47 protein-coding genes, 2 tRNA genes and 8 pseudogenes (1 of these 57 only partly in view) are annotated in these 56,790 nt (G+C 72.7%); 33 read left to right on the forward strand and 24 right to left on the reverse strand.

Features of this window, described 5'->3' with window-relative positions:
- Positions 1-691 carry the 5' portion of a zinc-dependent metalloprotease gene (locus tag KIF24_RS04360; RefSeq protein ID WP_221082851.1) on the reverse strand. It extends 608 nt beyond the left edge of the window, so only the first 691 of its 1,299 coding nucleotides appear in the window; it begins with the start codon at positions 689-691; the stop codon falls past the left edge of the window.
- Positions 692-806: 115 nt separating this feature from the next.
- Here KIF24_RS04360 and KIF24_RS04365 point away from each other — a divergent pair, with 115 nt between their 5' ends.
- The 6 genes from KIF24_RS04365 to KIF24_RS04390 all read left to right on the forward strand — a co-directional run bounded on the left by KIF24_RS04365 (position 807) and on the right by KIF24_RS04390 (position 6,698).
- Entirely contained in the window at positions 807-1,820 is a 1,014-nt protein-coding gene (locus tag KIF24_RS04365; protein WP_221082852.1) for a YlbL family protein, read from the forward strand.
- A 112-nt stretch (positions 1,821-1,932) separates the two neighbouring features.
- Positions 1,933-4,956, forward strand: coding sequence for a UPF0182 family membrane protein (locus KIF24_RS04370; protein WP_221082853.1), 3,024 nt, complete (start codon positions 1,933-1,935; stop codon positions 4,954-4,956).
- Positions 4,957-5,094: 138 nt separating this feature from the next.
- A tRNA-Met gene (locus tag KIF24_RS04375) sits at positions 5,095-5,168 on the forward strand.
- Between the two features lie 158 nt (positions 5,169-5,326).
- Positions 5,327-5,400: transfer RNA gene (locus KIF24_RS04380), tRNA-Met, on the forward strand.
- 144 nt (positions 5,401-5,544) lie between these two features.
- Positions 5,545-5,787 (forward strand): hypothetical protein, encoded by a 243-nt coding sequence (locus KIF24_RS04385; RefSeq protein WP_221082854.1) that lies wholly within the window; start codon positions 5,545-5,547, stop codon positions 5,785-5,787.
- 77 nt (positions 5,788-5,864) lie between these two features.
- On the forward strand, positions 5,865-6,698 hold the full coding sequence (locus KIF24_RS04390; protein WP_221082855.1) for a phosphoribosylaminoimidazolesuccinocarboxamide synthase: 834 nt from the start codon (positions 5,865-5,867) through the stop codon (positions 6,696-6,698).
- A gap of 16 nt (positions 6,699-6,714) precedes the next feature.
- Here KIF24_RS04390 and KIF24_RS04395 read toward each other — a convergent pair.
- Positions 6,715-7,184 (reverse strand): annotated as a pseudogene (locus KIF24_RS04395) (ATP-binding protein).
- 117 nt (positions 7,185-7,301) lie between these two features.
- On the opposite strand from KIF24_RS04395, the gene macS reads away from it, so the two are divergent.
- Entirely contained in the window at positions 7,302-8,426 is a 1,125-nt protein-coding gene (gene macS / locus KIF24_RS04400) for a MacS family sensor histidine kinase (RefSeq protein ID WP_221082856.1), read from the forward strand.
- 14 nt (positions 8,427-8,440) lie between these two features.
- Positions 8,441-9,085 (forward strand): response regulator, encoded by a 645-nt coding sequence (locus KIF24_RS04405; RefSeq protein ID WP_221083173.1) that lies wholly within the window; start codon positions 8,441-8,443, stop codon positions 9,083-9,085.
- Positions 9,086-9,098: 13 nt separating this feature from the next.
- On the opposite strand, the gene KIF24_RS04410 is transcribed toward KIF24_RS04405, so the two are convergent.
- Both KIF24_RS04410 and KIF24_RS04415 read right to left on the reverse strand, forming a co-directional pair.
- Positions 9,099-9,671, reverse strand: a complete 573-nt coding sequence (locus KIF24_RS04410) for a DUF5709 domain-containing protein (protein ID WP_221082857.1) — start codon at positions 9,669-9,671, stop codon at positions 9,099-9,101.
- Positions 9,672-9,737: 66 nt separating this feature from the next.
- Positions 9,738-10,733, reverse strand: coding sequence for an SDR family oxidoreductase (locus KIF24_RS04415; protein ID WP_221082858.1), 996 nt, complete (start codon positions 10,731-10,733; stop codon positions 9,738-9,740).
- Between the two features lie 136 nt (positions 10,734-10,869).
- Here KIF24_RS04415 and KIF24_RS04420 point away from each other — a divergent pair, with 136 nt between their 5' ends.
- Entirely contained in the window at positions 10,870-12,072 is a 1,203-nt protein-coding gene (locus KIF24_RS04420; RefSeq protein WP_221082859.1) for a glycosyltransferase, read from the forward strand.
- On the opposite strand, the gene KIF24_RS04425 is transcribed toward KIF24_RS04420, so the two are convergent.
- The 4 genes from KIF24_RS04425 to aroA all read right to left on the reverse strand — a co-directional run bounded on the left by KIF24_RS04425 (position 12,027) and on the right by aroA (position 16,324).
- Positions 12,027-12,995, reverse strand: a complete 969-nt coding sequence (locus KIF24_RS04425) for a hypothetical protein (RefSeq protein WP_221083174.1) — start codon at positions 12,993-12,995, stop codon at positions 12,027-12,029. The two genes, KIF24_RS04420 and KIF24_RS04425, sit on opposite strands and share 46 nt — an antisense overlap.
- 59 nt (positions 12,996-13,054) lie before the next feature.
- Positions 13,055-13,858, reverse strand: coding sequence for a histidinol-phosphatase (gene hisN / locus KIF24_RS04430; protein ID WP_221082860.1), 804 nt, complete (start codon positions 13,856-13,858; stop codon positions 13,055-13,057).
- 67 nt (positions 13,859-13,925) lie between these two features.
- Positions 13,926-15,050 (reverse strand): ribosome small subunit-dependent GTPase A, encoded by a 1,125-nt coding sequence (rsgA, locus tag KIF24_RS04435; RefSeq protein WP_221082861.1) that lies wholly within the window; start codon positions 15,048-15,050, stop codon positions 13,926-13,928.
- Positions 15,020-16,324, reverse strand: coding sequence for a 3-phosphoshikimate 1-carboxyvinyltransferase (aroA, locus tag KIF24_RS04440; protein ID WP_221082862.1), 1,305 nt, complete (start codon positions 16,322-16,324; stop codon positions 15,020-15,022). Before aroA ends, rsgA begins: the two co-directional genes overlap by 31 nt.
- Positions 16,325-16,427: 103 nt before the next feature.
- Between aroA and KIF24_RS04445 the strand changes: the two genes are divergently transcribed.
- The 5 genes and pseudogenes from KIF24_RS04445 (at position 16,428) to rsrA (ending at position 19,750) form a co-directional block, all read left to right on the forward strand.
- Complete coding sequence (locus KIF24_RS04445) at positions 16,428-17,138, forward strand: SOS response-associated peptidase (RefSeq protein WP_221082863.1); 711 nt, start codon at positions 16,428-16,430, stop codon at positions 17,136-17,138.
- Between the two features lie 196 nt (positions 17,139-17,334).
- The gene (locus KIF24_RS04450; RefSeq protein ID WP_221082864.1) at positions 17,335-17,727 is read left to right on the forward strand and encodes a WhiB family transcriptional regulator; all 393 of its coding nucleotides are present in this window, start codon (positions 17,335-17,337) and stop codon (positions 17,725-17,727) included.
- A gap of 51 nt (positions 17,728-17,778) precedes the next feature.
- Positions 17,779-18,387, forward strand: a pseudogene (locus KIF24_RS04455) (alpha/beta hydrolase family protein); the annotation flags it as partial.
- A 258-nt stretch (positions 18,388-18,645) separates the two neighbouring features.
- Positions 18,646-19,461: a sigma-70 family RNA polymerase sigma factor gene (locus KIF24_RS04460; protein ID WP_221082865.1), complete on the forward strand. Its 816-nt coding sequence runs from the start codon at positions 18,646-18,648 to the stop codon at positions 19,459-19,461.
- Position 19,462: 1 nt separating this feature from the next.
- Entirely contained in the window at positions 19,463-19,750 is a 288-nt protein-coding gene (rsrA, locus tag KIF24_RS04465) for a mycothiol system anti-sigma-R factor (protein WP_221082866.1), read from the forward strand.
- Between the two features lie 131 nt (positions 19,751-19,881).
- Here rsrA and KIF24_RS33805 read toward each other — a convergent pair whose 3' ends face one another.
- Positions 19,882-20,013 carry a 50S ribosomal protein bL37 gene (locus tag KIF24_RS33805; RefSeq protein WP_269440567.1) on the reverse strand — a complete coding sequence of 44 codons (132 nt, stop codon included), beginning with the start codon at positions 20,011-20,013 and terminating at the stop codon, positions 19,882-19,884.
- 141 nt (positions 20,014-20,154) lie between these two features.
- On the opposite strand from KIF24_RS33805, the gene KIF24_RS04470 reads away from it, so the two are divergent.
- Entirely contained in the window at positions 20,155-20,370 is a 216-nt protein-coding gene (locus KIF24_RS04470) for a biotin/lipoyl-binding carrier protein (protein ID WP_221082867.1), read from the forward strand.
- Entirely contained in the window at positions 20,367-20,879 is a 513-nt protein-coding gene (locus KIF24_RS04475) for a GNAT family N-acetyltransferase (RefSeq protein ID WP_221082868.1), read from the forward strand. The genes KIF24_RS04470 and KIF24_RS04475 overlap by 4 nt, the downstream gene beginning before the upstream one ends.
- Positions 20,880-20,893: 14 nt before the next feature.
- Here KIF24_RS04475 and KIF24_RS04480 read toward each other — a convergent pair whose 3' ends face one another.
- A complete protein-coding gene (locus KIF24_RS04480; protein WP_221082869.1) occupies positions 20,894-21,472 on the reverse strand; it encodes a TetR/AcrR family transcriptional regulator in 579 nt (192 codons plus the stop codon).
- A gap of 114 nt (positions 21,473-21,586) precedes the next feature.
- Here KIF24_RS04480 and KIF24_RS04485 point away from each other — a divergent pair, with 114 nt between their 5' ends.
- Entirely contained in the window at positions 21,587-23,170 is a 1,584-nt protein-coding gene (locus KIF24_RS04485) for an MDR family MFS transporter (protein ID WP_221082870.1), read from the forward strand.
- Between the two features lie 58 nt (positions 23,171-23,228).
- On the opposite strand, the gene KIF24_RS04490 is transcribed toward KIF24_RS04485, so the two are convergent.
- Positions 23,229-24,920 carry a tetratricopeptide repeat protein gene (locus tag KIF24_RS04490; protein ID WP_221082871.1) on the reverse strand — a complete coding sequence of 564 codons (1,692 nt, stop codon included), beginning with the start codon at positions 24,918-24,920 and terminating at the stop codon, positions 23,229-23,231.
- Positions 24,921-25,114: 194 nt separating this feature from the next.
- On the opposite strand from KIF24_RS04490, the gene KIF24_RS04495 reads away from it, so the two are divergent.
- Positions 25,115-26,146, forward strand: a complete 1,032-nt coding sequence (locus KIF24_RS04495) for an SIS domain-containing protein (RefSeq protein WP_221083175.1) — start codon at positions 25,115-25,117, stop codon at positions 26,144-26,146.
- Positions 26,147-26,170: 24 nt separating this feature from the next.
- Complete coding sequence (locus KIF24_RS04500; RefSeq protein WP_221082872.1) at positions 26,171-27,757, forward strand: histidine kinase N-terminal domain-containing protein; 1,587 nt, start codon at positions 26,171-26,173, stop codon at positions 27,755-27,757.
- Positions 27,758-27,822: 65 nt separating this feature from the next.
- Here the strand turns inward: KIF24_RS04500 and KIF24_RS04505 are convergent.
- Positions 27,823-29,309, reverse strand: a pseudogene (locus tag KIF24_RS04505) (glycosyltransferase family 39 protein).
- Positions 29,310-29,706: 397 nt separating this feature from the next.
- Here KIF24_RS04505 and KIF24_RS04510 point away from each other — a divergent pair.
- From KIF24_RS04510 to KIF24_RS04525, 4 genes and pseudogenes are all read left to right on the forward strand, one after another.
- On the forward strand, positions 29,707-31,398 hold the full coding sequence (locus KIF24_RS04510; RefSeq protein WP_221082873.1) for a nitrite/sulfite reductase: 1,692 nt from the start codon (positions 29,707-29,709) through the stop codon (positions 31,396-31,398).
- 76 nt (positions 31,399-31,474) lie between these two features.
- Positions 31,475-31,633: a hypothetical protein gene (locus KIF24_RS04515; protein WP_221082874.1), complete on the forward strand. Its 159-nt coding sequence runs from the start codon at positions 31,475-31,477 to the stop codon at positions 31,631-31,633.
- Positions 31,630-32,394: a phosphoadenylyl-sulfate reductase gene (locus KIF24_RS04520; protein WP_221082875.1), complete on the forward strand. Its 765-nt coding sequence runs from the start codon at positions 31,630-31,632 to the stop codon at positions 32,392-32,394. Before KIF24_RS04515 ends, KIF24_RS04520 begins: the two co-directional genes overlap by 4 nt.
- A gap of 53 nt (positions 32,395-32,447) precedes the next feature.
- Positions 32,448-33,198 (forward strand): annotated as a pseudogene (locus KIF24_RS04525) (sirohydrochlorin chelatase).
- A gap of 79 nt (positions 33,199-33,277) precedes the next feature.
- On the opposite strand, the gene KIF24_RS04530 reads toward KIF24_RS04525, so the two are convergent.
- Both KIF24_RS04530 and KIF24_RS04535 read right to left on the reverse strand, forming a co-directional pair.
- Entirely contained in the window at positions 33,278-33,535 is a 258-nt protein-coding gene (locus KIF24_RS04530) for a WhiB family transcriptional regulator (RefSeq protein WP_007072794.1), read from the reverse strand.
- 447 nt (positions 33,536-33,982) lie between these two features.
- On the reverse strand, positions 33,983-34,927 hold the full coding sequence (locus tag KIF24_RS04535) for a diacylglycerol/lipid kinase family protein (protein ID WP_221082876.1): 945 nt from the start codon (positions 34,925-34,927) through the stop codon (positions 33,983-33,985).
- A 42-nt stretch (positions 34,928-34,969) separates the two neighbouring features.
- Here KIF24_RS04535 and KIF24_RS04540 point away from each other — a divergent pair, with 42 nt between their 5' ends.
- On the forward strand, positions 34,970-35,359 hold the full coding sequence (locus tag KIF24_RS04540) for a hypothetical protein (protein WP_221082877.1): 390 nt from the start codon (positions 34,970-34,972) through the stop codon (positions 35,357-35,359).
- A gap of 13 nt (positions 35,360-35,372) precedes the next feature.
- Here KIF24_RS04540 and KIF24_RS04545 read toward each other — a convergent pair whose 3' ends face one another.
- Both KIF24_RS04545 and sodN read right to left on the reverse strand, forming a co-directional pair.
- Complete coding sequence (locus KIF24_RS04545; RefSeq protein ID WP_221082878.1) at positions 35,373-35,780, reverse strand: ATP-binding protein; 408 nt, start codon at positions 35,778-35,780, stop codon at positions 35,373-35,375.
- A 184-nt stretch (positions 35,781-35,964) separates the two neighbouring features.
- Positions 35,965-36,369, reverse strand: a complete 405-nt coding sequence (sodN, locus tag KIF24_RS04550; RefSeq protein ID WP_221082879.1) for a superoxide dismutase, Ni — start codon at positions 36,367-36,369, stop codon at positions 35,965-35,967.
- 25 nt (positions 36,370-36,394) lie between these two features.
- On the opposite strand from sodN, the gene KIF24_RS04555 reads away from it, so the two are divergent.
- From KIF24_RS04555 to KIF24_RS04565, 3 genes are all read left to right on the forward strand, one after another.
- Positions 36,395-36,787 carry a S24/S26 family peptidase gene (locus KIF24_RS04555; RefSeq protein ID WP_221082880.1) on the forward strand — a complete coding sequence of 131 codons (393 nt, stop codon included), beginning with the start codon at positions 36,395-36,397 and terminating at the stop codon, positions 36,785-36,787.
- Positions 36,788-36,928: 141 nt separating this feature from the next.
- The gene (locus KIF24_RS04560) at positions 36,929-38,107 is read left to right on the forward strand and encodes an NAD(P)-dependent malic enzyme (RefSeq protein WP_221082881.1); all 1,179 of its coding nucleotides are present in this window, start codon (positions 36,929-36,931) and stop codon (positions 38,105-38,107) included.
- A 76-nt stretch (positions 38,108-38,183) separates the two neighbouring features.
- Positions 38,184-39,146 (forward strand): zinc-binding dehydrogenase, encoded by a 963-nt coding sequence (locus tag KIF24_RS04565; protein WP_221082882.1) that lies wholly within the window; start codon positions 38,184-38,186, stop codon positions 39,144-39,146.
- A 15-nt stretch (positions 39,147-39,161) separates the two neighbouring features.
- Here KIF24_RS04565 and KIF24_RS04570 read toward each other — a convergent pair whose 3' ends face one another.
- A complete protein-coding gene (locus tag KIF24_RS04570) occupies positions 39,162-40,154 on the reverse strand; it encodes an alpha/beta hydrolase family protein (protein WP_221082883.1) in 993 nt (330 codons plus the stop codon).
- Between the two features lie 154 nt (positions 40,155-40,308).
- On the opposite strand from KIF24_RS04570, the gene KIF24_RS04575 reads away from it, so the two are divergent.
- Entirely contained in the window at positions 40,309-40,473 is a 165-nt protein-coding gene (locus KIF24_RS04575; RefSeq protein ID WP_221082884.1) for a hypothetical protein, read from the forward strand.
- Between the two features lie 19 nt (positions 40,474-40,492).
- On the opposite strand, the gene KIF24_RS04580 is transcribed toward KIF24_RS04575, so the two are convergent.
- The 7 genes and pseudogenes from KIF24_RS04580 to KIF24_RS04610 all read right to left on the reverse strand — a co-directional run bounded on the left by KIF24_RS04580 (position 40,493) and on the right by KIF24_RS04610 (position 50,609).
- Positions 40,493-41,611, reverse strand: a complete 1,119-nt coding sequence (locus KIF24_RS04580) for an acetate/propionate family kinase (RefSeq protein WP_221082885.1) — start codon at positions 41,609-41,611, stop codon at positions 40,493-40,495.
- Positions 41,608-43,713 (reverse strand): phosphate acetyltransferase, encoded by a 2,106-nt coding sequence (gene pta / locus KIF24_RS04585; protein ID WP_221082886.1) that lies wholly within the window; start codon positions 43,711-43,713, stop codon positions 41,608-41,610. The genes KIF24_RS04580 and pta overlap by 4 nt, the downstream gene beginning before the upstream one ends.
- 30 nt (positions 43,714-43,743) lie before the next feature.
- The gene (locus KIF24_RS04590; RefSeq protein ID WP_221083176.1) at positions 43,744-43,923 is read right to left on the reverse strand and encodes a DUF6104 family protein; all 180 of its coding nucleotides are present in this window, start codon (positions 43,921-43,923) and stop codon (positions 43,744-43,746) included.
- Between the two features lie 90 nt (positions 43,924-44,013).
- Positions 44,014-47,777: pseudogene (locus KIF24_RS04595) on the reverse strand (multifunctional oxoglutarate decarboxylase/oxoglutarate dehydrogenase thiamine pyrophosphate-binding subunit/dihydrolipoyllysine-residue succinyltransferase subunit).
- A gap of 287 nt (positions 47,778-48,064) precedes the next feature.
- Entirely contained in the window at positions 48,065-48,880 is an 816-nt protein-coding gene (locus tag KIF24_RS04600; RefSeq protein WP_221082887.1) for an ABC transporter permease, read from the reverse strand.
- On the reverse strand, positions 48,877-49,812 hold the full coding sequence (locus tag KIF24_RS04605) for an ABC transporter ATP-binding protein (protein ID WP_221082888.1): 936 nt from the start codon (positions 49,810-49,812) through the stop codon (positions 48,877-48,879). Before KIF24_RS04605 ends, KIF24_RS04600 begins: the two co-directional genes overlap by 4 nt.
- A gap of 149 nt (positions 49,813-49,961) precedes the next feature.
- Complete coding sequence (locus KIF24_RS04610; RefSeq protein ID WP_221082889.1) at positions 49,962-50,609, reverse strand: hotdog family protein; 648 nt, start codon at positions 50,607-50,609, stop codon at positions 49,962-49,964.
- A gap of 166 nt (positions 50,610-50,775) precedes the next feature.
- Here KIF24_RS04610 and KIF24_RS04615 point away from each other — a divergent pair, with 166 nt between their 5' ends.
- From KIF24_RS04615 to KIF24_RS04635, 5 genes and pseudogenes are all read left to right on the forward strand, one after another.
- Positions 50,776-51,540 (forward strand): GNAT family N-acetyltransferase, encoded by a 765-nt coding sequence (locus KIF24_RS04615; RefSeq protein ID WP_221082890.1) that lies wholly within the window; start codon positions 50,776-50,778, stop codon positions 51,538-51,540.
- Positions 51,537-52,513 (forward strand): annotated as a pseudogene (locus KIF24_RS04620) (lysophospholipid acyltransferase family protein). Before KIF24_RS04615 ends, KIF24_RS04620 begins: the two are co-directional and overlap by 4 nt.
- Positions 52,514-52,593: 80 nt before the next feature.
- On the forward strand, positions 52,594-53,295 hold the full coding sequence (locus tag KIF24_RS04625; RefSeq protein ID WP_221082891.1) for a response regulator transcription factor: 702 nt from the start codon (positions 52,594-52,596) through the stop codon (positions 53,293-53,295).
- Positions 53,292-54,847: pseudogene (locus KIF24_RS04630) on the forward strand (HAMP domain-containing sensor histidine kinase). The gene KIF24_RS04625 and the pseudogene KIF24_RS04630 overlap by 4 nt, the downstream one beginning before the upstream one ends.
- 62 nt (positions 54,848-54,909) lie before the next feature.
- Positions 54,910-56,435, forward strand: a pseudogene (locus KIF24_RS04635) (trypsin-like peptidase domain-containing protein).
- The last annotated feature ends 355 nt before the right edge of the window (positions 56,436-56,790 follow it).

Genomic DNA, 56,790 nt, shown 5'->3' on the forward strand with positions numbered 1-56,790 from the left:
CGTGGCCGCGCAGCCACGGCACGTGCTCGAAGAGCCGCTGGTGTGCCGCCTCGCGCAGGGCCACGTAGAGGCGTACCTCGTCCTCGGGCAGCTCCAGGCCCTCGCCGTACGCCTTGATGTTGGCCGGGATCAGCGCGGCCGTGCCGGCCGGTCCGAGCGGCAGACCGATGTCGCCGGCGGAAAGCACCTCCGCGGCGAGCGAACCGAGTGCCTGCCCCAGTTGGCCGCCGAAGAGCGCGCCCCCCAGGGTCGCCACCATCGACTGCATCGGGCCGAGCTGGGCCCGGGCCTCCGGTGGCACCAGGTCGCCCATCGCACCGACCATCCGGCTGGCCACGGGGTCACACAGCTTGCGCCAGACGTCGAGCGTCTTGAAGATCCATTCGTTCCGGTTCCAGGCAACCGTGTTGCGGATGCCGGACGGGAGGGCGGAGGCCGGCTCCAGCCAGAGATCGGCGATGCGCAGCGCCTCCTGCACCGCGTTGCGTTCGTACGGCGAGACCGCCGGGTCGCCCGTCGCGGCGAGCTGGCTGGCCGCGACCTGCCGGGCCAGGTCCCAGTTGACCGGCCCGTTCCCCGGGGCGGAGAGCAGGTGCTGTAGCTGCGACATGAACTGCTGCATCTGCGCGGGGTCGTTGGGGTCGGGCGGCTGCCCACCCGGTAGCGCGAAACCGAACGGAATATCAGGCACGACGTCTACGGTACGCGCGCCGAGCCCCAGGCCGCCGCTGCCGCGGTTGCGCTGAGGGCGAAGTCGTTCGTCGTGCCGGCCGGGCGCCGTCACCCGGATCGGTACGCTCTGCCGCATGAGACGTCGAGGCCTGACCGTCCTGCTCGGTGCTCTGCTCACCGCGCTGCTCAGCATCGGGGTGCTCGGCGCGCCCGTGCCCTACGTGGTGCTCGGTCCCGGTCCGACCGTCGACACCCTGGGCCAGGAGGACGGCAAGGAGGTCATCCAGGTCACCGGCCGGGACACCTCCACCTCCGCCGGGCAGCTGCGGCTGACCACGGTGGGTGTGCAGCCCGGCGTCAAACTGCGTTCGGCCATCCAGGGCTGGCTCTCCGACGAGGAGGCGGTGGTGCCGCGCGAACTGGTCTACCCGCCGGGGGAGAGCCAGGAGGAGGTCGAACAGCGCAACGCCGAGGACTTCCAGGTCTCACAGACCAGCGCGGAGACCGCCGCGCTGCGGGAGTTGGGGTACGAGGTGCAGGTCGTGGTGAAGGCGGTCGCCGCCGACGGCCCGGCGGCCGCAGTGCTCCGCGCGGGCGACGTGGTGACCTCGGTGGACGGGGAGCCGGTGCCGCTCGCGTCCCGACTGACGGAGCTGATCAGGGCGAAGCCGGCGGGCACGGCGCTGCGGATCGGTTACACCCGCGACGGCGCGGCCCGCACCGGCACGATCACCAGCCGCGAACAGGACGGCCGGCCCCGGATCGGTATCGAGATCGAACAGCAGCAACCGCACCCGTTCACGCTCTCCTTCGACCTGAGGGACATCGGCGGCCCCAGCGCGGGCCTGATGTTCGCGCTGGGCGTCATCGACAAGCTGACCGCGGAGGATCTGACCGGCGGCCGGATCATCGCGGGCACCGGCACCATCGACGACGCCGGGCAGGTCGGCCCGATCGGCGGCATTCCGCAGAAGCTGGTCGGCGCGAAGCGGGCCGGCGCGACGGTCTTCCTGGTGCCGGCGGCCAACTGCGTCGAGGCGGTGGCCAACCGGCAGCCGGATCTGCCGCTGGTGCGGGTGGGCACCCTCGACGAGGCGCTCGACGCCCTGGACACGCTGCGGTCCGGGGGAGAGCCGAAGCACTGCTGACCGGCACCGCAACCGTCCGCATCGACCTTGCGCCGAGGCGTTCAGGAACACCCCGTACTCTGGGTGCCTGGTCGGAGCCGATCATATCGAGCGTGCGGAGCCAACAGTGGTCATGCGTAGCAGCAGCCCCCTGCCGAGGATGAGCCGACGCGGTCGCGTCACGATTGCTGTTCTGGTCGGAGTGTTCGTTCTGTTCACCCTGCTCGGCTGGGGAGTGCAGGCGTGGACGGACTGGCTCTGGTTCTCCGAGGTCGACTACACCGAGGTCTTCCGTGGAGTGCTGGTCACCAGGCTGTTGCTCTTCCTGGCCGCCGGGCTCGGGATGGCGGCGGTCGTCGGCGGCAACCTCTGGCTCGCGCAACGGTTGCGTCCCCGGATCCGGACGCACTCGCCGGAACAGGCCACCCTGGAGCGCTACCGGATGCTGCTCGGGCCCCGGCTCGGGCTGTGGATCACGGTGGCCGCCGCGGTCGTCGGTCTCTTCGCCGGGTTGTCGGCGCAGAGCCGCTGGAACCAGTGGCTGCTCTTCCTGCACGGTGGCGACTTCGGCGTCGACGACCCGGAGTTCGGCGTGGACGTCGGCTTCTACATCTTCCAACTGCCCTTCTGGCGGTTCCTGCTCGGGCTCGGCTTCACCGCGGTCGTGCTGGCGCTGATCGGCTCGCTGGCCGTGCACTATCTCTTCGGCGGGGTGCGCCTACAGGGCGTCGGTGACCGGATGAGCAACGCCGCCCGCGCCCACCTGAGCACCCTGGTGGCGGTCTTCGTCCTGCTCAAGGCCGTCGCGTACGTGCTGGACCGGCGGACGATGCTGCTGGAGTACAACGACGGTGTGGGCGTCTACGGCGCCGGGTACGCCGACATCAACGCGCTGCTGCCGGCCAAGGAGATCCTCGCCTACATCTCGGTGGTGGTGGCGATCGCCATCCTCGTGTTCTCCAACGCCTGGATGCGGAACCTGGTCTGGCCGGGTATCTCGCTGGCCCTGCTCGGGGTCTCCGCGGTGGCGATCGGCGGCATCTACCCCTGGGCGGTGCAGACCTTCGAGGTCAAGCCCAGCGCCCGGGACAAGGAGGCGCCGTACATCCAGCGCAGCATCGACGCCACCCGCGCGGGCTTCGGGCTGGACAGCGCCCAGTCCTCGGCGTACGCGGCCGGCAACCTCAACCCGCCGGAGAGCCTGGCCACCGACACCTCGGTGGTGCCGAACGCCCGGCTGCTCGACCCACAGCTGGTCAGCGAGACCTACACCCAGCTCCAGCAGGTCCGTGGCTTCTACGACTTCGGTCCCAAGCTCGACATCGACCGGTACACGATCGCCGGGAACACCCAGGACTACGTGGTCGGCGTCCGTGAGATCAACTACGGTGAGCTGACCGCCCAGCAGAGCAACTGGATCAACCGGCACACCGTCTACACCCACGGGTACGGGGTGGTCGCCGCCCCCGCCAACCGGGTGGTCTGCGGCGGTCAGCCCTTCTTCGTCTCCGGCTTCCTCGGCGAGCGGACGCGGGAGACGTGCTCCTCGCCCGATGACCAGATCCCGGCCAACCAGCCCCGGATCTACTACGGCGAGCGGATGCAGGACGGTGACTACGCGATCGTCGGCAGGCCCAACCCGGACGCCAACCCGGCGGAGTTCGACCGGCCGGCGGGGGACGGCGGCGAGGGCAGCGAGTCGTACTACACCTACACCGGCTCGGGTGGCGTCGAGATCGGGTCGTTCGGCCGGCGACTGCTGTACGCGATCAAGCAGCAGGAGGCGAACTTCCTGCTCTCCGAGGCGGTCAACGAGAACTCCAAGTTGCTCTACGTGCGTAACCCCCGGGACCGGGTGGAGAAGGTCGCGCCGTTCCTCACCCTGGACGGCGACCCGTACCCGGCGGTGGTGGACGGCCGGGTGCAGTGGATCGTGGACGGCTACACCACCGCCGCCACCTACCCGTACGCCGAGCGGGTCAACCTCCAGCAGGAGACCACCGACGAGCTGACCGGCCGGGGCACCATCCAGCTGGCCCGGGAGAACGTCAACTACATCCGCAACTCGGTCAAGGCGACCGTCGACGCCTACGACGGCACGGTCAACCTCTACGAGTTCGACGAGAACGACCCGGTGCTCAAGGCGTGGAACAAGGCGTTCGGCGGCGACCTGGTCAAACCACGCGCCGAGATCCCGCCGGCGCTGGCCGACCACTTCCGCTACCCGGCCGACCTGTTCAAGGTGCAGCGCAACCTGCTGACCCGGTTCCACGTCACCAACCCCGGTGACTTCTACTCCGGGCAGGACTTCTGGCAGGTGCCGAACGTGCCGGACGCGCCGGACAGCGGGCAGAAGCAGCCGCCGTACTACCTCTACACCCAGTTCCCCGGTCAGGAGGGCCCGCGCTTCCAACTCACAAGCGCGGTCACCCCGAACGGCCGGCAGAACCTCGCCGCGCTGATCTCCGGGTCGTACCAGGACGGCCGGCCGATGTTGCAGGTGCTGGAGCTGCCGGACCAGACCGCGATCTCCGGGCCGGTGCAGGTGCACCAGCGGATGACCAACACCAACGCGACCATCCGGCAGCAGCTGAACCTGCTCTCCTCCAACCAGGCCCAGGTGCAGTACGGCAACCTGCTCTCGCTGCCGTTCGGCAACGGGATGCTCTACGTCGAACCGGTCTACGTGAAGAGCAACCAGCAGGACGCGTACCCGCTGCTGCAGAAGGTGCTGATGTCGTACGGCGACGGGGGTTCCTACGTCGTACTCGCCGACAACGTGACCGACGGCATCGAGCAGCTCGTCGAGCAGGGCAGGCAGGCGGCAACCGGCAACCCGCCGCCGACCGGGGGTGAGGAGCCGCCGGAAGAGGGCGAGGAACCGACGCCGACGCCGTCGAGCCCGCCGCCGTCGGGCGGGCCGCCGCCGCCCGCCGGCGACCTGGCGGCGGCCGCCGACCGGGTGCAGGCCGCGATCACCGAGGTGCGGGCCGCCCAGGCGTCCGGCGACTTCGAGCGATACGGTCGGGCGCTGAAGGCGCTCGACGAGGCGCTGACCGCGTTCCAGCAGGCTCAGGGAGCGCCCAACACCGGTGGCGGATCGGGGGTCACCCCGACACCGGCGGACAGCGGTGCTGCTTCGCCACCGGGTGGATGAGCAGTACCTCGCCAGACGCGACAGGACAAACAGTGGGGCCCTCGGTCGGAATGAACCGGGGGCCCCACTGTGATCAGTGGAGGGCACCTGGGTCGTTTTGCGGTGGCCAGGGGTGGTGCGCTACGGTAGATCTACCGACGCGGGGTGGAGCAGCTCGGTAGCTCGCTGGGCTCATAACCCAGAGGTCGCAGGTTCAAATCCTGTCCCCGCTACGACTGGAACGAGGCCCCGGGATCCGTCCCGGGGCCTCTTTTCCGTTCCGCGCCAGGCCCGCCCGCGGGCAACGGCGTCGACCGGTGCCCCGCTCCGACGGATCGTCGGGGGTGGGCGAATGGCGGCGGCGGTGGATGGGGTAGGGTGGATCTAGCGACGCGGGGTGGAGCAGCTCGGTAGCTCGCTGGGCTCATAACCCAGAGGTCGCAGGTTCAAATCCTGTCCCCGCTACGACTGGAACGAGGCCCCGGGATCCGTCCCGGGGCCTCGTTCGCTGCCGGCTCGAACTCGCCGTCTGTCACGCGAGCGCGCCCTGGTCGCCGACACGAATACCGTTCACCGGCTGAGGTTGCGCGGCTCGGCGAGGATGGGGCCATGTCTTCCTTTGGCAAGTGGTGGGGTCGGCTTGGCACGATCCTGGGTACGGTCGTGCTGACGGTGTTCGTTCCGGTGGCCGCGTGGGCGTCGACCGGCACCGGGGAAATGGTGGTCGAGGCCGCCCGGCGGCGCGGTCGGGGCTTCGGGTTCTTCGGCTTCCTGAGCCTGCTCTGTTGCCTGGCCGTGGTGGCCGTGGTCGTGCTTCTGGTGATCCGGATGACCCGCAACCGTCGGCGTTGACCGGGTTGCCTTCCACAAGCGCCGGGGCCTGAGGTCCGGCGGCGGGGGCAGGCCCGCCGCGTGGTCTACTTGTCCGCGTGGAACTTCTGCATTCGGGCAAGGTGAGGGACGTCTACGCCGAGGGCGACGACCTGATCCTGGTCGCCTCGGATCGCGTCTCCGTCTACGACGTGGTGCTGCCCACCCCGATTCCGGACAAGGGCAAGCTGCTCACCGCGCTGTCGCTGTGGTGGTTCCAGCAGCTTTCCGACCTGCTGCCCAACCATGTCGTCTCCGCGACCGACGTGCCGCCGGAGTTCGCCGGCCGGGCGATCCGCTGCCGCCGGCTCGAGATGGTCCCGATCGAGTGCGTCGCCCGGGGCTTCCTCACCGGCGGCGGGTTGAAGGAGTACGAGAGCACGGGCGCGGTCTCCGGCGTTGAACTGCCGCGTGGCCTGGTCGAGGCGTCCATCCTGCCCGAGCCGATCTTCACCCCGTCGACCAAGGCGCCGGTCGGGGAGCATGACGAGCCGATGACCTTCGCCGGGGTCGTCGACAAGGTCGGCGTGGAGACCGCCGAGCGGCTGCGGCAGCTGACCGTCGACGTGTACTGCCGGGGCGCCGAACTCGCCGCGGACCGGGGCATCCTGGTCGCCGACACCAAGATCGAGCTTGGCTGGGCGCCGGACGGCACGCTGGTTCTCGCCGACGAGCTGCTCACGCCCGACTCGTCACGGTTCTGGCCGGCCGAGTCCTATCAGCCGGGGCGGGCGCAGTTCTCCTACGACAAGCAGTACGTGCGGGACTGGGCGGCGCAGAGCGGCTGGGACAGGCAACTCCCGGCGCCCGAGGTGCCCGCCGAGGTGGTCGACGCGACCCGGGCCCGCTATGTCGACGTCTACGAGAAGCTGACCGGTAGCCGCTGGGGCTGAGCCCTCGGCGTCGGGCTCAATCGCCCCGATGGCGGCCGACGTGCTGCTCGGCGGGGACCGCCGTGGTGGTGATGCGTACCGTGGTGCCGGCCGGGCCGGTCTCGACGTCCATCGCGTCGGTCAGCTCGCGGGCCAGCCAGAGGCCCCAGCCGCCGGCCGTCTCGGGGCCGGTCGGCTGCGGTTGGCGAGGTGCTGGGCGGTGATGCCCCGGCCGTGGTCGGAGACCTCGCAGCAGACCAGCCCGGCCTTGCGCCACAGTCGCAGCCAGCCGCGACCTCCGCCGTGCCGCACCGCGTTGGTGATCAGCTCGTTGACGGCGAGCACGAAGTCGTCCAAGCGCTCGTCCCGCAGCCCGGCGGCGTGTGCGCAGGAGGTGACCGAGTGTCGGAGCTCGGTCACCTGGGCCTGGTCGAAGGCGTCGGCGGTCAGGAGGGCGTGTTCGATGGGCACCACCGTACGCGGTGGGTGAGGTTCTGCGTTCGTCATGGCCCCGTCCCGACAGGAGGTCGCAGAGGTTTACGCGGCTTTTACCACCGTACGTCAGGGTTAGCCGAGCCGCATCGGCCGGCGGGGGCCTCGCGCCGCTGTGGCATCGTGTCGCACGTGCCCGCGCCCGGTGGTCTGGAGGTCCCGCTGTGGCGGGCCGTCGCGGTGTTCCGGGCGGCCTCCCTGGTGTACGTCTGCGTGGTGGCGATCCGCGACGCGGACCGGTACGCCCACCCCCTCGCCGCCGGCACGTTGGTGCTGGTGATGGCGGCCTGGACGGCGGTCACCGCGGTCCGCTACGCCACCCCGGCCGGGCGCGGCTGGCCGTTGCTCCTGACCGACCTGGGAGTCGTCGTGGCGATCCTGCTGGTCACCCCGTGGGTGATGGGCCGGCCGGCGCTCGCGGCTGGACTGCCCACCCTGCCGGTCGCCTGGTTGGGCGGGCCGGTGCTGGCCTGGGCCGTCTGCGGCGGCCGGCGGCGCGGGGCGGCAGCCGCGCTCGTGCTCGGCGCGACCGACCTCGCCACCCGGGGCGTGGTCACCCCGAGTGCGTTCAACGGCGCGATCCTCATGCTGCTCGCCGGCGTGGTGGTCGGGCACGTGGCCCGGCTGGCGGTGACCGCCGGGGAGCGGTTGCAACGGGCCGTCGAGTTGGAGGCCGCCACTCGGGAACGGGAGCGGCTGGCCCGCGACATCCACGACTCGGTGCTCCAAGTGCTCGCCCTGGTCCAGCGGCGCGGCGCCCACCTCGACGGTGAGGCGGCCGAGCTGGCCCGGCTCGCTGGTGAACAGGAAGTGGCACTGCGGGCGCTGATCTCCGGCAGCGGGTCGGTCGTGGCTGGTGGAACCGATGCACCGGTGGACCTGCGGGCGTCCCTCGGCCGGTACGCCGGCGCCACCGTGTCGCTGTCCGCCCCGGCCACCCCGGTGCCGCTGCCAGCGGCGGTGGCCCGCGAACTGGCGGCGGCGGTCGGGGCGGCGCTGGACAACGCGGCCAGCCACGGCGGTGGGCGAGCCTGGGTACTGGTCGAGGACGAGGGCGCGGCGGTGACCGTGTCGATCCGGGACGAGGGTCCGGGCTTCGCGCCGGGGCGGCTCGCCGAGGCCGCCGCACAGGGCCGGTTGGGCGTGGCGCAGGCGATCCGGGGCCGGCTGGCCGACCTCGGGGGAACCGCCCGGATCAGCTCCACCCCGGGCGCCGGCACCGAGGTGGAACTCACCGTGCCGAGGAGGGAACCGTGAGCGGCGTACGGGTGATGGTGGTCGACGACCACCCGATGTGGCGGGAAGCGGTGGCGCGCGACCTCACCGAAGCCGGACACCGGGTGGTGGCCAGCTGCGGGGAGGGGCGCCAGGCGATCCGGGTGGTCGACGCGGCACGTCCCGACGTGGTGGTGCTCGACCTGCAACTGCCGGACATCTCCGGGGTCGAGGTGATCCGTGGGCTGCTCGCCGCCCGGCCCGAGGTGCGGGTGCTGATGCTCTCCGCCAGCGGCGAGCAGCAGGGCGTGCTGGACGCGGTGAAGGCCGGGGCCACCGGTTACCTGCTGAAATCCGCCGCGCTGACGGAGTTCCTGGCCGCGGTACGCCGGACCGCGAAGGGGGAGCCCGTCTTCACACCCGGACTGGCCGGGCTCGTCCTCGGCGAGTACCGCCGGCTGGCCGCGGTCCGGGAGCGTGCGGTGGCCGGCTCGCCGGACGCTGCACCCCGGCTCACCGACCGGGAGACCGAGGTGCTGCGTCTGGTGGCCAAGGGTATGTCGTACAAGCAGATCGCCGAGCGGCTCGGGCTGTCGCACCGTACGGTGCAGAACCACGTGCAGAACACGCTCGGCAAGCTCCAGCTGCACAACCGGGTCGAACTCACCCGGTACGCGATAGAACGCGGCCTGGACGGGTGACCTCGCCGGTCACTCAGACCGAGTGCGGTGGCCGGGTCTCGTGCACGGCCAACTCCTCGGCACTGGCCCCGCCGCCGGCCGCACCCGCGTCGTACGCGATCGAGTCGGTCTCCTGATCGGTGTGCGTCCCCTCGTCCGGCTCGACCAGCCGGCCCACCGTGGTGTCCGCACCGCTGCCCAGCCGACCGTGGTCGTAGATCGAGACCGGGGAGTTCGGGTCGGAGGTGGGGCCGGGGTCGATCACATCGGCGTCGAGCTGCGCCTGCGCCGCCTGTTCCCGGCTGTCCGCCTCGGCCGCGATGTCCGGATCCACCGGACCGGCCAGCGGATCGTTGACCGGCAGTTCGAACTGTTCCCGATCCAGCTTGTAGTCCAGTGACTCGCCGTCGAGCTGCTCCTCTGCGGTCGTGCCGAACTCGTCGACGGCCACCGGCGTCCGGTCGCCGGGCAGCTGGGCCGGCGCCGGACCGTCCGCCTCCCGTCCGGTCAGCACGTCGTCCCCGGCCGTCGAGTCGTCGTCGGCGGTGTCGGGCAGCCCGTCGGCCTCGGGATCGGACACGGGGGTCGGGTACTCGTCGTCGCGCATGACTGACCACTACCCGCTGCCCTCCCGCCGTAACCGGTACCGGCTGCCCGATCGGGCAGCCGGTGCTCAGCGGGTGGATCGGGTGCGGCGGGTCATCGCGGCGACGGCGCCCACCGCCGTGCCGGCGGCGAGGCCGAAGGCGGCGCCGACCCGGACCAGTTGGCGGCGCCGGCCGTGCCAGCCGCCCGCCGGCTGCCCCTCGGCGCCTGGCTGGAAGACGTTTCCGGAGCGGTCCCACCCGATCGACGGCCCGAACTGGGTGCGCCGGGTGTACCAAGCGAGGAGCCGCTCGGCGAGCGCCGGGGCGAGCCGCCACTGCAGGCCGATCAGGCGGGCGGCGCCGCCGGCGTACGCCTCGCGTCGGGGCCGGCGCAGCAGCCGGATGACCGTCTCCGCGACCACCTCCGGAGGGTAGAGCGGTGGGGGCGGCATCAGTTGCCGGCCGCTGTGATTGGCGGCGTGCCGGAAGAACGGCGTGTCGATGGTGGCCGGAAGCACGGTGCAGACCGAGATGGCCTCCCGGCCGGTGACGCGCAGCTCCTGGCGGACCGTGTCGGCCAGCCCTCGGATCCCGTGTTTGGCCGCGTTGTACGCGGACTGGTACGGCATCGCCACCTCGGCCAGCACCGAGGCGTTGTTGACCACCACGCCGCCACCGGCCGCGCTGAGATGGGGCAGCGCGGCCCGGATCCCGTGCGCGACGCCGAGCAGGTTCACCTCCACCACCCGGCGGAACTCGGCCACCGGGACCTCCTCGAACAGCCCGACCGAGCCGACCGCCGCATTGTTGACCCAGGCGTCGATCCGGCCGAACTCCGTCGCGGCGTAGGCCGCCAGCCGTTGCACCGCCACCGGGTCGGTGACGTCGGTGGGCACGACCAGGGTGCGACCGCCCAGCTCACGGCAGCGCCGCGCCACCTCGCGCAGCGCCGGTTCGGTGCGGGCGGCCAGCACCAGGCCGCTGCCGTGGCGGGCCAGGGCGTGCGCGGTCGCCGCGCCGATGCCGCTGGAGGCGCCGGTGATCACCACCGTGGCGTCGGGCAGGCTTCGGGCGAGGGGCATTCCTCATCGGTACCCCGCCGTGTCCGGATCATGCCGCCGGGCGCGCCCCCCGATCTGCGAGGTTTCGGCTCGTCGGACCCCGGTTAATGGGACGCTCTGACAAGAGACCACCGCCCCATCCGCATGGAGGTGACCCATGCGCGTCGGCCTCGTCTGTGCCCACGCCGCTGCGCCGCCGTCCGGCGACGGCGACGTCGTCGGCACCTACCAGCACATCGCACGGGTTGCGGCCGAACTGGCCGGACGAGGTCATGACATCCGGGTCTACACCCGCCGGGACGCCCCGGAGGCGGCCGAGATCGCCACTGTGGACAACTACGGTGTGCACCGGGCGCCGGTGGGACCGGTAGCGCCGATACCCACCGCCGAACTGGTGCCGTACGTGGCCGAGTTCGGTCAGTGGCTGGCCGACCAGTGGTCCGGCGGCTGGACACCCGAGGTGGTGCACGGCCACTACTGGATCGGCGGGCTGGCTGCCGCGCACGCCGTCCGGGAGACCGACATCCCCGTCGTGCAGACGTTCCACTCCATCGGTATGGAGCAACTGCGCCACCTCGGCCCGCAGTACGACGGCCCCGGCACCCGCATCCCGCTGGAGCGGGCGCTGACCCGGGTGGTCGACATCGCGGTCGCCCAGTGCAACGACGAGGTCGACGAGCTGACCCGGATGGGCCTGCAACGCGCGTCGGTCGCGATGGTGCCGACCGGCGTCGACACGGAGCGGTTCCATCCCGACGGTGAGGCCGCCCCGCGCGACCAACGACCCCGGATCCTGTCGGTGGGCGCTCTCTCCAGCGGTCACGGCCAGGACGACCTGATCCGCGCCATGCGGCTGGTCGGAGACGCGGAACTGGTGATCGTCGGCGGGCCGCCGGCGGACCGGCTGGCCCACCACGCCGAGGCGCGGCGGCTGCGCGAGCTGGCCGAACGCATCGGGGTCGGCGAGCAGGTGCACCTGGTGGGCGCGGTGCCGCACGAGCAGCTGGCCACCTGGTACCGCTCGGCCGACGTGGTGGCCTGCACCCCGCACTACTCGTCGGCCGGCCGGGTCTCGCTGGAGGCGATGGCCTGCGGCGTTCCGGTGGTCGGCTACGCCATGGGCGGCATCGCCGACGCCGTCGTCGACGAGGTCACCGGCAAGCTGGTGCCACCGGGCGACGTGCGCACGCTCGGGATGACGCTGCGTCGGCTGCTCACCGACAACGCGGGCCGGTTCGCGTACGGGCACGCGGCGGTGGACCGGGTCCGGTGCAGTTACACCTGGGAACGGACGGCGAGTGCGCTGGAGCGGCTCTACGAGCGGGTGGTCGGTCGGCGCAAGCCGGTCGAGGCGGCCTGAGCCCCAGCGCCCACACCGCCGCCGACCGCGCGGACGACCGCCCGGGCCGGCCGGCCGGGCGGAGGCCCGATCGGTGACGCGCCGACGCCGACCACCGCCCGGGTCGTCTCCCGTGCCAGGGCGTGATGGTGCTGTGGTGCGGCGTACCGGGTGAGCCCGATGACGGCGGCGAGGGTGACCAGGAAGCCGACGCCGGCGAGCCACTCCCGGCCCGGCCAGATCTTGTCGTTGAGCAGTAGCAGACCGACGATCGCGGCGGGCACCGCACCGGCCGCGTCCATGGCGGCCACCGCCGCCGTGGTGGAACCGCGCTGCATCGCCAGCCCGAGCAGCAGCTGGCCGACCAGGGAATGGCCGACGAGCAGGTAGAGCAGCGGATCGGTGAGGAAGGTGTCCCAGCTCGGCGCGGAGGCCAGCGGCCGGGCGGCCACCGCCGCCGCGGAGAAGGCCAGCCCGGCCAGCGAGCCGAGTGCCACCGAGCCGGGCGCACCATGCAGCCGGACCGCGAAGAAGCCCAGCACCGCGATGACCGCCAGGGTCGCCAGCAGGGCGAGCGTGCCAGCGGTGCCCAGTCCCTTGGACGGCGCAGGTCGGGCGGCCAGCACCAGTGCGGTGATCCCGGCGAAGAGGAGCACCAGCAGGGCGACCTCGGCCATCGGCAGCCGCCACTTCAGCACGATCACACCGAGGATGGCGGTCACCCCGAGCCCGGCCGCCACGCTCGCCTGCACCAGGAACAGCGGCAGATCCCGCCGGGCCAGGAAGGCGAACACGAACCCGCCCACCTGGCAGGCCAGCCCGACCAGGTAGGTGCGGTGCCCGGCCAGGCGCAGCAGCAGCCCGGGATCGAAGGTGTGGTGCACGCTGGTGCGGGCGGCGGCGACCGACTGCAACAGGTTGGCGACGCCGTACGCGACGACCATCGTCGCCAGGAAACACCAGCCCGAGGTAGCCACCTGGCGAGGATAGAGGTAACCGGGCGTCAGCGCGCGGCCGGCTGACCGAGCCGATCGAGGATGTCGGGGTGCAGTGGGCCGTTGGTGGCCACGGCGCTGTTCTCGCTGCTAGCGAGGGCCGGACCGCCCGCCAGGTCGGTGAACGCGCCCCCGGCCTCGGTGACTATGGGTATCAGTGCGGCCACGTCCCAGCACGACAACTCGGGCTCGATCATGACGTCCAGTGCGCCCTCGGCCAGCAGCATGTAACCGTAGAAGTCACCGTAGGCCCGGCTGCGCCAGGTGTCCCGCATCAGCTGGAGCACCGGCTCCAGCCGACCGGCCTCCTCCCAGCCGCCCAGCGAGGAGTAGCACAGGCTGGCATCGGCGAGCTTCGTCACCCCGGAAACCCGGATGGCGGTGCACCGGGACGCATCCGGGCCCGCGTACGCCCCGGTGCCGTGCGCCGCCCACCAGCGGCGGCCCAGCGCCGGCGCGGACACCAACCCGGCGACCGGCCGGCCGCCCTCCAACAGTGCGATCAGGGTGGCCCAGACCGGCACTCCGCGGACGAAGTTCTTGGTGCCGTCGATCGGATCCACCACCCACTGTCTCGTCCCGGCGGCGGGGGTCGAGCCGTACTCCTCGCCGAGCAGCCCGTCTCCGGGCCGGTGCTCGGCGAGCAGCGCGCGGATCTCGCGTTCCACGGCGGTGTCCGCGTCGGAGACCGGGGTCAGGTCGGGCTTCGACTCGACCCGCAGGTCGAGCGCCCGGAACCGGGTCGTCGAGATGGCGTCGGCGGCGTCGGCGAGCCGGTGGGCGAGGGCGAGGTCGTCGGCGTACCCGGTCATGTCGGACACGGTAGCGACGCGACCGCCGGGCCGGCGCCGGGGGCCGGGCGCGGCTCCGGCCGGCGGTTCACTCCGGGCGCCCGCGCGGCTCGGCCTCGCCACGGAGATCGGGCTCCCCGGCCCGCGAGGCCAGCAGCCGGCGGTACGAGGCCAGCCGGCGGGGATCCGCCCGACCCCGCTCGACCCAGGCGTCCAGCGCGCAGTCGGCCTCGTCGGGGGTGTGCGGGCAGTTCGCCGCGCAGTCGACGGTGGCCTCGACCAGGTCCGGGAAGCCGTGCAGCAGGCTCTCGGCCGACACGTGGGCCAACCCGAAGCTGCGTACGCCGGGGGTGTCGACGATCCAGCCCGGGTCGTCGGTCACGCGGGGCAGCGCGGGCAGCCGCAGCGCCACGGCGCTGGACGAGGTGTGCCGGCCCCGGCCGATCGCGCTGACCGTGCCGACCGCCCGATCGGCCTCCGGGACCAGGCGGTTGACCAGCGTCGACTTGCCGACCCCGGAGTGCCCGACGAGCACCGAGACCCGCCCGGCGAGCAGGCTGCGCAGGGCGTCCAGTGGCGAGTCCGGCCGGATGAGGACGTACGGCAGTTCCAGCTCGGTGTAGTAGCCGACAACCGCCTCCGGGCCGGCCAGGTCGGCCTTGGTCAGGCAGAGCAGCGGCTCGATGCCCGCGTCGTACGCGGCCACCAGGCAGCGGTCGATGAACCCGGTGCGCGGCGGCGGGTCGGCCAGCGCGCTGACGATCACGAGCTGGTCGGCGTTGGCGACCACCACCCGTTCCAGTCGCCCCTCGGCGGTGCTGGCGTCGTCCTCGGCGGTGCGCCGCAGCACGGACCGCCGCGGCTCGATGCGGACGATGCGGGCCAGTGCCCCGGACGTGCCGGAGGTGTCGCCGACCAGGCCGACCCGGTCGCCGACCACCACGGACTTGCGCCCCAGCTCCCGAGCCCGCATCGCGGTGACGGTCCGGTCCTCGGGCGCGGCGCCGGCCAGGACGCAGGTGTACCGTCCCCGGTCCACCGCGATGACGAGGCCGCCCTCCGCGTCGGCGTGCTGTGGCCGGGTTCGGGTACGCGGACGCGAGGGTTTGCCGGGCCGGACCCGGACGTCGTCCTCGTCGTACTCCCGCCGCCTGGTCGCCAGGGCCGCCCCGTTTCCGTCGCTCAGCTCTTGCCGGTCACCACTGCCGACCATAGTGCCGGGAACTCGGGCATGGTCTTCGAGGTGCACGCCACGTCGTCCAGCTCGACGCCGGGCACGGCCAGACCGGCCACCGCCGCCGCGTGCGCCATCCGGTGGTCGTGGTATGTGCGGAACACCCCGCCACGCAGCGGCCGGGGCCGGATCTCCAGGCCGTCGGCCGACTCGGTGACGTCCCCGCCGAGCGCGGTGAACTCCCGGGCCAGCGCGGCGAGCCGGTCGGTCTCGTGACCACGGATGTGGCCGACGCCGGTGAACACCGAGGGAGAGTCGGCGAGCATCGCCAACGCGGTGAGCGCCGGGGTCAGTTCGCTCACGTCCGACAGGTCGGCGCGCAGGCCCCGCACCGTCCCGCTGCCGCGCACGGTGAGCCCCTCGGTGGTGAGGGTTACCTCCGCGCCCATCTGCTGCAACAGCGAGCGGAGCCGCTCCACCGGCTGGGAGCTGCCTCGCGGCGGCCAGCCGTGCAGGGTCACCTCGCCACCGGTGACCAGGGCGGCGGCGAAGAACGGGACGGCGCCGGACAGATCCGGCTCGATCTCCCAGCCGCGCCCCGTCAGCGGGCCCGGCTCGACCGCCCAGACGTCCGGGGTGCTGTCGTCGACCGCGGCACCGGCCGCCCGCAGCATCTGGACGGTCATCCGCAGGTGCGGCGCGGAGGGCACGGGCGGACCGACGTGCCGGACCACCAGCCCACGGTCGAATCGCGGCGCGGCGAGCAACAGCCCGGAGACCAGCTGACTGGAGGCGGAGGCGTCGATGACCACCTCACCGCCGGTGACCCGACCCGTGCCCAGGACCACCAGCGGCAGGCTGCCGGGCCCGGTGTTGTCGATGCGTACGCCGAGCGAGCGCAGTGCCCCGATCAGCGGCCCGAGCGGGCGTGTGCGAGCGTGCGGATCACCGTCGAGGGTGACCTGGCCCTCGGCCAGCCCCGCCACCGGGGGCACGAAGCGCATGATGGTGCCGGCGAGCCCGACATCGACCTGCGCCGGGCCGACCAGCCGGTGCGGCCGGACCAGCCAGCGCTCGTCGTCGGCGATCGACACGTGCGCGCCCATCGCCCGCAGTGCCGCGGCCATCAGCTCGGTGTCCCGGGCGCGCAGCGGCCTGGCCAGTGTCGAAGGGCCGGTCGCGAGCGCGCTCAGCACCAGGGCACGGTTGGTGATCGACTTGGAGCCGGGCAGGCGCAGCGACGCCGACACCGGATCATTGGCCGTCGGGGCGGTCCACGGCTTCAGCGGCCGGTTCGCGGTCAGGTTCCCCACGGCTACATTCTGCCGTGTCGCGGCCGGTCGTGGTCGCGGCCGTGGCCGCCGCTCCCGGTGGACGGGACAGCCGGGCGGCCGGCGGCGCGCTAGCGTGTCCGGCATGTGCGGGAGGTACGCCACGACCCGGAGCGCCGGTGACCTGAGCGTCCTGTTCGAGTCTGCGGACGAGACCGCTGGCGCGCTGGTCGCCGACCACAACGTTGCCCCGACCGACCCGGTGCCGCTGGTCCGGGTCAGCCCCGCGGGTCATCGCGCGCTCTCGCTCGGCCGCTGGGGACTGGTGCCACCGTGGTCCCGGTCGCCGGCCGGGGCGGCCCGCATGATCAACGCTCGCGTCGAGACGGTCGCGACCAGCCGGGCGTACGCCCCGGCCTTCGCCCGGCGCCGTTGCCTGGTCCCGGCCGACGGCTGGTACGAGTGGGTCCGTCGGCCCGGCGAGGCGAAGCAGCCGTACTACCTCACCCCGTTGGACGGCTCGGTGCTCGCCTTCGCCGGCATCTGGTCGGTCTGGGACGGCCCCGGTGGTGCGCTGCTGACCTGCAGTGTGCTGACCACCACCGCGCTCGGTGAACTGGCCGAGGTGCACGATCGGATGCCGCTGCTGCTACCGCCCGAGCGGTGGGCCAGCTGGTTGGGTGGTGGCGGCGACGCGGCCGAGCTGCTCGTGCCGCCGCCACTGGACTGGCTCGCCGGGATCGAGGTGCGACCGGTCGGGCCGGCGGTGGGAGACGTCCGCAACGACGGCCCGGAACTGACCGCGCGGGTGCCGCCGACCCGCCACCCGGAGCCGGAGGACATGCGGTTGTTCTGATTACGCCCCGCACATTGTCGGGAGTGATTTGCTGCGGTTGCGGGTGAAAGATGACCCGATCGTTCGGCCAACTTCCCGGCAAAGTCTTGTCTCCGCCCAGGCAAGTGCGATAGAACACAGCGCCGGTGATGGGTATCGTTCGCGTCGGGTGAACGACGTCTATCGATCTTGCTGGTCCCACGGGGGAGGTGGGTGGATGACACGGGCGCGTATGCCCCGTCCACACGAGGTGGCCGCCGCGCGGCGTGATCCGCGGCTGCTGCGGGCGTTACGTGAACGGCGACAGGACGAAGCCTGGCGCACCAGGGGCACCTGCCAGAGCGTCGACCCGGAGACGTTCTTTCCGGCGCCGAACGAGCCGGCGGACGCGGCGGTGGCCCTGTGCCGCAGCTGCGACGTGCAGGGCTCCTGTCTGGCCTGGGCGTTGGAGGTGGGCGACTGCCACGGCGTGTGGGGTGGCACCACCCCACGGGAACGGCGGGCGATGCTGGTGGCCTGGCGCGACGAGGTGCAACCCGATCCCGACGCCGCCGCCGAGGCGGGCCCGCCGGTGCGGGACCGGCTACTCACGCTCGTCCCGCTGAGCTGACCACCGGCCCGGTCTGTCGAGGCCGCCGGGCCGCGGCCGCAGAATGGAGCGGTGCCGCACGACGACCTCATCGAGACCCCGCGCGGCCCGGCGCGGGTCGACCTCGACACGCCGACCGGTCCGGTCCGGGCACTGCTGGTGCTCGGGCACGGCGCGGGCGGAAGCGTCGACGCCCCCGACCTGATCGCGCTCAGCGATGCCGCGGTGGCCGCCGGGGTGGCCGTGGCCCGGGTGACCCAGCCCTACCGGGTCGCCGGCCGCCGCGCGCCGGCTCCCGCCGGGCACCTCGACGAGGCGTGGACGGCCGTGCTGGGCGCGCTGCGGGGGCACCGTCCGGGCGTACCCCTGGTGGTGGGTGGTCGCTCCAGCGGCGCGCGGGTGGCCTGCCGGACGGCGACCGCGGTGGGCGCCGCCGGGGTGGTCGCGCTCGCCTTCCCGCTGCATCCACCAGGCCGGCCGGAGCGCAGTCGGGCCGGTGAACTGGGCACCGGGCTGCCGACCCTGGTGGTCAACGGCGATCGGGACCCGTTCGGCGTGCCGGCCCCGAGCCCCGGCGTGCGGGTGGTGGTCCGGCCGGGTGAGCGGCACGAGCTGCGCGGCGACCCGGCCGGAACGGCCGCAGTCGTGATCGGCTGGCTGCGCGAGAACGGCTGGGCGCGGGCGGGCCGGGCCGCCGCCACGGCGGCTGACCCGGCGGCGGCCTCGCGCACGCGGCCGGCCGCCGTTTCCGTCGACCGCGCCGGTTCGTTGCACCCGGTGGTGTCGCCGGGTGCGGCACCGGGCTCCCAGGCCCTTCCTGGTCCCAGCCTCGGTTGCACCGCCGCGGCCGGGACCAGGAACGCCGGGCCGGGGCCGGAATGTCTCGACCCACGGTGCGTGTTGAACACCTCGGACAACCAATGTGCGAGGGGGTGACCGGTGCCGACCGAGATCCGGAACCGGGAGCGCGACGAGCGGGAGGCCCGGCAGCTGAGGCAGCTGCTGACCGGCCCGAACTGGCCGGCGGCGGTGCCACCGGCCGAGGTGGCGACGGGCACACCCGTCGGAACCGAATCTTCCGACAGGTCCGTGCGCGTATCCTCGGCGGGGAAGCATCCGACCCGAGGGGATGTGCGGTTGACCACCGAGAAGACGGACGAGCGTAGGGCCCGGTTCGAGCGGGACGCGATGCCCTTCGTCGATCAGCTGTACGCGGCCGGCCTGCGGATGACGCGTAACCCGGCGGATGCCGAGGACCTGGTCCAGGAGACCTACCTGAAGGCGTACGCCGCCTTCCACCAGTTCGAGCAGGGCACGAACCTGAAGGCCTGGCTCTACCGGATCCTGACCAACACCTACATCAACTCCTACCGCAAGCGGCAGCGGCAGCCGGTGCAGGCGCCGACCGACGAGATCACCGACTGGCAGCTCGCCGAGGCCGAGTCGCACACCTCCAGCGGGTTGCGGTCCGCCGAGACCGAGGCGCTCGACCGGCTCCCCGACAGCGACGTCAAGGAGGCCCTCCAGCAGTTGCCGGAGGAGTTCCGGCTGGCTGTCTACCTGACCGATGTCGAGGGCTTTTCCTACAAGGAGGTCGCCGACATCATGGGTACGCCGATCGGCACGGTGATGTCGCGGTTGCACCGCGGGCGTCGTAATCTGCGCAAGCTGCTTGAGGGCTACGCCGCGGAGCTCGGCTTCTCCGCCGCGCCGTCGGCCCGGAGTTCGACCGCTGCCACCGGCCGGGAGGTGTGACGTGAGCTGGGGAGACCCGCACGAGACGGACTGCCGTGAGGTGCTTGCCGAGGTCTACCTCTACCTCGACCTGGAGTGCGCGCAGGAGCGTCGTACCTTGATCCGGCACCACCTCGACGAGTGCGGCGGGTGCCTGCGAGAGTACGGCATCGAGCAGGAGGTCAAGGCGCTGGTGGCCCGCTGCTGTGGCAACGAGTCCGCGCCGGACGAGCTGCACGAGCGGCTGCGGGTGCGGCTTCGTCAACTCGTCGTCTTCGAGAGCACCGAGTCGCGCGAACTGGCCGACTGATCGGGGCGACCCGACGGTTCCGGCCGCACCGTGGCCGGCGCGACCCGCCCGGTTGTGACGACGCCCGCCGGTGGCCCGAGTCGGGCCACCGGCGTTTCCTGACCGGCCGCGAATGTGCCGCCGACCGCGGTTCAGGAGTTGGGGCGCTTGCCGTGGTTGGCGGCGTTCTTCTTGCGGGCCTTCTTCTTGCGGGACTTCTTCGCCATGCTGACCTCCTCGTGATGGTCGGATCGACCGCGCACGACCTCGGCGCGACTGCGCACCGGTTCTCGGCGCCGGGTCCGACCTGTTGATGCTAGTGCGGCCGGCAGCGCGGGAGCGTCGCCGGGGCACTCCCGCGCCCACCGGCGGCCCGACCGTGATTGGATACGTCGCAGGCAGTCGTGAGAGAAGGGGCCCGGAAGATGGCCGAGGAGATCCGCGCCGAGATGGTGGCGAACGTCTGGAAGGTCGTCGCGTCGGCCGGGGACACCGTGTCCGAGGGGGACACGCTGGTGATCCTGGAGTCGATGAAGATGGAGATCCCGGTGATTGCCGAGAGCGCCGGCGTCGTGCGGCAGCTCGTGGTGAACGAGGGTGACGTGGTGCAGGACGGTGACCTGATCGCGGTGATCGGTTGACCGGCCCGCTGGTCCGTCCGGCCGGGCCGGCCGACTTCGCCGCGGTGGCCCGGCTCACCGTCGCGGCGTACGAGGCCGACGGGCAGCTCAAGGGTGAGACCGGCTACGCCGAGGTGCTGGCCGACGTGGTCGGTCGGGCGGCGCACGGCGACGTCCTGGTCGCCGTCGACCCGGTCACCGGCCGGCTGCTCGGCTCGGTCACCTTCGTCCTGCCCGGCAGCCGCTACGCCGAGCTGTGCGGCCCGGGCGAGGCCGAGTTCCGGATGCTGGCGGTCGACCCGGCGGCGCAGAGCCGGGGAGCCGGCGCGGCCCTCGTCGACGCCTGCGTCGCCCGGGCGAACGAGTTGGGCTGCACCGCCCTGACGATCTGCGTACGCGCGGGCCACGCCGAGCCCGCCCACCGGCTCTACCGGCGGCGCGGCTTCGTCCGGGTGCCGGCGCGGGACTGGAGTCCACTGCCCGGGGTCGACCTGCTCGCCCTGCGCCTGCCACTCGACACGACGCACTAGCTAGCCGCCACCGGTCAGGGTTCGGTGGGCGGGGCGGCGATGGCGGCGAGCAGTTCGTCCGCGACTTCGAGGGCGACCCGCCTACGTTCGGCGTCGCTGATGTCGGGTGTGCGTACGGCGAACCAACTGCTGTGCACGGCGAACAGGGCCAGCACGGCACGGAGCTGGGCGCCGGGGGAGTCGTCACCCTGGCAGAGTGCGGTGGCCAGCCGGAACATCCGGCCGCGCAGCTCCCGGCCGGCGGAGAGGCTCTTCAACGCGGTCTGGTTCTGCTCGAAGAACCGCATCACCGAGTGCTGCTCGCCATTGAACGTGGCGTCGGCGTACCGCTCGACGACGGCCCGGCGGGTGACCAGCGTGGCCGGCTGGCTTTCGGCCCAGGCGATCAGCGCGTCCATCCGCTCCAGCCGGTCCTCCACGACGCTGGTGACGATCTCGTCCTTGCTCTTGAAGTGGTAGTAGAGCGCAGCCTTGGTCACCCCGAGCCGCTCGGCCACCTCACGCAGGGACGTCGCCTCGTAACCCTGCTCGGTGAAGAGCTCCAGCGCCACGGCCTTGATCCGCTCCCGCGTGCCGCCTGTGCTCTGACTCACCCGTCCCTGCCCATCCGGTTGGCCGTCGTCACCTGTCCAACTTACCGTCCGGCTAGTAAGGTGACTAGCCGGGCGGCAAGTAAGTGCGCCGCATCTCGGGGGGAGAGCTTACCGATGGCCCAGCAGAACCAGGCTGCCGTGCGACCCAATGTCCGGGTCGTACTCTTCGGCCTGATGATCGCCATGATGCTGGCGATGCTCGACAACATGATCGTGAGCACCGCCCTGCCCCGCATCGTGGGCGAGTTCGGCGGGCTCAACCACTTCACCTGGGTGGTGACCGCCTACGTGCTGGGCACCACCGTCTCCACCCCGATCTGGGGCAAGCTCGGCGACCTCTACGGCCGTAAGGCGGTCTTCCTCACCGCCGTGGTGATCTTCCTGGTCGGTTCCGCGCTGTGCGGGATGGCCGGTTCGGGTTTCCTCGGCGGTCCCGACGACGGCATGGTCCAGTTGATCGCCTTCCGGGCCGTGCAGGGTCTGGGCGCCGGTGGCCTGATGGTCGGCGTCATGGCGATCATCGGTGACCTGGTGCCGCCCCGTGAGCGTGGCCGGTACCAGGGCATGATCGCCGGGATCATGGCCATCGCGATGGTGGCCGGCCCACTGGTCGGCGGCTTCATCACCGACCACCTCTCCTGGCGCTGGGCGTTCTACGTCAACCTGCCGCTGGGCGGCGTGGCGCTGGTGCTGCTGATCGCCACCATGCACCTGCCCAAGTACCGCACCGAGCACCGGATCGACTGGCTCGGCGCCGCGCTGCTGTCGGTGGGCATCACCGGCATCGTGTTGATCACCACCTGGGGCGGCAACGAGTACGCCTGGGCCTCCCCGCAGATCCTCGGCCTCGCCGTACTAGCGGTCGCGGCGCTGGTGCTCTTCGGGCTCGTCGAGCGGCGGGTCCCCGAGCCGATCCTGCCGCTGCGGCTCTTCGCCAACCGGAACTTCGCCCTCATCTCGGTGATCGGTTTCCTGCTCGGCTTCGCGATGTTCGGCGCGATGAACTTCCTGCCGCTCTATCAGCAGACCGTCCAGGGGGCCTCGGCCACCAACTCCGGCCTGCTGCTGCTGCCACTGATGTTCGGCATGCTGGTGGTCTCGCTGGTCGTCGGCCGGGCGATCACCCGGACCGGGCGGTACCGGATCTTCCCGATCGTCGGCGGCGGGGTGATGGCCGTCGGGCTCGCCCTGCTGAGCCTGCTGGACGTGGACACCAGCAAGGTCGCCTCGTCGCTCTACATGCTGGTGCTCGGCGCCGGCATGGGCTTCCTCATGCAGACGTCCATGCTGATCGCGCAGAACAGCGTCGCCCAGAGGGATCTCGGTGCGGCCAGCGGTGCGGCCACCTTCTTCCGGTCCATCGGCGGGTCGTTCGGCATCTCGCTGTTCGGTGCCATCTTCGCCAACCGGCTGGCCGGCTCTGCGGCCGGCGGCGCGTTCAGCGGCGGTGGGGAGTCCGGTGCGGCGATGAACATCGAGCAGCTCAAGGAGTTGCCGGCGCAGGCGCGCGAACTGGTGCTCGGTGGCCTCGCGGACGCGATCTCGCACGTGTTCGGATGGGCCGTGATCTTCGCGGTCGTGGTTCCGGTGCTCGCCTGGTTCATCCGGGAGATCCCGCTGCGTACCAGCAACGACGCCGAGCCGGCCAGCCCGGAGGAGCAGGCCGAGACCGCCCTGGCCCGTTCCCCGGCCGCCTGACCGGGTCGTGCTGACCCGGCGCCGCGGGGCGGGGCGGGTCAGGGCGGGGCCGGCACGGTCAGGGCGGCGGAGGGCCGGGGATGCGCGGTCGTAGCAGGCGCAGCAGACGGCGCAGCACGGCACGCGGCGAACCACGGCGCCGGCCGGCGGTCGGGCCGGTGAGCGTGCGCGCCAGCGCGACGGCCTCCGGGGTGAGGCCCGGCGTGGCCAGCGCCAGGTGAGCCAGGGAGGGTGCGGCGGGTACCGGGCGATCCCGGCCCGTCGCGGCCGTGGCCGCCAGCCGCTCGGCGACCACCCGGGCCACGTCGGGCCGGACCGACGGGTCCACCCAGGCGGCGGTCACCAGGGCGAACAGGGCCGCCTCGGTGACCTCCTCCACCTCCCGGGCCAAGTCCACCAGCACCTGCCGCCGGGTCGAGGTCGCCCAGGGCTCGTCGGTGCGATGGTGCAGCAGGCCGAGGCAGGCCCACACCTGCACGCAACGCACCCACAGGGCCGGGTCCTGGCCGGCCAGGACCCGACCCAGGGCGGTCTGCGGGACATCGGGCGGATGGGCCAGCAGGCCGAGCAGATCGGGCAGGTCGAGAGTGGCCAGGCCGACCGCGGCGTCGTACGCCGCGGGTGGGTGGGGCCAGGCCGGCCGGGCGAGTTCGCGCAGCCGGCGGGCCGCCTCGGCGGACGGCGGAGGCGGCGTCGGGCGTACCGCGCCCACCGCCGGGTCGAGTCCGGCGACGTCGCGCGGGCGCGGTGCCCCGGTCGCCGACGCGGCCGGCGTGAGCTGCCCCAGCCACGGGCGTCCGCGGCAGCACTCGGCCAGATCGCCGTGCTCGTGCGAGTCGTCCGGATGGTCGCGGACGAAGTCGGCCAGCGCGACCAGGTGACGCACCTCGCCGTCACGCTGGAACCGCAGCCGGTGCGCGGTGTGCACCGCGCAGTCGAAGGACGGGTTGCGGGTCAGCGCCTGCTCGATCCAGCGCAGCGCCTCCTCCAGCCGGCCGTGGTCGGCCAGCGTGCCGGCGATGTCGGCGTACACCGCCAGATCGTCCGGATCGTGGCCGACGGCGCGGCGCAGCGCGGCGAGCGCCTCGCGGGTCCGGCCGGCGCTGCGCAGGGCGTATCCAAGCCAGACCTCACCCATCTTCGACGGCGCCGCGCGTACCCCCCGGGTGGCCCACCGGACCGCGAGCGGAACCTCGCCCACCCGCCGGGCCAGCGCGGACGCCGTGCCCAGCAGCAGGCCGTGCTCCGGATGGACGGTGACCGCGTTGCGGGCCAGCGTGAGGTAGGCCGCCAGGGCCGGACGGGCTGCCGGCGGCACCGGATCGGGTGCGGCGGCGCAGACCTGCAACAACACCCGCGCCGCCTGGTCGGGACCGAGGCGCTCGGCCAACTCCGGCGAGGTCACCCAGGGCACGCCCGCCCAGTCCGCACCGGGCGCGTGCGCGGTGGCGGCGATCAGCAGGTCGAGCCCTTCGGCCGGGCGACCTGCCGCGGCGAGCAGGTGCGCGCGGGCAACCACCGCCCCGACGAAGGTGTGGTGCTGCAACGGGAACAGACCCACGCCGCCGTCACCGCTGGCCGCGGCCAACTGGGCGAGGGTCTCGTGCACCTCGGGCAGCGTCGGCGCGCGGGCGAGCGCGGCCGCGACATGGTCGGCGGCGTGCGCCAGCTCGCCGGAGTCCAGGGCCTGCCGGGCCAGGACCAGCTCCTCCGTCGCCGGCAACGCCCGGTCGTTCGTTCCCTCGGCCACGTCGTCCTCTCACTCGTCGGTACCGGCTGCGCGGTGAGGTCGGGTCAGCGTAGGTGACGGGCCCCAGCTCTGGTGATCCAATGCGCAGTGCTGCTCGTTCGATTGCTGAGATCGAAAACAGAGTGCAAGACTGAGCAGCAAACGCGCGGCTTTCGCGCAGGGGAGGAGTTTCCATGACGCGCCCAGGTAGCGGCATGGCCGCCGACATCGACGAGCAGCCGGCCGGTTACGAGCGGTTGCTCTCCGCCGAACACGCCGCACCGATCGCCCGGGTGGCCGCGGCGGTGGCCGAGCGCCGGCCACGGCACGTGGTGTTCACCGCGCGGGGCACCTCCGACCACGCCGCGCTGTACGCCGCCTATCTCACCGAGATCCGTCTCGGCCTGCCAGCCGGCCTGGCCTCACCGAGCGCGGTGACCCTCTTCGGTGCCCGGCCGGACCTCTCCGACGCCCTGGTCGTCGGCGTCAGCCAGAGCGGCGGCTCACCCGATCTGGCCGAAGTGCTCCGGGCCGCCCGGGACTCCGGCGCGCTCACCCTCGCGGTCACCAACGCGCCGGACTCCCCGCTGGCGAGCGCCGCCGAGCTGTCCGTCGACATAGCCGCCGGGCACGAGCGGGCGGTGGCCGCCACCAAGACCTACACCGCTGAGCTGCTCGCCCTGCTGATGCTGGTGGAGGGGATCCGGGCCGGCGACGGCGCGCTGCCCGCCGAGGAGCGGCAGGCCCTGGCCGACCTGCCCGAGCTGGCCGCGCGCACCCTGACCGACCCCACCCCGGCCCAGCTCGCACCGCGTTACCGGTTCGCCGCCCAGCTGGTCACCACCGGCCGGGGGTACGCCTACCCGACCGCCCGGGAGGCGGCGCTGAAGCTGATGGAGACGTCATACCTGCCGGCGCTGGCGTTCTCGGGCGCCGACCTGCTGCACGGCCCGCTCGCCATGACCGATCCGGCCGTGCCGGTGCTGGCGGTGGTCGGCTCGGGGCCGGGCGGGCGGGCGATGGGCGAGGTGCTGCCCCGGCTCGGCGAGCGTCGGGCCGACGTGGTGGTGGTCGGCTCCGCCGAGGTCGGCGGCGCCACCCGCATCGCCGTGCCCGAGGTCGACGAACGGTACGCCCCGCTGCTGGACATCCTGCCGTTGCAGCGGCTGGCGCTGGCCCTGGCCCTGGCCCGGGGCGAGGATCCGGACTCGCCGCGCGGGCTGAGGAAGGTCACCGCGACGATGTGAGCCGCGGCGTGGCAGTCTGTCGGCGTGTCCACACTGCGCGACCTTGCCGAGGAGCACACCCGGCTGCGTCCGGCCGACATCGACCACCTGCACCGCGTCGCCGGCGACTGGCAGCTGCTGTCCGACCTCTCCTTCGCCGACCTGCTGCTCTGGGTGCCGGTCGACGGCGAGGGCAGCTTCCTCTGCGTGGCCCAGGTCCGCCCGACCACCGCGCCCACCGCCTACCAGGACGACCAGGTGGGACGGATCGTCGGCGGGCCGGAGGTGGCGCACCTGGAGGTCGCCTACCGGCAGGGACGGATCTGGCGGGAGGGCGACCCGGTCTGGTACGGCGACGTGCCCGCCCGGCACGAGGCGATCCCGGTCCGGTTGCGCGCGGCCGACGGCGAATCCGGTGAGCTGATCGCCGTGGTGGGCCGGGACACCAACCTGTCCACCGCCCGCACGCCCAGCCAGTTGGAGCTGAACTACCTGACCACGGCCGACGACCTGGCCCAGATGATCGCCGACGGCACCTTTCCGCCGCCCCGGCACCCGGGGGAGACCACCTCCGCGCCGCGCGTCGGCGACGGTCTGGTCCGGTTGGACGCCGGCGGCAAGGTCACCTACGCCAGCCCGAACGCGCAGTCGGCGTACCGCCGGTTGGGGCACGCATCGTTGCTGGTGGGGGAGGATCTCGCGGTGCTGCACCGCCGCCTGGCCGGCGATCCCCTGGAAGGCACCGACGCCGCGAACGGCATCCTCGCCGCGTTGCGCGGCGAGGCGCCGCCCCGGCGGGAGATCGACGCCCGCGGCGCGACCATGCTCACCCGGGCCCTGCCGCTGATGCCCGCCGGAGTGCCGATCGGCGCGCTGGTGCTGGTCCGCGACATCACCGAGGTGCGCCGCCGCGATCGTGCCCTGATCACCAAGGACGCCACCATCCGGGAGATCCACCACCGGGTGAAGAACAACCTGCAGACCGTCGCGGCGCTGCTGCGCCTGCAGGCCCGCCGGGTGTCGATGCCGGAGGCGCGGGTGGCCCTGGAGGAATCCGTGCGGCGGGTGGCGTCGATCGCCCTGGTGCACGAGACGCTCTCCATGTCCAGCGACGAGGTGGTTGAGTTCGACGGCATAGTCGACCGGGTGGCCAGCGCGGCGACCGAGGTGGCGGCGACCGAGGTGAGCGTCGGGATGCGGCGCAGGGGGAGCTTCGGTGTGCTGCCGGCCGAGATCGCCACCTCGCTGGTGATGGTCCTCAACGAGTTGCTGCTCAATGCCGTCGAACACGGCTTCCCGCCGGCCGGCGACGACCTGGCGGGGGCGGAACCGGCCGCTGGCGAGCCGACGGAGCCGGCTGGGCCGGCCGCCGCCTCGGCGGAGCCCGCGCCCGAGGTTGTGGTGTCGGCTCATCGGTTCCGCAAGATGCTGCACGTCACCGTGGCCGACAACGGCCGAGGGCTGCCGGTCGGCTTCGACGCCGAAGGTGGCGGCAAGCTCGGGCTGCAGATCGTCCGGGCGCTGGTCACCGGCGAACTGCGTGGCAGCATCGAGCTGCGTCCGGGCGCCGCGGGGGGCACCGAGGCATTCCTCGCCGTTCCGCTGGCCCGCGGCGTCCCGGAGGGCCGCTGAACGGTTCGCCGCCGCCGCGCCGAGCCGCCCGCTTGCCGGCCGGTCCAGCCGCCGGCCGGAACGGATCAGCGGGTGAGCAGCGCGACGGTGAGGCCGGCGCGCGGCCAGACCTGGGCGACCGTGAAGCCGGCGCGCAGCGCGTCCCCCTGGGGCCGGGCACGGCGGCCAGCGGGTCGGCACGGCGACCGGCCAGCAGCAGCCAGACCCGGTCGACGCCGGCCAGGCAGTCGGCCGGCCGGTCGCATTCGGCGGCCCACAGGTCGCCCCGGCGGACCTGCCCCTCGGCCAGCAGCACGTCCCGCGGAAGCCGTCCGCCCAGGTGGTAGCCGAGACCGAGATCGAGGAAGAGCCAGCTGTCCCGAGGCGAGTAGACCACCGCGTCGCCGGGGCGTTGGCCGGCGGCGACGATCCGGGCCGCTGCCCGGTAGTCGACCGTGGCGCTGCGCGGCCACTCGTGGGTGCGGCGCAGTGCCACCTGGTCGGGTAGGCCGAGCAGCCCGGCCAGGGCCACCACGGCCAGGGCGGGCGGCAACCGTGCCGACGCCAGTGCCGCGCCGGCCAGCAGGCAGCCGAACGGCACCACGAAGACCAGGTAGCGGGGCACCCACAGGGGCACGACCAGCCCGGCCAGGAAGAGCAGCGACACCGGCAGCAGCACGCAGCTCGCCGGCAGCAGGCCGCGCCGGCCGGCCCGGGCGGCGCCGAGCGCGGCGAGCCCGACCAGCAACCCGCCGACCACCCCGCTCTGCGCCACCCCGCCGGCGAGCGCCGCCAGGTCGCCGGGACGGGCGGCGTCCACCCAGTCCAGTTGCCGGGCCCGCTGTCCCCGGGCCGCCAGCGCCAGCGGCGCCACCGCCACCATCACCGGCACCAGGGCGGCCAGCCAGCGCGGGCCCGGCCGCGGCCGGCCCCGCTCCCCGCGGCCGGCTCCCGGGGCGGTGGGCACGGTTTCGGGCCCCGTGCCGCCGGATTCCGCGCCGCCGCGCCTCGCGGCGGCGAGCACGACGACCGCGTGGGCGGCGAGCAGGGTCAGGGCGACCAGGTGGGTCAGCCCCAGGGCGATGGTCGTCGCGGCGTACCAGACCCAGCGGCGCCGACCGGGCTGGTTCAGCGCGTCCACCAGCAACAGAGTGCTCAGCACGGCGAGTGCGGTGGCCAGGGCGTACGGCCGGGCCTCCTGGCCGTACCTGGAGGTGCCGGGGAGCACCGCGACCAGCAGCCCGGCGAGCAGACCGACGCGGGCGTCCCAGAGCCGCCGGCCGAGCACGGCGGTCAGGCCGGCGGTCGCGGCCATCGCGAGCGCGGAGGGCAGGCGCAGCGCGGCCACCGAGTCGCCGGCCACCGTCACCCAGGCGTGCATGAGCAGGTAGTACGGCCCGGCGGCGGCGTCGATGGTGCCGGCCAGCCGGAGCAGGCCGGCGACTCCTCGGGTGGCGGCGCTCCAGGTCGCCAACTCGTCGCGCCACGGCTGGGCGGTGTCCAGCCCGACCAGCGTCACCAGCAGGGCGACGCCCGCCGGCACCAGCCACACCGGCAGCGAGCGCAGGCGCATCCCGCTCAGCCGGACGCCTGTTCCGGCGGCCGGGATCGACCTACCGGACAAATCCCCCATGCCGCGAGCCTGCCACACGGTTGCGCTCCGGGTGGTGGCAGCGACCGCCCGTGATGTGGGATCCCACACGTGCTCATTGGCCGCCCGGTGCCGGGTGTGGCAGCATGACGTCCATGACTGCCGCCGTCGTCCGCCGCTTCGTGGCCCGCCGCCACGTCGATTACGGCCGCGTGCGCAGCGCCATCTGTCCGGCTCACTGACGACGCCCGACCATTCCTGCCTCGGGCACGCAGCGCGCCGGCCGGGCAGAGACATCGTCGTCCCGGCCTCCTCCGGGAGCCGCTCGCCGCGTCCGCGTAGGCCAACTGAGGCACAGCAGACAACGGAGGACGCCGCGATGGCAGTCAGCGAGATTCCGGCCCGCCCCGCGCGGGCGCCCCGACGTCCCCGTGGCGAGGGCCAGTGGGCGCTCGGGCACCGGGAGCCACTCAACCCCAACGAGCGGATCAAGAAGGACGACGACCCGCTCAACGTGCGGGACCGGATCGAGAACATCTACGCCCATCGTGGGTTCGCCTCGATCGACCCGCAGGATCTGCGCGGCCGGTTCCGCTGGTGGGGCCTCTACACCCAGCGCAAGGCGGGCATCGACGGTGGGCGTACCGCCGTGCTGGAACCGCACGAGCTGGAAGACGAGTACTTCATGCTGCGGGTGCGCGTCGACGGCGGCCAGCTCGACCTGGCGCAGCTGCGGACGATCGCCGAGATCTCCCGGGAGTTCGCCCGGGACACCGCCGACATCACCGACCGGCAGAACATCCAGTACCACTGGATCCGGGTCGAGGACATGCCGGAGATCTGGCGGCGGCTGGAGTCCGTCGGCCTGCAGACCACCGAGGCGTGCGGCGACTGCCCCCGCATCGTGCTGGGCAGCCCGGTGGCCGGGGTGGCCGCGGCCGAGCTGGTCGACCCCACCTCCGCGATCGACGAGATCGTCCGGCGGTACGTCGGCGACAAGCAGTACTCCAACCTGCCCCGCAAGTTCAAGTCCTCGATCTCGTGGCTGGTGGACACCCCGTACGAGGCGAACGACATCTCCTTCCTGGGTGTCGATCATCCGGAGCACGGCCCGGGATTCGACCTGTGGGTCGGCGGCGGCCTGTCCACCAACCCGATGCTGGCCCAGCGGCTCGGCGTCTGGGTGCCGCTGGCCGAGGTGCCGGACGTCTGGGCCGGTGTGGTCGGCATCTTCCGCGACTACGGCTACCGCCGGCTACGCCACCGGGCCCGGCTGAAGTTCCTGCTCGCCGACTGGGGTGTGGTTAAGTTCCGCGAGGTGCTGGAGAAGGAGTACCTGGGCCGGACGCTGCTCGACGGGCCCGCCCCGGAGCTGCCGGACAAGCCGATCGACCACATCGGCGTGCACGTCCAGCGGGACGGCCGCAACTACGTCGGCGCCGCCCCGGTGGTCGGGCGGGTCTCCGGCACCCAGCTCGCCCAGCTGGCGGACGTGGTCGAGGCGCACGGCAGCGACCGGGTGCGGCTCACCCCGTACCAGAAGCTGCTGGTGCTCGACGTGCCGCCGGAGCGGACGGAGTCGCTGGTCGACGGGCTGCGCGGGATCGGCCTGGAGGCCCGACCGTCGGCCTGGCGGCGCGGCACGATGGCCTGCACCGGCATCGAGTACTGCAAGCTCGCCATCGTCGAGACCAAGGCGCGTGGCGAGGAGCTGGTGGCGCGGCTGGAGCAGCGGCTGCGCGACTTCGACGCGGACATCTCCATCCACATCAACGGCTGCCCGAACGCCTGCGCCCGCACCCAGGTGGCCGACATCGGCCTCAAGGGTCAGCTGGTCACCGGGCCGGACGGCCGTCAGGTGGAGGGCTTCCAGGTGCACCTCGGCGGCGGGCTCGGCATGGCCGAGGGCCGCACCGCCGGCTTCGGCCGCAAGCTGCGCGGCCTGAAGACGACCGCCGAGGAGCTTCCCGAGTACGTCGAGCGGCTGGCGTCGCGCTACCTGGCCGGCCGGACCGCGGGCGAGACGTTCGCCAACTGGGTGATCAGGGTCGACGAGGAGGAACTGCGGTGAGCGAGCGCAGCGAACGAACTGGTCAGCTCAGTGGTGTGGCGCCTCGTCGCGGCGCCGGGCGAAGCGAGGCGGCGCGATGAGTGAGACGCGTTCCGCACCGCTGTACTGCCCGTACTGCGGTGAGGAGGATCTGCGGCCGAATGAGACCGGGCACGGCGCGTGGGAGTGCCACGCCTGCGCGCGGGTGTTCACGGTCCGCTTCAACGGCCTGCTCTCCCGGAGGGCCGGCCGGTGAGCGCCCTGGTCTCCGCCGCCGGTCTCGGCCTGGTCGGCGCCGGCGCCCCGGCTCCGGCCGACCCGGCGCGGCGTGGCCCGGACGAGCTGCGTGAGCTGGCCGAGCGGGCTGGCCGGGAGCTGGAGGGCGCGCCCGCGCCGGAGATCGCCCGGTGGGCCGCGGAAACCTTCGGTGACCGGTTCTGCGTGACCAGCTCGATGGCCGACGGGGTGCTCGCGCACCTGGCCTCCCGGGTGGCCCCGGGGGTGGACGTGGTCTTCCTCGACACCGGCCTGCACTTTCCGGAGACGCTGGCGGTCCGCGACGAGGTGGCCCGCACGTTGCCGGTGAACGTCCGGTCCGTCCGGCCGCGACTCACCGTGGGTCAGCAGGACGGTGAGTACGGGCCACGGCTGTTCAACAAGTCCCCGGACGAATGCTGCCAGTTGCGCAAGGTGGAGCCGCTGGAGCGGGCGCTGGCCGGTTACGACGCGTGGGCCGCCGGCCTGCGTCGCGACGAGTCACCGACCCGCGCCAACACTCCGGTGGTGACGTTCGACGCCCGCCGGGGCAAGGTGAAGGTCAATCCGATCGCGGCCTGGACGCAGCGTGACGTCGACGCGTACATCGCCCGGTGGAACGTGCCCGTGAACGAGTTGTTCCGGCGCGGCTACGGCTCGATCGGCTGCTGGCCGTGCACGCGGCGAACCAGGGCCGGCGAGGATCCACGAGCCGGCCGTTGGGCCATGTTCGAGAAGACCGAGTGCGGTCTGCACGTCTGACCGGCGCGACCGGGCCCGCCCGGCCCGGCGAACGCGGGCCGGGCGGGGACCCGCTGCTCCTGGTCGCCCACGGCAGCCGCGACCCACGGGCGGCCGACGCGACCAGGGCGCTGGCCCGCGCGGTCGCCGCTGCTCGCCCCGGTACGCGGGTGCTGGCGAGTTGGCTCGACCACACCGAGCCCGGCCCGACGGAGGCGTTGCGCGGGTTGGCCGCGGCGGGACACTCCCGGGCGATCCTGGTGCCGTTGCTGCTGACCGCCGCGTACCACCGCCGGGTGGACATCCCGGCGGCGGTGGCGGCGGCCTGCCGGTCCGGCCCGCCGATCCGGGTGCGCGTCAGCGACGTGCTCGGCCCGGTGGGCACCGAGGTGGATCCGGCGTTGCTTGCCGGGTTGCGGCGGCGGCTGGCCGAGGTGGAGCCGGGCCGGTTCGACGCTCTGGTACTGGCCGCCGCGGGGACCCGTGACGCCGGCGCACGGGGGTCCGTCGGTCGGGTGGCCGGCGCACTCGGCAGCGCCCTGGGCACCCCGACCCGCGTGTCGTACGCGTCGGCGGCGCCCCCGGCGTCGGTGCCGCGGTGGCGCGACTGCGGGCGCGTGGTGCGCGGCGGGTGGCGGTGGCCGCGTACTTCCTGGCGCCCGGGTTGTTCCACGACACGGTGGTGGCGGCGGCGCGGAGGCCGGCGCGGTGGCGGTGGCGGCCCCGCTGACGGACGCGCCGGAACTGGTCGACCTGGTGCTGCGCCGGGTGGACGCGCAGCCGCGTGCGGGCGGCCGGGACGCCGAGCCGGGGCGCGTCGGGTGACGGCCGGTGGCAACGGGCAGCAGAACGCCCCGGCGGGCTGAGCCGGCCGGGGCGTGTCGCTTCGTGCGGGTGTGATGGGTCAGGCGGAGTGAGCGCGCAGCACCCGGAGGCCGCCGCGCCGCTTGACAGCGCGCCGTTCCTCCTCGCTCATCCCGCCCCAGACGCCAGCGTCCTGACCGGACTCCAGCGCCCACTGCAGGCACTGGTCGGTCACGGAGCAGCGCCGGCAGACGGCCTTGGCCTGCTCGACCTGCAGGAGAGCCGGACCGGACGTCCCGATCGGGAAGAACAGCTCCGGGTCCTCGTCGCGGCAGACAGCATGGTGACGCCAGTCCATGGCGGCAACACTCCTCATTCTGGATGGGTGGCAGATGTTGCTTGTTGGTGCTTTCCCTATATGCATCCGCAGTGCCGACGGTGACGGTTAGCGTCCGCCAATTCGGCAGTGCGTGAGCAGGCTGGTGTCCCGGGGGGACCTGCTGGAACAGCTCAACCTGCCGAGCATATCCAGGCAATGTCCCGGTAACTCAAGTTTGCTTGTGAATACTTTCACGAACTCACGCGATGTCAAGGGTGACGCTCGGAAAAACTCCGGACGGTGAGCAAGCCCACAACCCATTTGTCCCGGTTCCAGATCACTCCGGCTACCCGGCGTATCACAGTCGAGGATCAATATAGTACAGTCCGCCGCGCATTGCTGACATTTCCGGCATCAGTCCCGAGTGTCGCAGTCGTTGCGCATCGGGGGTCGCGCCGACCAGCTCCGCCCGGTGGTACCGGAGACCTAACAGATTACTCTGAGTGCGGCGGGAACGGAGGTGAATCTAACTTTTTCCCGCTCGCCAAGATAGTCGCCGTCGAGCTGGAATGCCTGAGGACGGCTCGCGACCAGCGAGAACTCGGCCACATCGTGCAGGCGCAGCACCTGACGGCCACGAGGATCGGGCGTCGGCGAGAAGAATTGCGTGACGGTCCGTGTCGTACTGGCAACGCCTAGCTGGCGCAGCGCCAGCACGTCCAGCCCGAGATCGAACGACGCCTCCGGGTTCGGGTTGACCTCCCGGTCCCCGACGTACGTCCACGGTGCGGTGTTCTGCACGATGATCGTGGCCAACTCGCCCTCGTTCGCCTCGCCCGGCCGCTCCAACTGGATCGCCGGGTGCCGCCGCTCGTCGCCCAGTAGCAACTGGGTGGTGAAGGCGCGAAAGTAGAGCGAGGGGGAGGAGACCCGCCCCCGGCGGCGAGCCTCCTCGACCCGGTGGATCACTGCGGCGTCGAGCCCGAAACCGCCGCAGAAGGTGAAGTAGCGGTCGTCGGCCCGACCGAGTCCGATCGTCCGGTACCGGCCCAACCGGAGACCCTCCAAAATCATGCTGGTGCCCTCCGGCCACTCCCGGGGCAGGCCCAGGGCCCGGGCGAAGACGTTGGTGGAGCCGCCCGGCACGGTGGCCAGGGCCGGCAACCGCTCGGCGGTCGGCTCGGCACCGCCGGCGCTGGCCGCCGTCATCAGCCCGTTGACCACCTCGTTGACCGTGCCGTCGCCACCGAGGGTGACCACCGCGTCGACACCCTCCTCGGCGGCCTCCCGAGCGAGCGTGGTGGCGTGACCACGCTGGCGGGTGTAGCGCACGGATAGATCGACCTCGCTGCGCAGCGCACGGACCAGCACGTCCCGCGCGCGTTCGCTGGTGGTGGTGGCCTTCGGATTGACCAGCAGGACGGCCCGCATGGCCGGCACTGTACTCCCGGGCGTCACGGGTATCGTGACCGCGTGACCATCGACTCCGACCCGACCCCCGTCACCCTCCGTTGGGCGGTCTGGCTGCTGCGGGGGCAGGCGGTCGCCGTCGGGCTTGTCGCCGGCTGGCTGGTCCTCGCGGATTTCACCGCCGACACCACCGATCTGACGTCGGCGCTGCTGGTCACCGCCTTCGCCATCGGCGCCGCGATCGTCCTCTGGGTGTTGGGCGGCGCGCTGCTGCGCCTCCGCGCCGGTGCCCGGGCACCGGCCATCGTGCTCCAACTCATGCTGCTGCCGATCGGTTGGTTCATGATCCAGGGAGGCATCGGCTGGCTCGGCGTACCGCTGATCGCGCTCGGGCTCGGCGTCACCTGGTTGCTGGTGAGCCCACCCACCACCCGGGCTCTGGGCTTCGAGTGACCCGTGGCGGCGCTCACCAGCCGGAGGCGCGCCGGGTGAGCAGGGCGATGGTCGCCCGGCCGTCGACCGCGCTCGCCGTCGCCGACGTGGTCAGGGCGGTGAGCACCTTCCAGGCGAACGACGACTCCCCGGGCAGCTTGGCGCCCGGCCCGGTCGGCACGGTCACCTCGACGGTCAGTGCGTCCTCGTGCACCGAGAAGCGACAGTCGAGTTCGGCACCCCGCGCGGCGATGGCGAGCAACATGGCGCACGCCTCGTCGACCGCGATGCGCAGGTCCTCGATCTCGTCGAGGGCGAACTGGAGACGTGCCGCGAGGCCGGCGGTGGCGGTGCGGAGCACGCTCAGGTAGCCACCGTCCGCGGGCACGGTGAGGTGCACGACATCGTCGTCGGTCGTCGGCTGGCCGGTCAGTTGAGTCACCACTCATCCCCCCGGTCGGGGACTCTACCCGCTCAGGCGGCCGGGCGGTTCAGGATGGTCGGCGTGGCGGTCGGGGCGTCGCCTGGTCCGGGTCCGGGCGTGGTACCGAGGCGCCGGAACGCGTGGGCGGCCGGTGCGTCGCACCGGCCGCCCACGCGACGAGCCCGCCGTACGCGGGCGGGTGTCACGCCTGCTTGGTCTCCCAGAAGATCTTCGAGATCTCGTCGATCTTCTGCAGCAACTCGTCTGCCTTGGTCGGGTCGGTGGCACCCTTGGCGCCGGCCGCGCCGGCCATCTTGGTGGCCTCGTTGAAGAGCTGGTGCAGGTTCGGGTACTTCTCGAAGTGCGGCGGCTTGAAGTAGTCGGTCCACAGCACCCACAGGTGGTGCTTGACCAACTCGGCCCGCTGCTCCTTGATCAGGATGGCCCGGGTGCGGAACTCGGGGTCGGTGTTGGCCTGGTACTTCTCGCAGATCATTTTCACCGACTCGGCCTCGATCCGGGCCTGCGCCGGGTCGTAGACCCCGCAGGGCAGGTCACAGTGGGCGCTCGCGGTCACGCGGGGCGTAAGGATGCGTGGAAGTCGCATCGGGATCCTCCATGGGAAGTTTGCGATGATCCAAGACGACATTACTCCTGGAGGGTGGTCCCCGAGGCCGCTGGAGGTGAAACCCGTGTCCGCGCCCCGGCTGCGGTGGCCCCTGTCGACCGTCCTGGTGACCGGCCCGTCCATGGCGCCGACGCTGCGCCACGGCGACGCGGTGCTGGTGCGCCGTGGCGGCCGGGCGGTCCGGCCCGGCGACGTGGTGATCGCGGTCTTCCGCAGCCGCCCGGACCTGCTGGTGGTCAAGCGCGCGGTCCGTCCCGCCGCCGGCGGATGGTGGCTGTCCGGGGACAACGGCCTGGTCACCGACGACTCCCGGGCGTACGGCGAGGCCGACGTGCTGGGCCGGGTGGTGGCCCGCTACTGGCCCAGACCCGGTCGGGTACCGTCCCGGCGGTTATGACCCTGCTCACATACTGGACCCCGGGGCGTGACTATGCTCGGAGGTGCCCGGGTGACCCCCCGCACCGCGCGCCGCCGCTCGCCCGCCTCACCGTGCGCCCCGACCGGTCGGTCCAGCTGCTCGACATCTCCTGGAGTCACCATGTCTTCGTCCACCGTGGACCCTGCTGATCCCGTCTTCCAACTGCACCGGGGCGGCAAGATGGCCGTCGTCTCGACGGTTCCGCTGGCCAGCCGGGACGACCTCTCCCTCGCGTACACCCCGGGTGTGGCCCGGGTCTGTGAGGCGATCGCCGCCGATCCGACCCTCGCGCACGACTACACCTGGGCCTCGCGCACCGTGGCGGTCGTCACCGACGGTTCGGCCGTACTCGGCCTCGGCAACATCGGTCCCCGGGCCGCGCTGCCGGTGATGGAGGGCAAGGCCGTGCTGTTCAAGCAGTTCGGTGGGCTCGACGCGGTACCGGTCTGCCTGGACACTCAGGACGTCGACGAGATCGTCGCGGTGGTCAAGGCGCTCGCGCCGTCCTTCGGTGGCATCAACCTGGAGGACATCAGCGCCCCACGCTGCTTCGAGGTGGAGCGGCGGCTCGACCAGGCGCTGGACATCCCGGTGTTCCACGACGACCAGCACGGCACGGCCATCGTGGTGCTGGCCGCGCTGCGCAACGCCGCGACGCTGCTCGACCGCAAGCTCGGCGACCTGCGGGTGGCCGTCAGCGGTGCGGGCGCGGCCGGCGTGGCGGTGACCAGGATGCTGGTGGCCGGAGGGATCGACCCGGAACGAGTGGTGGTCTGCGACTCGCGGGGCATCATCTCCCGGCAGCGCGCCGGTCTGATCGGGACCAAGGCCGAGCTTGCCGACCTGACGAACGCCGATGGCCGCCGGGGTGACATCACCGAGGCGCTGCGCGACGCCGACGTGCTGATCGGGGTCTCCGGTGGGCAGATCCCCGAGCGGGCGGTGGCCGGGATGGCCCCGGGCGGGATCGTGTTCGCGCTGGCCAACCCCACTCCGGAGGTGCATCCGGAGACGGCCGCTCGGCACGTCGCGGTGGTCGCCACCGGCCGCAGCGACTATCCGAACCAGATCAACAACGTGCTGGCCTTCCCCGGTGTGTTCCGGGGCGCCTTCCAGGCCCGGGCCACCCGGATCACCGACGGCATGAAGGTCGCGGCGGCCGACGCGATCGCCTCCGTGGTGGCCGAGACGCTGACGCCCGAGGCGATCGTGCCCTCGCCGCTCGACCCGCGCGTCGCGCCGGCGGTGGCCGACGCAGTGGCCGAGGCAGCCCGCCGCGACGGCGTCGCCCGCGCCTGAGCGGCGAGGAAGGGTCCCTTCTGGCCGGCTGGCGCATCGGAAGGGGCCCTTCTTAACGGCCGCTCAGCTTGTTACGGTGCGGATCATGCGTGCCGCCTTCGCCACCCGTTTCGATGACGCCGACCCGCTCACCGCGCTCACCGTCGGTGAGCGGCCTGAGCCGAGCCTGCCCGACGACGGCTGGGTGACGCTGCGCGTCACCGCCAGCTCGCTCAACCACCACGACCTCTGGTCGCTGCGTGGCGTCGGGCTCCGCGCCGAGCAACTGCCGATGATCCTCGGCTGCGATGCGGCCGGGGTGGACCCGGACGGCAACGAGGTGGTCGTCTACCCGGTGGTGCCCACGCCCGGTGACCCGCGCGGGATGTCCATCCTGTCCGAGCACTTTCCCGGGACGCTGGCCGACCGGGTGGCCGTACCCCGGTCGAACCTGCTGCCGCTGCCGGCGGGCCTGGCGGCGAGCGACGCGGCCTGCCTGCCGACGGCCTGGCTGACCGCCTGGCGGATGCTCACCACCAAGGGCCGCGTCGACGAGGCCGGGGCCGTCCTGGTCCAGGGTGCCGGGGGCGGCGTGGCCACCGCGGCCGTCGCGCTGGCCGCGGCCATGGGCAAGCGGGTGTACGCGACCAGCCGCGACGCCGCCAAGCGGGCCCGGATCGCCGAACTGGGCGCGACCGCCGTCGAACCCGGCGCGCGGCTGCCCGAACGGGTCGACGTGGTGATCGAGACAGTCGGCGCGGCCACCTTCGACCACTCGCTGAAGTCGGCCGCCCCCGGCGCCCGGATCGTGGTCTCCGGCGCGACGGCCGGGCACGAACCAAAGGTCAATCTGCGCCGGGTCTTCGCCATGCAGTTGGAGATCCTGGGCACCTCGATGGGCACCCCGGACGAGTTGACCGACCTGCTCGCCTTCTGCGCCGGGCGGGGGGTCCGCCCAGTGGTCGACAGCGTGGTGCCGTTCAGCCGGGTCGCCGACGCCTTCGCCCGCCTGCACTCCGGGGACGTCTTCGGCAAGGTCGTGGTCGACCACACCGCCTGAGGCCCCGGCCCCGCCTCACAGGCGGTTGTCGAGAACGGCGAGGTCGTCGCGGGTGGCCGCGGTGGGAATGCGTTCCTTGGCCGCCGCGTCGCCGTAGAGCGTCCACCGCAGGAACTCGATGGTGGTGTCGGCGACGACCCGCAGCGGGGCACCCTCACCGTCGCGCAGCAGGGCACGGCCGTGGTCGCCGTCGGGCAGGCTCAGCATCGCCTTCGGCCAAGGCACCTTGTCGTACACGGCCTTGCCGGCGGCGTACTGCACCACCTCGTCGGCCTCGCCGTGCACGAACAGTTGCGGTGCCGTGGCGCCGGCGAACGCGGTGCCCACACCGAGGGCGGTCCCGGCGAAGACGATCCCGGCGCCCAGCCGCTCGTCCCGCCCGGCGGTGAACAGCCCGATGGTGGTCACCCCGCCCGCCGAGTGCCCGGCCGCGGCCACCCGTTCGGTGGCCAGCCGGCCCCGCAGCGGATCGCCGTCGCGGCCGTCGAGAGCGAGCACCCGGGTCAGCGCGTACGACACGTCGGCGGGCTGGTTGAGCACGTCGAGGACGTTGGGGTCGCCCTCGCCCCGGGAGGTGTGCGGGAACGTCGGCGCGGCCACCACGAAACCGGCCGCCGCCCAGCGGGTCAACAGGGCCGCGTAGTCGGCGGGCCGGCCGCCCAGGCCGTGACTGAACATGACCACCGGGAACTTCCCGTCCGCGCCCTCGGCCGAGGCCGCCGGTTCGACACCGGCCCGACCGGCCGCCGGATACCAGATGGTCACCGGCAGCGGCCGGTCGCCGTCGCGGTTCAGCTTGAGCTGCCGTACGCCGACCGCGAAGGCGTCCTCCGGCGCGCTGCCGGCCGGAATCGCCGGTGCCGGCGCGGATGCCGCCGGTGCGGCGGTGGTGGCCTGCGGGGCGGGCTGGTCGACCCGCTCGGCGGGCCCGCGGTCGGTGGAGCAGCCAACCAGCACGCTGGCGAACAGCGTGCTGGCGAGCAGGAGTGAGGCGGCGCGACGCGACATGGCTCGATTCTGCCTCGCCCCCGCCCCGCCGGGCCCCGCCCCTCACCCGCCGGTGGTGCGAGGTGAGCCGGGCGCTGTCGTCCGTGCCGTCCGGCACGGCGCGTCCGGGCGTACGGGGCGGTCCGGCTGGACCGGTTTCGCTAAGGTTCCGGGCATGGCTGAGAACTACACCGACCCGAGCGGCAACACCGAGGCGTTCCGCGCCTTCGCCAACCCGGATGCCCCGGCGGAGACGGCGTCGCGTACCAACCTGATCGTCGGGGCGGCCGTGGTCGCGGCGGTGCTGATCGCACTCGCCACCTGGCTCGCCTTCGGCTGACCCGGGTGCCGGCGCGGCGTCAGTTGCCGCCGGAGACCACCGCCCGGGCCGCCCGCGCGATCTCCCGCTCCTCGTCGGTGCCGACCACGCAGACCGCGACCTCCGCACCGTCGGGTGAGATGAACCGGTCGCCGCTGCCGGCGTTGCGGCCCGGGTCGACGGCGATGCCGAGCCGGTCCAGTCCGGCCAGGGCCGCCGCACGCACCGGGGCGGCGTGCTCGCCGACGCCGGCGGTGAACGTGACCGCGTCCACCCGGCCGAGCAGGGCGTAGTACGCCCCCAGATAACCCGTGATCCGGCGGCAGTAGACGTCGAAGGCCAGCGCCGCCGACTCGTCCCCGGCCGCCCGCCGGGCGAGCACCTCACGCATGTCGTTGACGCCGGCCAGCCCCAGCAGACCGCTGTGGTGGTTGAGCAGGTCGTCGATCTCGTCCACCCCCAACCCACCCTCGCGACGCAGGTGGAACACGATGGTCGGGTCGAGGTCGCCGCTGCGGGTGCCCATCACCAGGCCCTCCAGGGGGGACATTCCCATCGAGGTGGCGACGCTGCGCCCACCGGCGACCGCGCAGGCGCTGGCCCCGTTGCCCAGGTGCAGGCTGATCGTGTTGACCTCGGCGTACGGGCGACCCAGCAGCTCGGCCGTCCGCCGGGAGACGTACGCGTGCGAGGTGCCGTGGAATCCGTACCGCCGGATGCCGTACCGCTGCGCGACCTCCAGGTCGATCGCGTACGTGGCGGCCGAGTCGGGCAGCGTGTGGTGGAACGCGGTGTCGAAGACGGCCACCTGCGGCACCTCCGGCAGCGCCTCGCGGGCCACCGCGATGCCGGCCAGGTTCGCCGGGTTGTGCAGCGGTGCCAGTGGCACCAGCTCGGTGACGGCGGCCAGCACCGCGTCGTCCACCAGCGTCGGTGCGGTGAACCGCCGGCCGCCGTGCACCACCCGGTGACCCACGGCGGCGAGCCCCGTCAGGTCCAGCCCGGCCAGGATCTGCCGGATCGCGCCGCCGTGGTCGGACGGCCCGCCGCCCGGCTCGCCGATCCGTTCGACGACGCCCTTGTCGAGGACGCTGTCGCCGTCGTACAACCGGTACTTGACCGACGACGATCCGCAGTTGAGCACGAGCACCTTGCTCACGGTGCCGCCCCTTCGGCTGGTGTCGGCCCCTCGGCGGGGGCGGCGGCCTGGATGGCGGTGATCGCCACGGTGTTGACGATGTCCGGCACGGTGGCTCCCCGGGAGAGGTCGTTGACCGGCCGGCGCAGGCCCTGCATCACCGGTCCGACGGCCACCGCCCCGGCGGAGCGCTGCACCGCCTTGTACGTGTTGTTGCCCGTGTTCAGGTCGGGGAAGATGAAGACCGTCGCCCGGCCGGCGACCGCGCTGCCCGGCAGTTTCGTCTCCGCCACCGCCGGGTCGATGGCCGCGTCGTACTGGATCGGTCCCTCGACGGCCAGTTCGGGCCGGCGCCGGCGGACCAGCGCGGTGGCCGCCGCGACCTTCTCCACGTCCGCGCCCGCGCCCGAACTGCCGGTCGAGTATGACAGCATCGCCACCCGGGGCTCGATGCCGAACCGGGCCGCGGTGTCGGCCGAGGAGATCGCGATGTCGGCCAGTTGGGCGGCGTCCGGGTCGGGGTTGACCGCGCAGTCGCCGTAGACCAGCACCCGGTCGGCGAGCAGCATGAAGAAGACGCTGGAGGCCACCGACACGTCCGGCACGGTCTTCACGATCTCGAACGCGGGCCGGATCGTCGCCGCAGTGGTGTGCGTGGCGCCGGAGACCATGCCGTCGGCGTGTCCCGCCCACACCATCATGGTGCCGAAGTAGTTCGGTTGAGCGACGACGTCGTACGCCAGTTCGGTGGTGACTCCCCGGTGCGCGCGCAGCTTCGCGTACGCCTCGGCGAACTCGTCGCGCCACGGGCTGCCGGTCGGGTCCACCACGCGGGCCTCGCCGATGTCGACGCCCAGTTCCCGGGCGCGCCGCGCCACCTCCTCGGTGCGGCCGAGCAGGGTCAGGTCGGCCACCCCCCGACGCAGCAGGATCTCCGTGGCGCGCAGGATCCGCTCCTCCGTCCCCTCCGGCAGCACCAGGTGCCGGCGCCGGGCCCGGGCGCGGTCGATCAGGTCGTACTCGAACATCAGCGGGGTGACCCGCCCGGAGCGGCTGACCCGCAGCCGGCTGGCCAGCTCGACGGTGTCGACGTGTGCCTCGAACGCGCCGAGCGCCGCCTCCACCTTGCGCGGGTTGCCGGCGCTGGGCCGACCCTCGATCCGGCTCGACGCGGCCACCGTGTGGTAGCTGTCGCTGGCGACGGAGAGCACCGCGAGCCGGGCGTTCAGGGCCTCCACCAGCCGCATCGCCCGGGGGTCGGGCGGTACACCGAGGGTGAGCACCAGTCCGGCCAGCGACACCTGGCCGGCCACGTGCGCGGCGCTCGCGGCCACCAGCAGGTCGTCCCGGTCGCCCGGCATGATCAGCAGGGCGCCCTCGGTCAGGTGCTCCAGCAGGGTCGGCACGTGGGCCGCACCGACGACGTAGTCGAGCACGTCACGGGCGAGTGCGGTCTCGTCGCCGGCGAGCAGGGTGGCGCCGAGCGCCGCCGCCACCTCGGCCACCGTCGGTGCCGACACGGTCGGCACCTCGGGGATCGCGTACGCGGGAACCGGCAGCCGGGGCAGCGTCATCGCGCCGGGCACCCGGTTGGCCAGTACCGCGAGCACGGTCGCGCCGAGGTCCGCCACGTCGTGGTAGGCGCCCCGGGCGGCAGCGGCGATCGCCGCGGACGGCTGCCCGAACCCGTCGACCACGGGCACCACCACGCTGCCGAACTCGGTGGCCAGCCGGGCGTTGAAGGCGAGTTCCCGGGGCCCGGCGGCGTCGCCCGCAGCGGCGAAGTCGCTGCCCACCACCACCATCGCGGCGAACCGCCGCTCGACGTCCCGGTAGCGTTCGACGATCCGGGAGATCAGCTCCTCCCGCCGACCGTCCGCGACCAGGGCGGTCGCCTCGGCGTACGTGGTGCCGTGCAGGTCCGCCACGGGCAGCCCCACCCGGTACCGCTCGGCGAGCAGGGTGAGGATCGGATCCGGCCGATCCTGCGCCACCAGCGGGCGGAAGACGCCGATCCCGCCGACCTGCCGGGACAGCAACTCGGCGAGGCCGAGGGCGATTGTCGACTTGCCCCCGCCCGAGCCGACGCTTGTCAGGTAAACGCTGCGGGCCACGGAACTCACGCTACAAGATCAGCCTTCGTTCCGGGCGGGTCAGTCGTCGTCTTCCTCGTCGAGCCGGGCCAGCCAGGTCGCGAACCGTTCGATCGGAGTCTCGAACTCCGGATTCAGATCGACGAAGTCACGCAGCCGCTCGCCGAGCCACTCCAGGCTGACCTGCTCGTCGCCGCGCCGCTCGACCAGTTCCTCGATGCCCCGGTCGGTGAAGTACATGCGCCTACTCACTTCCTCACCGGCATCGACCCGGTGAAGCCGGCCGGTCCCGCCCCACCCGAGGGAGGGACGGGACCGGGCTGGATCTCGTCAGGGGCGGGGCAGGGCCACCTCGATGAGGCCGGTCTGCTCGACCTCGTGCATCTTCGCCGAGCCGACGGCCGGTGCGGCGGCGGCCGGCCGCGAGATGCGGCGCAGCCGGACCCCCTCGAGGTGCTCCAGCAGGTTGAGCGCCACGAACGACCAGGCGCCCTGGTTGGCCGGCTCCTCCTGCACCCAGGCGAAGTCCTCCGCGTTCGGGAACTGCGCGAGCGCGGCCCTGATCTCCGCCACCGGCATCGGGTAGAGCTGCTCCAGCCGGAGGATCGCGGTGTCGCTGACGCCGCGCTCCTGTCGCGCCTGGAACAGGTCGTAGTAGATCTTGCCAGAGCAGAGCAGCACCCGCTTGACCTGCTCCGGAGCCGGAGCGGCCCGGTCGGCCAGCACGGGGGCGAAGGTGCCGGTGGTGAAGTCCTCCACCGGCGACACGCAGAGCTTGTGCCGCAGCAGCGACTTCGGCGTGAACACCACCAGCGGCTTGCGCTTCGGCGAGAGGGCCTGGCGCCGCAGCAGGTGGAAGTAGTTCGCCGGGGTGGTCGGAATGGCCACCCGCATGTTGTCCTCGGCGCACATCTGGAGGAACCGCTCCGGTCGGCCGGAGGTGTGGTCCGGGCCCTGACCCTCGTGGCCGTGCGGCAGCAGCAGGGTGACGGCGGAGCGCTGACCCCACTTCACCTCGCCGGAGGAGATGAACTCGTCGATGACCGACTGGGCGCCGTTGACGAAGTCGCCGAACTGCGCCTCCCAGCAGACCAGCGCGTCGATGTTCTCCACCGAGTAGCCGTACTCGAAGCCCATCGCGGCGTACTCGGACAGCAGTGAGTCGTGCACGAAGAACCGCGAGCGTTCGCCGTCGCCGGTCAACGCCTGCAACGGCAGGTAGTCGTCGCCGGTCTGCGCGTCGACCACGGAGGCGTGCCGCTGCACGAAGGTGCCGCGGCGCGAGTCCTGGCCGGCGAGCCGGACGGTCACCCCGTCGTGCAGCAGCGCACCGAACGCGATGATCTCGCCGAAGCCCCAGTCGATGTTGCCCTCGACGGACATCTTGGCCCGCCGGTCGAGCAACTGCTGGATCCGCTTGTGCGGGGTGAAGCCGTCGGGCAGGTTGACGTGCGCCTCGCCGACGGCCTTGACGACCGACGCCTCGATCGCGGTCTCCACCTGCGGCTCCGGCTCGTCCTGCCGGGACGGCCGGCTCAGCTGGCGCGGCGCGCTGGCCGCGTCGCGGGTCGCCTTGAAGACCCGCTCCAGCTGCGACTGGTAGTCGCGCAGCAGTTCCTCGGCGTCCTCCACGGTGATGTCGCCCCGCCCGATCAGCTCCTCGGTGTAGAGCTTGCGGACCGAGCGCTTCGAGTCGATGATCCGGTACATCTGGGGGTTGGACATCGAGGGGTCGTCGCCCTCGTTGTGCCCGCGCCGCCGGTAGCAGACCAGGTCGATCACGACGTCCTTGTTGAACGCCTGCCGGTACTCGAAGGCCAGCCGGGCGACCCGGACCACGGCCTCCGGGTCGTCGCCGTTGACGTGGAAGATCGGGGCCTGGATCATCCGGGCCACGTCGGTGCTGTAGAGGCTGGAGCGGGAGTACTCCGGGGCGGTGGTGAAGCCGACCTGGTTGTTGACCACCACGTGCACCGTCCCGCCGGTGCGGTATCCGCGCAACTGGGAGAGGTTGAGCGTCTCCGCCACCACGCCCTGGCCGGCGAAGGCCGCGTCGCCGTGCACCGCCAGCGGCAGCACGGTGTAGCCCTCCAGCTTGAGGTCGATGCGGTCCTGCTTGGCCCGCACGATGCCCTCCAGCACCGGGTCGACCGCCTCCAGGTGCGACGGGTTCGCCACCACCGAGACCTTGACCGCGTGGTCGCCGTCGGGAGTGGTGAACTTGCCGTTCTGGCCGAGGTGGTACTTCACGTCGCCCGAGCCCTGGGTGGAGCGCGGGTCCAGATGCCCCTCGAACTCCGAGAAGATCTTCTCGTACGGCTTGCCGACGATGTTGGCCAGCACGTTGAGCCGGCCCCGGTGGGCCATGCCGATGACGACCTCGTCCAGCCCGCCCTCGGCGGACGCCTCCAGCACCTCGCCGAGCAGCGGGATCAGCGACTCGCCGCCCTCCAGTGAGAACCGCTTCTGACCGACGTACTTGGTCTGCAGGAAGGTCTCGAACGCCTCGGCCGCATTGAGCCGGTTGAGCACGTGCTTCTGCTCGCCGGCCGGCGGCTTCTCGTACCTGCGCTCGACCCGATCCTGGATCCAGCGTCGCTCCTCCGGATCCTGGATGTGCATGTACTCGATGCCGACCCGCCGGCAGTACGAGTCGCGCAGCACACCGAGGATCTCGCGCAGCTTCATCCGCTGTCGGCCGGCGAAGCCGTTGACCGGGAAGGTGCGGTCCAGATCCCACAGGGTCAGCCCGTGCTGGAGGACGTCCAGGTCCGGGTGCTTGCGGATCTTGAACTCCAGCGGGTCGGTGTCGGCCATCAGGTGGCCACGAACCCGGTAGGCGTGGATCAGCTCGTGCACCCGCGCGGTCTTGTTGATCTGCCCTTCGCTGTCGACCGCCACGTCGCGCATCCAGCGCACCGGCTCGTACGGGATGCGCAGCGAGGTGAAGATCCGGTCGTAGAAGCCGTGCTCGCCGAGCATCAGCTCGTGCATGGCCTTGAGGAACTCGCCGGACTGCGCGCCCTGAATGATCCGGTGGTCGTACGTGCTGGTCAGCGTGATGACCTTGCTGACCGCCAGCTCGGCCAGGGTGGCTTCGCTCATGCCCTGGTACGGCGCCGGGTACTCCATCGCGCCGACGCCGATGATCGCGCTCTGCCCCTGCATCAGCCGCGGCATGGAGTGCACCGTGCCGATGCCGCCCGGGTTGGTCAGCGAGATGGTGGTGCCCGAGTAGTCCTCCATGGTCAGCTCGTTGCGGCGGGCCCGCCGGACGACGTCCTCGTACGCCTGCCAGAACTGCCGGAAGTCCATCGTCTCGCAGCCCTTGATGGAGGGGACCACCAGGTTGCGGCTGCCGTCGGGCTTGGCCAGGTCGATGGCGATGCCCAGGTTGACGCGTTCCGGGCGGACCATCGCCGGCTTGCCGTCGACCTCGGTGAAGGAGTTGTTCATCTCGGGGTGCGCGACCAGCGCCCGGACCAGGGCGTAGCCGACCAGGTGGGTGAAGCTGACCTTGCCGCCGCGCCCCCGGGCGAGGTGGTTGTTGATCACGATGCGGTTGTCGACCAGCAGCTTGGCCGGGACCGCGCGGACGCTGGTCGCGGTCGGCACGGCCAGGGACGCGCCCATGTTCTGGACGATCTTGGCGGCGACCCCACGCAGCGGCGTGGTCTGCGGCCCGGTCGCGGTCGGGGCGGTCTGCGCCGGCGCACTCTTCGCCGGCTCGGTCTTGGCGGCGCCCGGCCTGGCCCTGGTCGGGGACGGCGAGGTGCGGCTCTCGGTCCTGGCGGGGGCGGCCCTGGTGGCCGGCTCGGCCTTGGCGGCCGGCGCGCGCTTCGCGGCCGGTTCGGCCTTGGCCGGGGTGGATTCCCTGGCCTCGGCCGCGTCGGTGGGGCGGGCCGGCCGCCGCCGTCACCGTCCGTCGTGCGGGCGGAGCCCGGGCCGGGCCGGTAGTCGGCGAAGAAGTCGTGCCAGGCCGGGTCGACGCTGGTGGGGTCGGCGAGGTAGCGGTGGTACATCTCCTCGACGATCCACTCGTTCGGGCCGAAACCCGCCAGTGGGTTCTCCTGCGAAGTCTGCTGGGTCGACACGGCCGGTAATCGCCTCTTTCACGCGGGTTTGTGTGTCACGCGGTGGGGTCCGGTGGCGTCGGGACGGACGCACACAGGAGGGTTCCCAGGCTACGCCGTACCGGGCCGCAAGGCATTTCCGCCTCCGTCGCGTGGTCCGTTTCACAATAGATGCCGGAAGTTCGGTAAGCGCTGGGTATCCCGTTGCTCGCTGCCGTGGCCGGGTGGTCCCGGTTCGACGGCCGACGGGCCCGGTTCGCCGGTCGTCCACCGGTGAACCGGGCCCGCCGGCTGCTCGCGACCCGAAGTCAGGAGATGTCGCGCCGGCGGGTGATCAGGATCCCGGCCACCCCGCTGACCACGGCGTAGCCCACCAGCACGAGCGCGCCGACCCACCAGGCGGGCAGCATCTCGTTCTCGCCGGGCGTGATCATGATCTGGGACGCGGCGGCCGGCCAGACCACCTGCCACTTCATCACCGCCATGTTGTCCAGCAGGTTCGACAGCAGCAGGAAGAGCAGGCCCACCACCTGGGTGCCGATCAGGTAGAGCACGGCGGCGGTGATCACCGCGCCCAGCTGGTTGGTGATCAACGTGCCGATGCCCACGCCGAGCACCGTCCAGATGGCGTACGCCATCAGGTTGAGCAGCAGCGCCCGCTGGACCTCCCACTCGCCGAGCTGGGTGCCGTAGTCGTTCAACGCCAGGAACGTCGCGCCGGCGGCGAGGTCGATCAGCGTGGTCACCAGCCAGAAGGCGAAGCCGAGCAGGCTGGCCGCGATGAGCTTGCTGACGATCACCGAGGTGCGCCGCGGGGTGGCCAGGAACGTGGTGGTCGCCGTCTGGTGGAAGAACTCGTTGGTGACCATGAGGATGCCGATGAGCATCACGAACATCAGACCCAGGTACTGGCCGGAGGTGTAGAGGTTCGCCGCCTGCGCCGGCGCGGAGGCCGAGTCGCCGGTGAAGCCGAACTCCTCCCCACCACCGCTGAGGGTCTCGCTGGCCAGCCAGGCGTTGAAGGCGAAGGCCAGGGCGATCGACAGGAACGCCCCGATGGCCAGCCACCACCAGGTGCTGGTCGTACGGATCTTGAGCAGTTCGGAGCGGACGAGGTTGCTCATCGGATGCCCGCCTTTCCGGCCGTCAGCTCCAGGAACACGCGTTCCAGGTCGGGTCGTTCGGTGGTCAGCTCGTGCAGTTCCACGCCGGCGGCCAGTGCCGCCCGACCCACCGTCGGCGCGTCGACCCCGGCGATCAGGAGGACGTCCTGCCCGTCGGCTTCCACCGCGGCGGGCCCGCCGGCCAGTGCGGCGGTCAGCGCGTCGGCCTGCGGCGTGCGGACCCGGACCCGGACGCCCTGCGCCATCGACCCGATCACCTGGTCGACCGGACCCTGCCGGACCAGCTGCCCGGCCGCGATGATCACCACATCGTCGGCCAGCAACTGCATCTCCGACAGCAGATGGCTGGAGACCAGCACCGTGCGTCCCTCGGCGGCCAGCCCCTTGAGGAATCCGCGCATCCAGCGGATGCCCTCCGGGTCCAGGCCGTTGGCCGGCTCGTCGAGGACGAGTACCCGGGGGTCGCCGAGCATCGCCGCGGCGATGCCGAGCCGCTGCTTCATGCCCAGCGAGTAGCCCTTGAACTTGCGCTTCGCCGCAGGGGTGAGGCCGACCAGGGCCAGCGCCTCGTCGGCCCGCTGCCGGGGCAGCCCGGCGGCCGCGCAGATCACCCGCAGGTGGTTGAGGCCGGTGCGGCCCTTGTGCGCGCTGGACGCTTCCAGCACCGCGCCGACGTGCCGCAGCGGGTCGGCCAGGTCGGGGTACCGGCGGCCACCGATGGTCGCCGTTCCGGCGGTCGGGGTGACCAGGTTCAGCAGCATCCGCAGGGTGGTGGTCTTACCCGCACCGTTCGGGCCGAGGAAGCCGGTGACCCGACCCGGTTCGACCGTGAACGACAGGTTGTTGACCGCCAGTACGCGGCGGTACTGCTTACTCAGGCCGGAAACCACGATCTGCGCGTCGTTGGTGGGGCTTGGCTGCCCGTCGGTCATCGTTCTCCTCCCGTGTTGGCGCCGGAATGCGCCGTTGCACAGCGTGACGGTAGTGGTCAACCAAATCAATCGGGCTCGCTCTGGAGATCGTGATCCGCCTCAGGCAGGAGCCGTCTCATCCCCAGGTACGAGCCGATCGGCGGCCGTGCCTACACGGCGATCCAGGTGGCCCGGGCGTGGGCGAGCAGGGCGCCGTCCGCGCCGTACAGGCTGGATCGCACCAGCGCCTTGCGGCCCTCGACAGCGATCGCCGCGCCGGTCACCACGCACTCGTCGCCCGGACGGGGCAGCGCCTCGACCCGCGCCGCGATCCGGCCGAGCACGTAGGGGCGGCCCGGACCGATCACCGCCCAGCCGCCGGGACAGTCCAGGGCGGCCCAGACCATGGCGCTGCCGACCTCCCGGGGTGTCCGCACCGGCGCGGCCGTCCGGCCGTCCGGCAGCCGTCCGGGAAAGATCCGCAGGCCGTCGTCGCGCTCCGGGCCGCAGACGTAGCAGCCGGGGAACGGGTGGTCCACCAGCCCCGGGTACGCCGCCGAGGCGGCCCGGGCGGTCGCCAGGTCGACCGGCGGCACCACGTCGTCGAGCTCTGCCGCCGGGCGCAGTTGGGCGACCACCTCGCCGGCCGGATCGCGCACCTCCCCGTCCAGCAGCGCGAGCGGGGTGTCCAGCGGGGGCGGTCGGCGCAGGGTCACCTCGACCTGGCCGTCTCCGCCGTAGGCGGTGGCGAAGACGCCGGCGCTCCAGCCGCCGTTGCCCGAGTCGGGCGGACCGTTGAAGCGTGCCTCGATGATCATCGGATTTCCTCCCGGCCGCCGGCCTCGTCGCCGGGACACCGGCAGCCTCGCACGGTCGCCGCACGCGCCTCGCCGGCGGGTCGGCCACCGGTCGCCGACCGGCGTTCACCGGATCGACACCGCTGGTCACCGGGGCTGGCAACCCACGGGGCGCTACACAGGGAGCATGGCCGTTCTGCCCGCCGCGGACGTATCTCTGACGACCAGCGGCTACACCCTCTCGATCGCCGACGACCCCAGCCAGGTCGAGGCCGCGCAACGCCTGCGTCACCGGGTGTTCGCCGGTGAGCTGGGCGCCACCGTGTCCCCGGACGCGGCCGGCCTCGACCGTGACGCCTTCGACCCGTACTGCGACCACCTGCTGGTGCGGCAGGAGAGCACCGGCGAGGTGGTCGGGACGTACCGCCTGCTCCCGTCGGGGCGAACCAGCCGTCGTTACGCCGAGGGCGAGTTCGACCTGAGCGCCCTCGAACCGCTGCGGGCGCAGCTGGTCGAGGCCGGCCGTTCCTGCGTGCACCCCGACCACCGCACCGGCGCCGTGATCAATCTGATGTGGGCCGGTATCGCCCGCTACCTGCACCTTCGGGGCCTGCGTTGGCTCGGTGGGTGCGCCTCCGTGCCGGTGACCGACGGCGGTCTCGCCGCCGCCGAGGTGTGGTCCCAGGCGCAGGCCCGCCATCTGGCACCGCCGCCCCTGCGGGTGCGACCGCTGCGGCCCTGGTTCGCCGAGCCGGGCGTCCCGAGGGAGACGGTCGCGGGTTCGGCCAAGCTGGTCCCGCCACTGCTCCGTGGGTATCTCCGGCTCGGGGCCTGGGTCTGCGGCGAGCCGGCGTACGACCCCGACTTCGGGGTGGCCGACTACTACGTGCTGCTTTCGATGGACCGGATCAACCCGCGCTACCTGCGACACTTCCTCGGCGGGCAGCCGTGACCACGCTGGCCCACCCGCTGTGGCGGCCCAGTTCCGGCTGCGGCCCCGACTGCCTGCCCGGCCCGGGCCAGGCGCCGGCCGTGCCGCTGGGTCGGCAACTGGGCCGGGCCGCCGCCCTGCTCGGGATGCTCGGGCTCGGGATCGGGCTGGCGGCGCTGCTCCCGGTGCTGCCCGCGCGGGAGCGACGGCTCGCGCTGGGCGGCTGGGCGCGGACCATGGCGCGCGCCTGCGGGGTACGTCTCGAGGTGCGCGGCCGGCTGCCCCGGCGGCGCGCACTGCTGGTCGCCAACCACGTCTCCTGGTGGGATGTGCTGGCGTTGCTGGCGGTCGCCCCGGCCCGGCTGGTGGCCAAGCACGAGATCGGCCGCTGGCCGCTGATCGGGCTGCTGGCCCGCGCGGCCGGCACCGTCTTCGTGGACCGCTCCCGCCCGCGGGAGTTGCCCGCGACGGTGGCCCGGGTCACCGCGGCGCTGGCGGCGGGCCGGTCGGTCGCGGTGTTTCCCGAGGGGACGACCTGGTGCGGTGTGGGCGCCGACTGCCGCCCGCCGACCGGTTTCCGGCCGGCGATGTTCCAAGCCGCCATCGACGCCGGAGCGCCCGTCGTGCCGCTGCGGATCGGCTACCGCTGCGGAGTGACCGGCGACGCCACCACGGCCCTGGCCTTCGTCGGCGACGAGAACCTGCTGCGGTCGGTACGCCGGCTGCTCGCCGTCCGGGCGTTGACGGTCAGCGTCGAGATCGCCGCGCCGCTGCACCCGGCCGGTCCGCCGACCGCCGGGCGCTCGCCCGGGTCGCCGAGTCGGCCGTCCATCTCGTACCGTCCGGGGCGGTCTCGTCGGGCCACCCGGCGACGGTGCTGCGGCCGGAACGACTGCCGTCGTGGCCGGGGACCGGGCCGTCGCCGGTCCGGACCGCGCCGGATGCCGGCCGGCCCGCCGAGACGCCGGAGCGGGAGCTGCGGCTGGCCGCCTGAACCGCGCGGGCCCGGCCGCTCACAGGTTCTTTTCAGGGCCCGCCCAGCACGGATGCAGCGACTGCGCGGATGATGGCGGCATGGCCGCTACCCAGACCGAGGCGCGACTGCTGGTCGTCGAGGACGATCCCAACATCCTCGAACTGCTCTCCGCGAGCCTGCGGTTCGCGGGTTTCGACGTGGCCACCGCCACCAGCGGCAGCGCCGCGCTGAGCGCGGCCCGGGATCGGCGACCCGACCTCGTGGTGCTCGACGTGATGTTGCCGGATCTCGACGGATTCGAGGTGATCCGGATGATGCGTGAGGGCGGTACCCGCACCCCGGTGGTCTTCCTCACCGCCCGGGACGCCACCGACGACAAGATCCGCGGGCTCACCCTGGGCGGCGACGACTACGTCACCAAGCCGTTCAGCCTGGAGGAGCTGACCGCCCGGATCCGGGCGGTGCTGCGGCGCACCAGCACCGGCGAGCAGGCGCCCGCCCGGCTCACCTTCGCCGACCTGGAACTGGACGAGGAGACCCACGAGGTGTACCGGGCCGGGCAGCGGGTCCAGCTCTCGCCGACCGAGTTCAAGCTGCTGCGATATCTGATGCTCAACGCCAACCGGGTGCTGTCCAAGGCGCAGATCCTCGACCACGTGTGGAACTACGACTTCCGGGGCGACGACAACATCGTCGAGTCGTACATCTCGTACCTGCGGCGCAAGGTCGACACCGCCGAGCCCCGGCTGATCCACACCCTTCGCGGAGTCGGATACGTGCTCCGCAAGCCAGCGGCGTGAACCCGTTACAGCAGGGCAAACTCCGGCTGCGCGCGAAACCGCTGCGGGTCAAGCTGGTCGCTGCCGTGCTCGCCCTGGTCGCCGCCGCACTGCTGGTGATCGCCTCGCTGACCACGATCTTCCTCCGCAGCTACCTGGTGGGGCAGATCGACGGACAGCTGCGCGGCAACAGCCAGACGCTCGGGCCGCTGATTCCCAGCCTGCGGGCCGGCAAGGTGGGGGCCATGCTGCCCAGCGACTACGTCGTGGTGCTGGCCAACCCGTACGGGGTGAGTGAGCCGAACTACGACGGCAAGACGCTGGACCCGGAGCAGTTGCCCTGGTTCCCCGGCGACGTGGCGGGCTTCGCCGAGCGGGTGGGCGATCCCCGTACGGTCACCTCCTGGGACGGCCGGACCCGATGGCGGATGTACTACGCCGAGCTGCCGAACAACGAGGTGCTGGCAATCGGCCAGCCGCTCACCGAGGTGGAGCTGGCGGTCAAGCGGCTGATCTGGATAGACATGCTGGTGGGCGGGGCGGTGCTGGTCCTCCTTGCCTCGGTCGGCGCGGCCATCGTCCGGACCAGCCTCAAGCCGCTGGTGGAGATCGAACGCACCGCCGCCGCGATCGCCGGCGGGGACCTCAGCCGGCGGGTGCCCGACCCGGAGGACGGGCAGCCCTGCCCGACCTCGGAGCTGGGCCGGCTCTCCCGCGCGCTGAACGCGATGCTCAGCCAGATCGAGATGGCCTTCACCGCCCGCGCGGCGTCGGAGTCCGCGGCCCGGTACGCCGAGGCAGCCGCCCGCGAGGCCGCCGAGGCGGCCCGGGCCTCCGAGGCTCGGGCCCGGCGCTCCGAGGAACGGATGCGGCAGTTCGTGGCCGACGCCTCGCACGAGCTGCGTACGCCGCTGACCACCATCCGCGGTTTCGCCGAGCTCTATCGTCAGGGTGCCGTACAGGCCCCCGAGCAGACCTCCGACCTGCTACGCCGGATCGAGGACGAGGCGGCCCGGATGGGGCTGCTCGTGGAGGATCTGCTGCTGCTCGCCCGGCTGGACCGGGAACGGCCGCTGTCGCTCGCCCCGGTGGAGCTGCCGGTGCTGGCCGCGGACGCCCTTGAGGGGCCCGCGCCGTGGCGCCGGAGCGGCGGATCGAGCTGGAGATCGAGCCCGGCTCCGGACCGCTGGTGGTGCGCGGCGACGACGCCCGGCTGCGGCAGGTGATCGGCAACCTGATGACCAACGCGCTGCGGCACACCCCGCCGGAGGCGACGGTCACGCTGCGACTGCGCGCCGAACCGGCCAACCTGGCGGTGATCGAGGTGGCCGACAGCGGCCCCGGGCTCAGCGCCGAGCAGGCGGAGCGGGTCTTCGAGCGCTTCTACCGGGCGGACGCCTCCAGGACCCGGCGGAGCAGCGGTAACACCGGCACCGGCCTCGGCCTCGCCATCGTCGCCGCCCTGGTGACGGTGCACCAGGGCACGGTCGAGGTGACCGAGACGCCGGGCGGCGGCGCCACCTTCCGGGTCCGTCTGCCGCTCGCGCCGGCCACGGACATCGAGCACGAGTGATTTTCAGCCAATGCTCAGGCCAGCCCAAGGCGGATCCAAGAGCGATGGAAGAGGGTAGGAACATGACCGAGTACGAGTCCGACCCGCGCCGGCCGGTCCCCACCGACGCCGAGCCGTCGCATCCCGAGCTGCCCCGCGCCGAGCACGCGCGGTCCGACTCCCCATCCGTCCCGGTGTCCGGTGCCGACCACACCGCCGAAGCGCCAACCATCCCGGCCGTTGGTTCCCCGGCCGCCGCGCCCGGCCTGCCCGTCGCCGGCTCTGCCCCACCGGCGCAGCCGATCTCCGGGCAGCCCGCCTGGCCGCCGGCCGGCGCGTACCCGCACCCGTATCAGCCCGGCGCGCGTCACCCGGGCGCGCCCTGGTATCCGGGCCAGCACGGCTGGAGCGGCGCGCAGCCGAACCCTGCCGGCGCGCAGAGCTTCCCGGTGCGCAGCCGACGTCGCCCGGTGCCGGGCACCCCGGCTATCCGGGCCAGCCGGCCGGGATGCCCGGCGGCTACCCGGGGCAGCCGGCCCCGTGGGCGCCCACCCCGACCAACGGCCCCCGTCCGGGCCGGATCGCCAAACTGGCCGGCGCCGGTGTCGCGGTCTTCGCGCTGATGCTCGGCAGCGGGGTCGCCGGCGGGGCGCTCGCCCTCGCGCTGAACGACGCCGGCACCACCCGCACCTACAGCGCCGCGCCGGTGATCGACGGCGCCGACCTGCCGCGCATCGCCGCCTCCGTGCAGGACAGCGTGGTGTCCATCAGCACCGGCAGCGGTGAGGGCTCCGGCGTGGTGCTCAGCGCCGACGGCTACGTGCTGACCAACAACCACGTGATCGCCGGGGGCGGTGACACCGTCCGGGTGATCTTCGCCAGCGGGGCCAGCGCCCAGGCCGAGGTCGTCGGCACCGACCCGAAGACCGACCTCGCGGTGTTGAAGGCGGACGGGGTGGGCGATCTCCAACCGGCCACGTTCGGCGACAGTGACGCGATGCAGGTCGGCGATCAGGTGCTGGCGCTGGGCAGCCCGCTGGGCCTGCAGGGCTCGGTCACCGCGGGCATTCTCAGCGCCCGGGACCGCACCATCCAGGCCGGTAGCGGGCAGCAACTTCCCGGTCAGGCGGTGAGCTCGATCTCGGGGCTGCTGCAGACCGACGCGCCGATCAACCCCGGCAACTCCGGTGGGGCGCTGGTCAACACCCGGGGCGAGGTGATCGGCATCAACACCGCGATCGCCACCGCGGGGCAGGGCAACACCGGCAACATCGGGGTTGGCTTCGCCATCCCGAGCAACAAGGCCAAGGACGTCGCCGACAAGCTCCAGCGGGGCGAGAAGATCAGCCACCCGTCGCTCGGGGTGAGCGTGAACGCCGCACCCGACGGCGGTGCGCTGATCGGTGCGGTGACCCCGGGCAGTGCCGCCGAACGTGCCGGGCTGCAACAGGGTGACGTGATCACCCGGTTCGGCGATCGGCCGGTCAACGACTCGAACGACCTGGTCGCCGCCGTGCAGGCCGGCAAGGTCGGTGACCAGGTCGAGGTGACGTACCAGCGAAACGGCGCCGAGACGACGGCAACCGTGACGCTCGGCGAGGCGTCCTGACGGTCAAGGACCTGCTTCCTCCCTCCGGGGCGGCGGGTGGCGCGGCCAAGGGGTTGGCCGCGCCACTCGCCGCCCTCTTCTCCGCTCAGGATCGGGCCCGATCACGTTAGGGCGTGTCTCCTGGATCTTCGCCGGCCTGCGACGGGCCCAGACGACGCCCGCCGGCGTTGGCGATTCGCCCGGACACAGCACCGGTATCCGGACGAACCGCCGCCTTGCCGGATCGCCGCCTGGGCCACGTCTCGGCTCGACGAGATCCAGGAGACACGCCCTCGGGGCGACGGCGCGGGTCGTTGCTCCTCCCCGAAGCCTCATCTCACCCAGGCGTCCCCGCGCGGCCACGCCCCCCGGGGCC

This window comes from Micromonospora tarapacensis (assembly GCF_019697375.1).
GTDB lineage: Bacteria > Actinomycetota > Actinomycetes > Mycobacteriales > Micromonosporaceae > Micromonospora > Micromonospora tarapacensis.

Excerpts from the sequence above, each read along its gene's own strand:
- KIF24_RS04365 (WP_221082852.1), top strand. The coding sequence starts at position 807 with ATGAGACGTCGAGGCCTGACCGTCCTGCTCGGTGCTCTGCTCACCGCG.
- KIF24_RS04370 (WP_221082853.1), top strand. The coding sequence starts at position 1,933 with ATGCGTAGCAGCAGCCCCCTGCCGAGGATGAGCCGACGCGGTCGCGTC.
- KIF24_RS04385 (WP_221082854.1), top strand. The coding sequence starts at position 5,545 with ATGTCTTCCTTTGGCAAGTGGTGGGGTCGGCTTGGCACGATCCTGGGT.
- KIF24_RS04405 (WP_221083173.1), top strand. The coding sequence starts at position 8,441 with ATGGTGGTCGACGACCACCCGATGTGGCGGGAAGCGGTGGCGCGCGAC.
- KIF24_RS04410 (WP_221082857.1), bottom strand. The coding sequence starts at position 9,671 with ATGCGCGACGACGAGTACCCGACCCCCGTGTCCGATCCCGAGGCCGAC.
- KIF24_RS04415 (WP_221082858.1), bottom strand. The coding sequence starts at position 10,733 with ATGCCCCTCGCCCGAAGCCTGCCCGACGCCACGGTGGTGATCACCGGC.
- KIF24_RS04420 (WP_221082859.1), top strand. The coding sequence starts at position 10,870 with ATGCGCGTCGGCCTCGTCTGTGCCCACGCCGCTGCGCCGCCGTCCGGC.
- KIF24_RS04425 (WP_221083174.1), bottom strand. The coding sequence starts at position 12,995 with ATGGTCGTCGCGTACGGCGTCGCCAACCTGTTGCAGTCGGTCGCCGCC.
- hisN (WP_221082860.1), bottom strand. The coding sequence starts at position 13,858 with ATGACCGGGTACGCCGACGACCTCGCCCTCGCCCACCGGCTCGCCGAC.
- rsgA (WP_221082861.1), bottom strand. The coding sequence starts at position 15,050 with ATGGTCGGCAGTGGTGACCGGCAAGAGCTGAGCGACGGAAACGGGGCG.
- KIF24_RS04445 (WP_221082863.1), top strand. The coding sequence starts at position 16,428 with ATGTGCGGGAGGTACGCCACGACCCGGAGCGCCGGTGACCTGAGCGTC.
- KIF24_RS04450 (WP_221082864.1), top strand. The coding sequence starts at position 17,335 with ATGACACGGGCGCGTATGCCCCGTCCACACGAGGTGGCCGCCGCGCGG.
- KIF24_RS04470 (WP_221082867.1), top strand. The coding sequence starts at position 20,155 with ATGGCCGAGGAGATCCGCGCCGAGATGGTGGCGAACGTCTGGAAGGTC.
- KIF24_RS04485 (WP_221082870.1), top strand. The coding sequence starts at position 21,587 with ATGGCCCAGCAGAACCAGGCTGCCGTGCGACCCAATGTCCGGGTCGTA.
- KIF24_RS04495 (WP_221083175.1), top strand. The coding sequence starts at position 25,115 with ATGGCCGCCGACATCGACGAGCAGCCGGCCGGTTACGAGCGGTTGCTC.
- KIF24_RS04510 (WP_221082873.1), top strand. The coding sequence starts at position 29,707 with ATGGCAGTCAGCGAGATTCCGGCCCGCCCCGCGCGGGCGCCCCGACGT.
- KIF24_RS04515 (WP_221082874.1), top strand. The coding sequence starts at position 31,475 with ATGAGTGAGACGCGTTCCGCACCGCTGTACTGCCCGTACTGCGGTGAG.
- KIF24_RS04530 (WP_007072794.1), bottom strand. The coding sequence starts at position 33,535 with ATGGACTGGCGTCACCATGCTGTCTGCCGCGACGAGGACCCGGAGCTG.
- KIF24_RS04535 (WP_221082876.1), bottom strand. The coding sequence starts at position 34,927 with ATGCGGGCCGTCCTGCTGGTCAATCCGAAGGCCACCACCACCAGCGAA.
- sodN (WP_221082879.1), bottom strand. The coding sequence starts at position 36,369 with ATGCGACTTCCACGCATCCTTACGCCCCGCGTGACCGCGAGCGCCCAC.
- KIF24_RS04555 (WP_221082880.1), top strand. The coding sequence starts at position 36,395 with ATGATCCAAGACGACATTACTCCTGGAGGGTGGTCCCCGAGGCCGCTG.
- KIF24_RS04560 (WP_221082881.1), top strand. The coding sequence starts at position 36,929 with ATGTCTTCGTCCACCGTGGACCCTGCTGATCCCGTCTTCCAACTGCAC.
- KIF24_RS04570 (WP_221082883.1), bottom strand. The coding sequence starts at position 40,154 with ATGTCGCGTCGCGCCGCCTCACTCCTGCTCGCCAGCACGCTGTTCGCC.
- KIF24_RS04575 (WP_221082884.1), top strand. The coding sequence starts at position 40,309 with ATGGCTGAGAACTACACCGACCCGAGCGGCAACACCGAGGCGTTCCGC.
- KIF24_RS04590 (WP_221083176.1), bottom strand. The coding sequence starts at position 43,923 with ATGTACTTCACCGACCGGGGCATCGAGGAACTGGTCGAGCGGCGCGGC.
- KIF24_RS04600 (WP_221082887.1), bottom strand. The coding sequence starts at position 48,880 with ATGAGCAACCTCGTCCGCTCCGAACTGCTCAAGATCCGTACGACCAGC.
- KIF24_RS04605 (WP_221082888.1), bottom strand. The coding sequence starts at position 49,812 with ATGACCGACGGGCAGCCAAGCCCCACCAACGACGCGCAGATCGTGGTT.
- KIF24_RS04610 (WP_221082889.1), bottom strand. The coding sequence starts at position 50,609 with ATGATCATCGAGGCACGCTTCAACGGTCCGCCCGACTCGGGCAACGGC.
- KIF24_RS04615 (WP_221082890.1), top strand. The coding sequence starts at position 50,776 with ATGGCCGTTCTGCCCGCCGCGGACGTATCTCTGACGACCAGCGGCTAC.
- KIF24_RS04625 (WP_221082891.1), top strand. The coding sequence starts at position 52,594 with ATGGCCGCTACCCAGACCGAGGCGCGACTGCTGGTCGTCGAGGACGAT.